This is a genomic window from Citrobacter amalonaticus, assembly GCF_037053465.1.
In the GTDB taxonomy this organism is placed as follows: domain Bacteria; phylum Pseudomonadota; class Gammaproteobacteria; order Enterobacterales; family Enterobacteriaceae; genus Citrobacter_A; species Citrobacter_A amalonaticus_H.
In genome coordinates, this window is sequence record NZ_JBALIF010000003.1 from 1 (window position 1) to 57,031 (window position 57,031).

Below are 57,031 nucleotides of genomic sequence, written 5' to 3' on the forward strand. Positions count from 1 at the left end.
TGTCCTGCGACACTCCCCGCTAATATTAAGGCGAACGGTGCTGAGCACCGTTCTTAACCACCTCGCCAGAGCCTACCGAAGTATGGTGCTGGTTTATTAGCGCTGTTTTATGGGGATCCCTCAGCGCTAAAAGCGGGCTTCTTTAAATCTGGCTCCTCTGACTGGATGCTGACTTCAATCTATCTCGTTGAATTTTAAATAATTTAACTCTTAAGGTTGAAATGAGGCCCTCAATAAGGCCCCAAATGTTGTTGCTGCTATTAAATGTGATATTTGTCATATTTTGGATCAATATTCTTGCTGTAATAAAGCAGCTGATGCAGTGCCAATTTGTGGGCCTAAGAATTTCAAACGCAAATGTTATAACATAACATGCTGAATTGATTGACAATTTTTTTTGATGGATTTATAAGAAGATTCTGATTAAGGCAAAGGGAATCATCATGCCATCTATTACGTTCATAGTACTTGCAAAATCAATTAAACATAAAAAATTTTGCATAGCAGGAAAGCGTTTTGCAAACGGGAGCGTCGGCGAGTGGGTTCGTCCAGTAAATGCGACTGATTCAAGTAGTGATGCCTTAACTTATAATGATATTGAATATTCTAGTAAACAGCATCCTGAACTTTTTCACATAACCACTTTTAGTTATCTAAAAAAGATCTCCCATGAGATACAATGTGAAAACTATTCAATAGATACTTCATTCTATTGGGAGAAGTTAGGCTCATTTAGTAAGTCTAATATTGATGCACTTTTGGATAATCCGACAACTCTCTGGAATAATGGTTATTCATCATATAATGGTGATAATGACAGATTTCCTATAACTTTAGTTACGGGACCAATACAATCACTATATTTTGTTAAGGTACATAATCTTAAAATACGAGTAAAACGAGAAGGTATCGATTTTGGTAATGAATTGAAACGATTTAGAGGTTTTTTTACCTACAATAGCATTAATTATGGATTAATTATAACTGACCCTAACATTTACTCTGATTATGGGCAGTTAAAAGAAGACGTATATGATTTTGGTGATTGTTATATAACTTTGAGCACTGCTCCACATTCAGATGGGTATTGCTATAAGTTTATTGCTGCGGTCATTAAATAAATTATGGAGCTTAATTGTGAAAATTTTCTCAATTGGATTTACTGAAAAATCGGCAGAAAAATTCTTCAATTTGATAAAATCACAATCAATAAGAACACTGGTTGATGTGAGATTAAATAATGTATCCCAACTTGCTGGGTTTGCTAAGAAGAATGATCTTCAATATTTCCTCAAAGAAATATGCGCTGTTGACTACACTCATATTCCAGATTTAGCACCAACAAAAGAAATGTTAAATCCGTATAAAAAAGGAGATATTTCATGGGATGAATATGAAGATAAGTTTTTGAATTTAATGGCAAAAAGGAATGTTGAACGAATTGATAAATCCATGATTGAAGATGGTTGTCTCTTATGCAGTGAACATAAACCTCATCACTGTCATCGCCGTCTTGTGATAGAATATCTCAATAGCCATTGGGACACTGATTTTGAGGTTAAGCATTTGTTATGATGAAAGTACTGATAGTGTATCATCCTGACTTTGCATCAAGCGGAAAGTTTGAACGTAAACTTTCTCGGATTTTTTCTAATTCAAAGGATTATAAAATTCTGTATTTTGAAGATCAAAATAAACTAATAAGTAATTATTTTCAGCCTGAAATATTAATTAAAGTCAATGTGGATGCTATTGCAGAGCCTTTTTCCATTGATCCTACGCATGCAATAATTTTTGATTCAACGACGAAACCCGTATTCTCAAATATGTATGAAACCTTATCTAAAAAAATCCCAGTAAGATATATTGAGGATAAGATAACTTTTGTGTCTAATAAAGATAAGAATGAATATTTCAACACTTACATCGGCCGTGGGACCTTATGGGGGAACCCTTATGCAATAGGTCATGATGGCGATCGTGATGAAGTGATCAGAAAGTTCAAGTATGACTTTGAACGTGATTTTCTCAAAGGAGGGGCTGATTTTAAGGACAAACTAAAAACTCTTAGAGGTCATACGTTAGGATGTCATTGTAAGCCATATGCATGCCATGGTGATGTTCTGGCTCGTTACTTAAATGAAATTGATGATGGAGAGTAAGTGAACTCACTTACTCTCCATCATCAGCATATCAGAAACGATTTTTATTATTACCACATGCTTTTAAACTCTTTAATAATTAATTCTATTCTTTAAATACTTTATAAACCTCATTTGACCCAGTTAGTATGGGTTCAATTGAAAGAGTAAACCAATTGCTAATTTTATTTGATGTGTTAATATTTTTATCTAACAATGTTGCGTCATACCCAAGAATACCTGCTGCATATCCTATTTGTCTTGATATTTCTCTTAGTGTAATTTCAGGGATGGATGAAATTAAGTAAGTAATATTGTTGGCAATATCTTCTTTATTTTTAATTTTAACCGATTGATATTTTGAAAGTATACGAGAGACTGATTTTGATATGTTAATGCCAGACAAAAGATGTTTATCAAGAATATTTAAAAAATTCTTCTTGCTCAATTTGGTTTCTATTTTTGAATACAGATCAGAATATAAGATATCGAAATGAAACTGAATTTCATTGGCATAAGAGAGATTCAATTCATAAACGGAGAAGAGTTCGCTACATAGATTGCTATTTTTTCTATATATATGGCTTTTATCAATATATTTAATAAACATAAATATTGATTCGATATCGTGGTCAAGTATGCTATCTAGGCTGTATGGTAATCCATATTGTTCAAGACATGATTTTACAATTTTTTCAAAGTTTTTAGTGTCATTATTTTTTAGAAAAATTTCTGCTAGTACCTTTTTTGCCTCGATATCGTCGGGATGTTCTTCAAGTTGCTGAGTGAAACTTTGAATCGTTATTTCAGCTAACGTAGTGTCAGTTGACCAACTGCGGGCTAGAATCGATAGCTTGAGGCCAGTAAGATAAAAGTCGCCAGGGAAATATATGAGTCCATCTTGTATTGTAGATATAGCATCTAAAGTTTTATCTGCTTGGAAAAAAGACAGTGATTTTTGATAAAAAATAGAACTCATATCGAAACCTGTTTGGGTGGCGATATTCATTGCTTGATCATAAAGTTCTAATGCATCAAGAGGGGCTTTCTTAACATCACGGAGCATTCTTGCTTTAGTGAGAATGGCTTCAATTAGTTCTGGATTAATACTGAGAGCTTGATCAAGGCAGGAAAAAGCCTTTTTATTTTTACCTACTTCATAGTAACATTGTGCCAAGTTTTTCCATGCTCTCGCATCTTTTGGATTTATTTTTAAGGAATTATTGTATTCGTTAATTGCGTCTCTAAAATTACCGAGTGCTAAATCCATATTTGCATAGTTATAGTGATCTAACCAATCCCAGCATACACCATTTAAAGCTTCGTCATGCATTTTCTTAGCATCTTTAACAAGATTAAGATTTTTTTCTTTTATTCCTTTTTCACAAAAAATACACGCTTTAATTTTCAGTAGATGATTGTTCTTAAATCCTTTACTCTCAAATTTTAGGATAGTCATCAAAGCCTTATCATACTGATACATATAATAATAGCTTAGTGATAGTAAACTTATTTCACCTAATGTAGGTTCTTTTTTGTTCTTTAATTTACCCACTATAGAATCATAATCATTTTTCTTGAAGAAATTTAGTAATAAATCATAACTAATATCTTCAGTAATCAGATTCTCCAGCACCCCTTTTTCTAAAGAGTTTAATCCTAAATTAATTATTATCTCATTTTTGTTTTTTATGGTTAGGTATATTTCATCAATGTTCTTACTATCAAAGGTTTTATAGAAAGAATATTTGAAGCTTTTTGTCCCTGTCTTTGTACTTTGATTTATCTTCTCTAAAATTACGGAGTTCCACTCCCAATAGACAACATCCTCAGACTCGGAATAAATAATAAATATAGAACTCAGAGTATTTGATAGGTAGTTGATAGTTTTGATTGGGACAGAATATTTAAAGTATCCATCAGAATTAAGAAATTGATTTTTTTTACTCTTTAGTTGAACGTGACTTCTAATATTTGTAGCAAAACCATTTTCGATGATTTCAAGAATACAGTCAACACCATAATCTCCACCACTTTCTTTTCGTAAAATAAATTTTTCAGATGGGATTATTGATTCTATTTTTTTAAAACTATCGGTTTCTTGTTGATGTGTTGGATAAACTTGGGGTAGATTTCCCATCATAATTACCTAGTTAACAAAAATTCCCATAATTATTCTACTATTTGAAATGAAAGTAAAACTGATCATATGATACTACCAGCTGTATCCATACACCTGCGCTACATACCGCCCACGCCCGTCACCATGCCCCAGATCCATCGCCACCATTGCCAGAGCCTCTTTCCTGCTAAATCCCTGCGCCAGATAATGATGTATCGCATCATGCGCCCACGCATAACGCAGTGAATGCGGAGAATACGTACCAGTGAGGCCAATCCGTGCCGCCTGGTTATGCCAGTAATCCATCGCGCTTTTCAGATCGGGCTTGTCGATCAGCCGATTATTACGACTTTCTGCGATAGCTAACGCATTCTCCAGCGCTTTTTGGATTGCGCCAGTATCCAGGAGCACTGTTTCGCGGGGCCGTCCGCCTTTGGTGCCGAAAACCACGGTTAAGTGCGTATCGCCACGTTCAACGGCCTGTTTCCACGTTTTCAGTGATTGTGTGCTTTGCACTGCCTCCTGTGAGCGTAATCCCATCAGCCGAGACAGTTCCAGTGCTGCCGCCAGCCCCGGATCTTTCGCACGGGCCGTTTCCAGCACATAGCTGTAATGATCCTGTGTGATGGCCTGCCGCGTACCATTGCGCGATGCGCCAGAAAGCCCCAGAGATTTATTTGTCAGTCTCTCATGCTCTGCCACCTGCTTACGCCCGGCCTGTTGCAGTACGACGCGCAACGAGGCCATTTCATTCTGTAGCGTGCGTTTGCCGATCCCCTGCGCCAGTCTTTCATGAATGTAGTTTTCAATGTGGCGAACTTTGATCTGCGCCACACGCTGGATCTGAACATTCAGCGTCCGTAAATGGAGGTCGAACCGCTGTACGATATGAATGCGATCGTTCACCGTTTTATGGCTACCACCGCAATGCTTTGCCAGCGCCTTCATTTCACCGCCTAACTTGCCCATACACTTCTCCCCCGATTTTGGGAACACAAACGGTCTCCGGCGTATGCTTTTTGGCTGCGCCAGAACGATACCTTCACGCCGGAGTGGCAGCTTGTTGAGGTATAGGGAGTTTCAGCCAGTACTCGGTACGGACTGCCTGCCAGAGCAGGAATTCTCCGGGGCATCATGCCCCCCTCGGTATCGATCTTTTTCTCCTCTTTTTTGCTGACAGTGGCCCAAAAAGGACGTATCAGATTAGGGAATATGCGCAGAAGCCCTGAATACTGTGGCATGGCGCGGTGTGGTGGTTGTGCGTCACTTTGTCGCTTTGCGCGATGCAAAGTGACGCACCGGTTGAGGGCCGGACGCGAAAGATCGCGGATTCTGGCGCAGATTGACGGTCACGCGGCTGCAAAGCCTGACGGCAATGCAGGCCGCAGCCCGTAAGATAAAGGGGGCTGATCCTTAGCCGGACAGGGATTGACCTGGGAATTTCAGGTGTCGTGGAATGCTGACCAGCGAGCTGGCGCAGCGAAATGACGTATTGTCGGTAAAGTATGACCTCTGTCGCAGTGACCTGCGAGCCGGTGTTTGCGGAGGTATTCACCGGTAGGGGCTGCCATCCTGAGTTCCTCAGGCGCTTCTTTCAGGCCATGAAGCATGGGCGCTGTCAACGACAGCATTGTGCAATCCGGAGCTTACATCCGGTCGATGGACGTGAAAAGGGGAAACTCTTTTTTGATAAAAAAGAGTTTCCCCTTGACTGTGATTATTTTTTCTGAACGCAGATGGCCTCTTGAAAATCAGGAGGCCACAGTGAAATTACAGAGGGAGCTTGTCTTCCCGCATCCGGCGGTATTCAGCCGCTTCGAAGATATCGTGCAGACGATGTAGCTGTTCGGCCAGAATGAGCAACAGAACATAGTTTGGCCCGGCCTCATCAGGATTCTCCAGCATGACTTCGGTCAGTACACGGGCGCGGTCCACCAGTTCACGGGCATCGGGTTCAACAGGTTTCAGATTCATGATTTTCTCCTTTCACTGTACCCATTCACCGCCCCGAATACGGGCGATATCCAGCAGCAGTGACTTCATCGCCCGACTCACCGCGCACAGCGTATTGAGCAGCGGTTCATCAGCCTTCAGGGCATCGGGCCTGCGCAGCCATTCATCAAAGCGGACGTGTATCCGGGCGAATATTGTCGCCAGCCTGTCCATCTCCACACGCTCTACAGGCCGTTTTTGGTTGTGATTGCTAAAGACATCATCCGCAAGCTGGCGCAGATCGTCGATAACCGGAAACAGTCCGCCGGGAAGCTGTGGGTTGGCACTGTCAAAGCGGAACTCCGTCAGGCGCAGGGCAAAGCCGTAGAGTACCGATGCCAGCAACTGGCGCAGATGGTGAAGTTTTCCGGGGGTGTAATGGTTGCAGTCGGCCAGGGCCGTGACAGTGCGGGACTCTGCAAGGGCCAGGGTGCTGTGGATTTCCAGGGCAAGACGGAGTGGATATTGATCGGCGCGGGACAGAGGGCGGGAGGGAAAACGTTCGTTCCAGAGATCGGATTCACTGAGCCAGTGAAGGATGCTGTCGTGGTGCAGGACGCCTGCCGGAGTGGGGCCCCGGATATCCAGAAGCTGGATCAGTTCGTCGTTATCTTCACAGGGCTGGGGCATATAGCAGTGGCGATCGAGCTTTTTTCTGAGTTCAGAAAGCGGAATAACCATCATGATGGTGTTCTCCTGTCAGGAATAACAGGCCACCACTGGAGTTCCTACGCTCAGACTGGTGGTGGCCCAGGACAGGGGTAGGAATACCGGCCTAACAGGACACCGGCCAGCCCGAAGGCTGCCCTGCCTGAGCCACCATTGAACGTCGTGCACAGATATATACTGCGCACATCAACGGCAGTTCAGGGCGATAACGGTAAACCATTATCGCCTGTTAGTTTCGACGGGTTCCTACACCCGGCAGCCCCTTCGGGACTGCGCGGGTATTGTAGTCCATTGCGGCGTGACAGAAAAGCGGCGCCAGGCACAGGGCAGAGAATTTGTGGTGTGATCGTTTATCCGGACTATTTTGCCTTTTGGTTTTCAGGCCTTTTCGGGCAGGTCTGTTACCCTTAGCGCTTTTACCCTTAGCCCTTTATCTTTTGGCCTTTTCAGATTCTGGTGCAACAGACTTTAATTTCGTTATCTAGCAACAAAAAAATGATGAATAAAGGCTTTTTGTGACGTAACAACGATCAATCTGTATTACCGCCTGGTTCTCTGGTCGTTTTTAACCACGCCATAAAATCATCAATAAACACCCGCGTTTTCAAAGGCAATAAACGGCTGGGCAACGTAATGGCCCATGCGGTCGCTGGTATCGGATTCTCAATACGCCAGTCCGGTAGTACCCGTTTCAGTTGACCATTGTGCAGATAACGGGCGGCAATAAATGTGGGGATAAGAGCAATACCGACTCCCTGCAAAATCGCATCAATCATTGCATCGCTGTTATTGATCATCAGGCGCGGAGTAAGCAGCACGCTTTCCTGGTGGTCATGCAACCAGAAGCGCCATTCACCATGAAACCGGGGATCGCCGGGAAAGAAAATATTGTGCTGGCTCAGGTTAGCCAGAGTTTCAGGCAATTCCATGTCGTACCCTTGCGCGCAAACCAGAACATAATCGACGGGCATCAGCGCTCGCGCCACCATATTTACAGGGGGCGTCTCTGTCACACGTAATGCGAGATCGTAGGTTTCATGGGTCAGATTCACCAGCCTGTCGGTAAGATTCAGTTCTACATTAATTTCCGGGTAACAACGTAAAAAACCAGGAAGAAACGGCGTGAGCAGAATTTTCCCCAGCGTATTTGGCGCAGTAATACGCAGTAACCCTCTGGGTTTATCACTGTAGCTGTCTGCCCGGGAAAATAAAGCATTCGTGGTGGCGATCACGGTTAGTGCCTGTCCGTATATTTCCTGACCTGCTTCAGTAATCAATAACGCACGGGTGGTTCGGGTGAACAGGATCAAATTCAGGCGTTTCTCCAGCCTGTCGATCATCCTGCTGACCGAAGACGGAGACATTGAGAGCGCCCGGCCTGCGGCGGAAAAACTTCCTTTCTCAACCACCTGCACAAAAAGCGTCAGGCCAGACAGGACTTCGGTTAACTCATTTATGTTCTTCATGCATAGCTCTTTTGCTTTTCAACTGTCTAGTCAGTCCGGCACGGAACAGTATGATGTTTAACAGCGGAGTATGTGTCGTAAATCTTACCATCATAAACTATCTCCAGCGGTGATCTATGTCTGAAACATCTGTCGTTAGCCGTATTAAGCAGCATGATGTACTTAATGTCGGCGTGAGTCTGGGCTTTAAAGGGCTTTCGCTGTATGACTCTATTCATCAGCGCTGGGATGGATTCGATATCGACCTGGCGCGCGCGGTTGCCATTGCGGTTCTGGGTAACGATAACAAAATTAATTTTCTGCCTTTGCAGTCGGCGGATCGGTTTAAGGCATTGCACGACGGCGTCATTGACCTGGGAACATTTAATTCAAGCGTTACCTTTCGGCGTGAAGTTGAATTTGGTATCAGTTTTGTCCATCCGATGCTGTTTGATGGCGAAGTATTAATGACGTCGCGCAGCAATCTGACAGACGCTATACCAAAGGCGCAGTTCACTCGCCGCAGACGCATTGCCGCGATGCGTGGCTCTACCACAGAAGAGAATCTGATACGCTATTTTACCGCGCTGAATTTATCCTGTGAAATTATCCAGTTTGATTCTCCGCAGCAGGCTCGCCAGGCTTATCAACATGGTGAGTGTGACATTTACTGCCTGGACAGCTATCTTCTGGCTGGCGAGCATGTGCAACTGCCCGATAGTGAGCAGCATCTGATTCTGGATGATCGTATTTCACTTGAAGCTATGGCCCCGGCTGTCACCGCAGAGGATCCACAGTGGCGCACTGCCGTTTGCTGGATAATGCGTGCGTTAATTGAGGCAGAAAATCTGGGGCTGGACAGGCTGAACATCAATGAAAAAAGCCACAATCCTTCCGGCTATCTGCGAACTTTCCTCTGCCCGGATGAGCTGATCTGTCAGCGCCTTGGCCTGCTGCCGGATTTTATTCGCAACATCATTATCCATACCGGAAACTACGGTGATATTTTTGAACGTCATCTGGGTAAATATTCCTTATTAAAACAACCTCGCCGGGATAATAAACTCTGGGCCGATGGAGGCATGCTCTGGTCTCCTTTATTTATCTGAAATAATTACTCTACACACAGGGACATACTATGAATACATTATCAGCAGTAAAATCAGGGGAAAAACAAATAACTGGCTCATCGAAAACTAATTTTGGTTATCTGGAGTCAACAAACGGAGAGATCGACTTTTCCATTGTGAAAAACATTATTTGTAATGGGCACCATAATGGCAAGGTTCTCTATATTATTCGTAATTATGCCGATAAAAACGTCTGCCATGCTGTAGCGGATAAATTCAATCACATGGTCGCTGAAAATGGTGGCAATCGACCCGATGATGGCTATGTGCTGACTTATCAGGTTGGAGCCACCCAGTTCTCCCGTAATGGTGAACAGTACATACGCGAAGTTAACCGGGTCAATCAGGACGTCATCGGTCTGATGACTGTAACCGATGAACAAGGCATTGAATCTTTATTCCTTCACTCAACGCTGGAAACAGGATTTCTGGCGCAGAACGTTCACTTTGGCCCGGCGCGTTTTAAAAATGGCTATGCCTGTTTTGCCACGTTCCGTCGCTGGCTGGATAATGGTGCGATGTCCCTGATGCCGCATGAAGATATTGCACAGGTCTATTTTGCCAGGGAGGACGATTTCGAGATTGCCTGTACGCAGACTGTTACAGCCTATAACGTTTGTCTTGAGGCAGCCAAAGAGGGCGGGCAGTTACAAATCTGGAATATGATCCCGGATAACGAGAGTCGTGAGCGTCTTGGGGTCTCCCGTACTGGTTATCCTTACCCGCCAGATTTGCTGGGTAATATTGAATCGCTTTCAGTGCAGCTCAATGTCGGGGATATTTATTTTATGAATGCCTGCCATTTGCATGGCGTCAGCAGCATCAGTGATGGAAGCCGCCTGACTGCCGGGCGATTTATTGGTAAGTTAAATGATCGAAAAGTGGTTTACTGGACCTGATATTGTTTATCAACATATCTGATCATATTTAAATCTATTTAAACATGGATATATATATCATGGAATATGCACGGCATCTTTCCGAAAAAGGTTACGCATTTATTCCGGGGGAATACTATATCTCCCTCAGGAATAAAACGACCAATAATAAAATAGAGTATGATAAAGATCTGGCAGTATTTAAACAGGGTTTTGAACATTTGACCCTCGATCCTTATTCTCCGGGAAATCGCTGGCGAGGCTATGCGCAGTGTCGACGCGAAAATAACGGAGAATTACTGTTCGGTAAGTTTGTTCCCTATAAGCAAACAAAAGCATATAACCCGGATACTGGCGGTATTGTGCGTGACTATCCGTTGCTGCCTGAAAGTATCACCGGGAACAGACTGCTGCAAACCCTGCTGACGGATGACATTCGTCAGGTAGAAGCATACGGACATGCCGGATCACTGGATAATCTGACCATCGGTATTCATCTGTTTCGCTATCAGGCGACGATTGATGCTCCTGCCTTCAGCTCTCCGGTGTGGCTGCACAAGGATGATGAAGATATTGTTTTTATCCACCTCATTAACGCAACACCCAATATGCTTGGCGGCGACAATCTGATCGCCAGTAACGCTCACTGTATTGAACGGGTTCTTCGGCTTGAACAGCCTTTCGACACGCTGGTTGTTAATCATGACAAATATCATGCTGTCACGCCTGTCGGTGTGCGGGAAAACAGCGGTATGGCGCTGCGCGATATCGTTTTGATTACTTTCCAGCGTAATGACGAGGGCCCGGCCTGATGGATAAAGCATTTATTACGGGCGCGTCCAGCGGAATTGGTCGTGCGTTGACACGCGCCTTTCTGGACAAGGGCTATCAGGTTATCGGTATTGATCGTTCATCTTCTGTTTTTGATGGGGAACTGTCCTATCGGCATCACCAGTTAGATATTACGGATTCGTCCCGCCTCACAACTTTGTTTGAAGCCGCAGAATATAGCGAAACAAATAACATCCTGATTAACTGCGCAGGCACCCGCGAAATATGCAGTATTGCCAGCCTGACTCTGGCGCAATGGGAGCATGTATTTGCGCTTAACGTCACCGCCAGCTTTATTGCTGGCCGCACATTTTGCCAGCAACTGGTGAGTCAGCAACGCCCCGGCAACGTGGTCAATATGGCGTCAGTTTCTGGTCTGATGGGTGAACCTGACCGCACTGCCTATGTGGCATCCAAACATGCCGTTATCGGCCTGACGAAGCAACTGGCGCTGGAGTATGGCAAATACGGTATTCGCGTCAATGCCATTGCACCTGGCGTTATCCGCACACCGCTCACGGAATCCTATTATCACGATGCCGGACAGCTTGAAAAAATACGGCGCGGGCAGTTTTTACCTGTCCTGGGTGAGACTCAGGATGTCGTTGATGCGGCGCTTTATCTGACCTCATTACAAACACATTTTGTCACAGGCACCACGCTGGTTATTGACGGCGGCTGGACGCTGGGCAAAGACCTTTAACCTGATGGGATGCACTGGTATCCCCTCTGTTAGCCGGAGAATGTCGATGGAAAACCGTTATATCCTGGTGTTAGGCGGAGAGTTTGCACTGCGTGAACGTGTACTTGCAGGTGCGTTACGCGCCTCGGGAGGAATGCGTGTGCTGACGATGGCGAAAAACCGCATGACCCCCACAATCAAGTTTTTTGATGGCTACTTGCCCGGCGATGTGGCCGATGAGCAGGCCGTCCTGGACGCAGTAAAAGAATACGAGAAAAAAACAGGGGCCACACCTGTAGCCGCTATTCCGATGAACGACTTTACCGTGCGGGCCGCCAGCCTGTTGACGGAATATTATGGTCTGGCGGGAAACAGTCGGGAGACGATTCACCGCTGTCGCGACAAATTTGTCATGAAGCAATTGCTACATGATGCCGGGTTACCCGTACCGCGCTTTGCCGCATTCAGTACTCTGGAAGAGTTAAAGAACCACATCACCGATATTGGCCTGCCCGTCGTTATCAAACCCCGTGAAATGGCCGGGAGTCTGGGTGTACTGAAAATCACTCGTGAGGAAGATATTGAACGGGCTTTTTCCCGCAGTGTGGCCGATGTGATTTCCCTGAATGGCGAGTCACATGCGCCGGAGGATCTGTTTCAGGTGGAGGAGTATGTTCCGGCCTGGCAGGAAGTCAGCGTTGAGGTGATTAATCAGGATAACTATCACCGGGCCGTTGCCGTCACGGATAAATATCTCGGCGAGGAACCACATTTTGTCGAAGTCGGCCACAGTATGCCTTCAGTGCATTCGGGCAATGCGCAACTACGCGACATCGCCGAACGCGCCTGTCATGTTCTTGGGATCCGCTACGGAATGGCTCATTTTGAAGCCCGGATAACACCGAAGGGCGAAATAAAAATCATCGAAGTGGGCGCACGTACTGGCGGCGACGCCATTATGGATTTAATCGAACGTTGTTATGGCATAAACCCTTATGAACTGCATGTACGCAGCCATCTGAATGCACTAAAGCCGTTGCCAGCATCACTGACGTCAGAAGGGCTAAGCGCTGTGGCTTTTATCAAAGCGCCTGCGGGAGTGATTGAAAAGATCACGCTACCGGCCAGTCTGCCGGATTACATCGTTAACATGCAGATCACTGCAAAACCTCTGGATGTCTCGAAGCCGCTGGAATCGTGGAAGACCCGCGAAGGTTCAGTAGAGTTTTTCTGGGCAAATCGTGAGCCGGAAATGGGATTCCGCGAGCACTTGCAGGCTGCGGATGAATACGCCCGCTCGCTGTTTACCTTTCGTCATGCCTGATAGTGGATTAAGGAGATTCTATGCACGGTGACAACTTTGGCTTAAAGCGTTTCGTCTTCTCCCGTTTTATGGGGGCGCTATGCGATCAGTTCTTACTGTTTGCTGTTCCACTGGCCATCCTTAAGGCCACAGGATCACTCACTTTTTCATCACTGGCGTTTATGATTGAGTGGTTGCCGCGCATCCTCTTTTTCCCGCTATCCGGTTTTATGGCCGATCGTATTAAACCGCGGTTTATCTTCTTCAATGTGGATCTGGCGCGTGCGGTACTGATGATGGTTGCATTTATGGCGCTCACCTGGCTGCCCAGCGCAACGTTTGCCATTCTCGCCGTGATGATGGCGTTGCTGTCGGTTGCCTATGTTCTGAATTTTGTCGCCACCGACGCGATGTTGCCGCGCCATATTCCGGCCTGTAATTTGCCCAAAGCCAATTCGATATTACAGGGTGTCGACCAGATCACGATGGTTATGGGGCCTGCGATAGCGGTGGCGATTTCGGCTTACGGCGGAATTGACAGTATTTTGCTTGTCGCAGCGGTGCTGTTTGCTGTTTCGGCGGTAAATTATCTTTTCCTGAAAACGCATGATCTGAATGTGACGGAAAAAATCGGGTTCGGTACGATTATTGAATCCAATCGCACGGCATTAAAGGTACTGCAACAGAATAAAATCCTGTTGCACCTTTGCGCGCTCACCTGGGTCGTGAATCTGGTGTATGGCGCAGCACTGGTCATTAGCGCGGCGGTGATCCTGCAGGAATTTAAGCTGGCAGACAGTTATTTTGGCGCATTGCAGACAACCGCCGCCATCGTTACCGTTGTGGCGTTCTTTTTTGTGCCGCGATTTACTCATCGGTTTGGCCTGTCATCCCTGGGAACACTCTCTTTCTGTACGATGATCCTTGCCGGAGCGGTAATGTCTCTGTCCGTTAATTATGCGATGTATCTCGCCGGATATGCGGTGCTGATGGCCTTTGACGGCGCATTCAGCGTTTATCTGCGCACCGTTCGCAGTCAGGTTATTCCGCAGGCGCATCTGGGCAAAACCATGGGATTGATCGGTCTGATGAATATGTGTTCCGTACCGGCCAGTGGCGCACTGGTATCCTTGCTTTCCGGCCATTTTATGCCGCTGCAAATTATCACTCTCATTCTGGTTACAGCCCTGATTCTGGGGCTGGCCCTGATTGTGTATGGACGACGCGCTTTCGGCTACCGCAGCTGGCTGCCGCCAGTGATTACAACAGATTCCTCTGGCTAATATCCTGCCATTCTGGCTGGTACTACTGTAATTCATTCTGTTCGCGCAAAGTCATTGCCGAATCCCTGGCTCCCTTTGCTGGTTAGCTGCAGCAGGTTTCTCAGCTACTGCAGTATCGCTTGCCGGTGGAGATGCAAGACGACAGGCTGGAATGACGGCAGGTCTGCAGACCGAGATGTGGCCAGGCATGATGTTCTAATGAGGCATGTCATGAGAACATCATGCCTGATAGACCTTTTTTACAATCTGGTCCCAGGCACCAGGTCGAGGATCTCATCGATACCGAGACAGGAAGGCTCCATCTCCTGAGTCCGGCCATTCGCCAGGATGCCAACTGCGATATTACGCATCGCCAGGTAAGCGCCACGCAGCATATGATTGGCATAAATGACGGCATTAAATCCAGCATTCTCCAGATCATCAAACCGCAAATGGGTATAGCTGGTTGGTATACAGATCAGTGGAACCTGCACGCCGGTCTGGAGAAACAACTTCGCGAACTCAAGGATTTCCCGTCCATCCTTTTCACGGCTGTGAATGACGATCGCGTCAGCGCCAGCTTCAACGTAAGCCATACTGCGCGCAATAGCGTCAGCCATGCCATTATCCAGAATCAGGCTTTCGCATCTTGCAATAACCATCATATTTTGGCGCTCCCGGCTGGCGCACCCAATGCGGATTTTTTCACAAAATGATTCGACAGATTCCTGGTCCTGTCTGACGGAGTTACCCAGCAAAGAGTTTTTTTTCAGCCCGCATTTATCTTCAATCACAACCGCCGCCACACCAGCCCGCTCGAGCATTTTGATATAAATGGCGAAATGCTCTGGTTTCCCTCCGGTATCTGCGTCATATATTAACGGCATGGAACACACATCAAATATCTCGTGAATACCATGCAGCCTGTTACCGGGCGTGAGTATTTCAATATCTGGCAGGCCGCGCAGTGTCGAATCGGTGAGCGAACTCGACCAGATAGCATCATATGAAACATGCTCTCCGGTGACTAATTCGAGGCGGGTATGTTCAGCCAGCAGAGCAGAGAGCGGGCTGTGCGCCTCAAGTACCCGAAGACACCGTTTGCCGTTGAACAGAGTAGCCAGATCGGATCTGAAAACATTATTGTTAACCATACGCTCTGAGCCTCTTTTATCCCTGAATAAACGTTGATTGATGTTAGTTTCTGCCTGAATCAATCGACGGATACGGTTTCGTGTTTTAATACTGCCGCCATCTTCTCCAGGTGTTCACAGGCTCTGGCAACGTACTCCCGGGACAGATTTTCGATACGCTGATAATTAATCTGTTGCCCGGTAGCCGCGGTATAAAGACATAGCGCTTCCGTTGCATGTTGAAAATGCCGGGCCTCCACACGTCCACAATGGGCGCTAAGGAAGGTTGCTATGCGACTGGCTTCTGCGGATGAATGACCTCGAACCTCCTGAAGCCAGCGTTTCCACATCGGCGTCATCAGATTGTATTCGCCCGTATTAAATAGCTCAGTCAGCATCATCATCTCAATCGCTTCGGTGAGATCCTGTGCCAGTGGTCTTTTTTGCCCGACCCAGGCGGAAAACTCGGTCGTGAGAGGATCGAGGAACCGATCCTGAAGACGCCAGTTGTCAGAGTCGCAAATGGCTGAGGCCATGCGGTGATACAATTTTGAATGGTGTAAGTGAGCGCGCATCTCACCAAGCCCGACGTCCTCGACGATAATCTCGCCACAATGCCGGGCTGCCTCCAGCATGTTTAAACGGTTATCATCGCTCATGGGTTCCGACTCCTGAAGAAGGCGGACAATGATGGCGGAAACGGCATGAGCCGCGCCATCCGGGCTACGCCAGCCGCAGAAAAATGTACAAAGGGAGGAGGTTGTCCAGTTGCCGGATGTGATGTATTCATAAGTGCTGCAGTACTTATTTAACTTATCTCTATGGTGGTGAAATCCACTGGTCAGTGCTTCAACAAGATGTCTGTCCTTGACATCAACAAGAGCCAGACTAACGTAATCGGTAAAAGTGTCTTTTAACGTTTCCACGATATCTCTCCTTACTGAAGTGGCAATAGCCTCAGCACATACCGCCATGCTGTGACCGTGAGGTACTCATTCAGGTTTTTAGTCTGCAACGAGTTTGGATATGAATTGTTCAAATCGAGTTAATCCTTCGATTAACTCAGCGTGGCTTACGGCATATGAAATTCGGATGCTGCCAGGATCTCCGCACCCGGAGCCTGGAACCACGGCGATATGGGCTTCGCTCAATAGCAGGTCGGCAAGATGTTCGACATCACAAATTCTGGTGTCATAGTGACGGCGTCCTGACAGACGGGAAATATCGATATACAGATAGAATGCGCCCTCTGCAGGGGCGTATCTGATACTGTCGATTCGGTCCAGGTGCGAGCAGGCTACCTGCCGTTGCGTTTCGAGAAACTGGTTCACTTCATCCGTGAAAGCGCGGGTGTCTGCGTTCAGGGTATCCAGCGCTGCCCACTGAGCAAGGCTGTTGGGATTGGATGTTGTGTGGCCCTGCAAATTATGCATGGCGGTGATGACATCGGATGGCCCGCAGGCGTACCCCACCCGCCATCCGGTAACCGCCAGACTTTTGGAGAAAGAATCCACCAGAATCGTTTGTGATTTCAGTGCCGGAACCAGAGACAGAATATTGTGATGTTCGTGAGGAGGACGGAGCAGTGTACGGTAGCATTCGTCAAAAACCACCCACAGGCCGTGTTCTAAAGCTAGTTTACCGGTCTCTGTGAGCTGCTCTCTTTGGTATACCGTACCGGCGGGGTTATTGGGCGTGTTAATCACAATCATTCTGGTGCGAGGCGTCAGTGCCATTTCAACGGCCCGGCAGCTCAGGTGATAGTTATCATCCCGTGTATCAACAAATATGGGAGTGGCCCCAGCCAGCTGGATTTGCGTGGGTAATGTCTCCCAGTAAGGTCGCGGCACAATCACCTCATCACCGGGATTAAGCAACACCATTGCGGTGTTGAATAACGCCTGCTTGGCGCCTGCGGTAACAGCAATCTCACTGGCGGCGACCGGAATGCCACACCGCTGGCTGACGTGGCGCGAGATTGTTTCGCGCAATTGCGGTAATCCGAGCGGCGGTGTGTAGCGGTTTTTTGCGCCGTTTACCGCATCAATAGCGCCCGCTTTCATATACTGGCAGGCATCGAATGCCAGTTCACCTGCGGCAAAGTTGATAATTCGAACGCCGCTCTCTTTCAGCGCATTAGCTTTACTGCGCATGCTGGACGTTCCCGGTGCACTGAGCTTAAGTGCGCGATGGGATAACCTGCCGGGAGGTGGTTTGCCAGTCTTCATTTTGTTTATCCTCATTAAAGTTGCAGGGGATCTGAGGCTGCCGGTTAATCACGCTTCCTGGCGTCTACCGACATACCAGGCCAGAGGCAGCGTCAGCAACAATGTGGCAGCCAACAGCATGATGGCATAGGGGATCCCGGAGATATCACCGACGCGGCCAAACAATATTGGCGCTAGTGTGCCTCCTCCGGTGGTTCCGGTGTAAAAGATGGCGAACGCCTGTTCGATATTCTTCCTTCCCGCCAAATCCGGCACCGCACCATACAGCACTGACGATGTACCGTTCAGCATGAGTCCCAGCACTGGCAACATCATCATCAGGGCCAGAAAGGGCAGGTATACCGCCATGATTATCAATACCGCTGTGGTGAATTCCGTCAGCCACACCGTTTTCACCATACCGATACGTGCGCCCACATAGCCGATAAACAATTTACCGAACGCGCCGCCGACGAATAACAGCGTCAGCGCCAGACCTGTCGCGGTGATTCCTGCGCCTTTCCCTTTCAGCAGGAATGGCAGAAATGTCAGAAACCCCATGCGTGCCGCGCTGTCGAGCGTGCCGATAACGGTTAGCACATAGAGTCCCCGGGTGGACGCAATACCAGGGGCAATGCTGATGGCTTTGGCCGTCATATCCGAATGAACAGGTTTTGATGGGAGCAACCACCACAACAGTCCCGCAGCGGCAAGGCCGAATACACCCAACAATGCGGCGCTTTCCCGCCAACTGATCACCGCCAGCAATATGCCGACCAGCCCCGGCAGCAGGGTTTTGCCGATATCACCGGCGAAGTTATATTGCGCCAGCGCCTCTTTAACCCCGCCGCCAGCTTTATGGGCGTCGGTGATCAGCGAGGATGCCAGCGGATGCTGAACGCTGGCGCCCAGGCCGCCCAGCAAAAGCGCCAGCAGCAACATGGTTAAGCCGCCAGCCATTCCCGCAAGGAGCCAGGCAACACCCACCAGTGCAGTCCCGATGACCAGCAGACGTTCGCGTCCCCAGCGTCTGGCCAGCGAACCCGCCGATAACTGGGAAATTGCCATCATCCCGGAATATGAGCCGCGTAACAGGCCAAGCCAGGCATAACTCATGGAGAACTGGGCCTGCCAGAGCGGCAATAAAACGTAGATAACATCCGTCAGACCATCGTGCGCCGCATGAGCGCCGCAGCCTGCAAATAAGGCTCGGCGACGGATATGAGTATCTGTAAAAGATGCGTTAGCGTGGGTAAAAAACTTCATATTTCAGACCATCCATTAGCATTAAGAGACTGGATTATCAAAATATCACTAACCGAAAAAATAATTTAATAGTGAAATAATGAAGTGTTTTTAATATTTATGTACAACATATCAATGAATCTGTTGGAATGGCATGAACAGACAATAAATATAAAGGCGACATCTGAAGCTATATTATTGCATGACAGTAAAGCCAGATTTTTCGCTGACTTGATGGCTCACTTTTGTTATTTTATTCTGGTTTAACTAGAATGTGCAGACAGTGCGACCAGTCACGCTTTAATGATTTTTAAAGAATGTTTTGAAACAAAAAGCAAACAAATTCATGATGGGGTAAATTAATATTTATAAATATTTATTGAATAACAGCTTCGGCTGGTTTAACCCGATATAATGCGGATCTTCAACACTCATGGAGTTCCTGAGTGCGTAATATTGGTATCACAGCAAAATAAACTGTAATTTAATCAGGATGCTTTTCTCATTATGCTGACCTACTGACAAGGTGACCATTGCTCCTTCAGATTCAATGCGCAATTTTGTTCATAATATGAACTTAAAAAAAGACAGGGTTCAGCTGCGTTCCGGAACTGAATCCCGGACAATTCGTGGGCAGATCGTGAATGGCTTCTTTGCCTCAGTAAGGGGCAAAGAACGACGGAACCCAGAAATCTCCCTGTTATGAGACTCCCTTCAGATTTCCTGCATACTGGTAAGGCGACACATACTGCTCGGTATTTGCATGCAGATAATCAGCCCACCACTGCATCATACTGATCCGCTCCTCCAGATATTCAGCTTTATGAATATAGGCGGCACGCACGCTGTTCCTTTCCTGATGGCTCATCTGTTTTTCAATGGCTTCTTTACTCCACAATCCCGACTCACTCAGTGCACTGCACGCCATCGCCCGGAAACCGTGGCCGCAGATCTCTTTTTTGGTATCGTAGCCCATCACGCGTAGCGCCTTATTCACGGTGTTATCGCTCATGCACTTATCCTGGTCGTATTCGCCGGGGAAGATAAATGCCAGATGCCCGGATAGGGCCTCGATCTGTTTCAGTATCGCAATCGCCTGGTCCGACATCGGCACAATGTGCTGAATTTTCATTTTCGAACCCCGGTAAGAGAAGCGCACGTTTTCGATCTGTTCGCGTTCCTCCGGGATCACCCACAGCTTTTGCTGCCAGTCGATTTCACTCCAGCGGGCAAAACGCAGTTCGCTGGAGCGCACAAAAAACAGCAGCGACAGCTTAATGGCATATTTCGTCAGCAGCCTGCCGCAGTAGTTATCCGTCCGGGATAATAATTCTGGTAGTTTCTCAAGCGGCAGGGCCGGGTAATGCTGTGTTTCCGGCGGCGTAAATTCACCGTCCAGATCCAGCGCCGGGTTTGACCTGATTAACTGCTTTTTCACCGCATAACGCATGATCTCGGTAACGTAATTTTTCAACCGTGTAGTGATCTCCAGAAAGCCTTTGTTCTCCACCTTACGCAGAGTAAACAGCAGATCTTCCGTGACGATTTGATCGATGTATCTGTCCCCGATATCCGGGAAAACATACATTTCCAGCCTGCGCCGGATGGTCGTCGCATAGTGTTCAGACCAGCGCCGGTGATCGGCATGCCAGTTCATGGCGATCTGGCGGAATGTCTGTCCGTTTTTCTTTTTCTGTTGCGCGATTTTTTTGTCAACGGCGGGGTCGACCCCCGCACGCATTTTACTGCGTGCCGCATCGCGGAGCTGGCGTGCCGTAAGCAGGGAAACATCCGGGTAGGGGCCAAAGGCCAGCTTCTTCTCTTTCCCGTCAATGCGGTACTTCATGTACCAGAGTTTTGAGCCATTAGGTTTGATCAGCAGGTACAGTCCAGAACTGTCGCCAAGTTTGAAGGGTTTGTCTGTGGGTCTGAGCTTGCGGATAGCGGTATCAGTGAGTGCCATAGCGGGGGCTCCATTCGTTCAACGAACCGTGAGGCCCCCGATTAAGCCCCCAAAAACTACAGATGTCAAGAAACCCGGCAATCCTTACCAGGACAACCGGGTCAATCTAACTACTTGTTTCTATAACGTATTAAGACTCACTGAGATGTCTTAATACTAAAATCTGGCTCCTCTGACTGGACTCGAACCAGTGACATACGGATTAACAGTCCGCCGTTCTACCGACTGAACTACAGAGGAATCGTGTGAACGGGGCGCATATTAGCGATGCCCACGGTCATTGTCAAAGCCAGAATGCGCAATCCTGTCTGTTTGCCGAAATATTCTTCATTTCGTCGTTTATTCGGACGCAACGGGTGATTTTGTCACCTTTTCGTATTCCGGGCGCGGGTATTTCCACAGCCATCGACCACTGACCATCCGCCAGTAAAACAGTGCTGCACGCACCGCCCAGTCGAAGAACATCCCCATCCAGACCCCCACCACTCCCCAGCCAAGCTCAATGCCCAGTATGTAACCGGCAACCACGCGACAGCCCCACATTCCCAACATTGATACCCACATCGCATAACGGGCATCGCGCGCGCCTTTAAATCCAGAGGGCAAAACCCACGATGCCGCCCATATAGGCATAAATGCCGCGTTGAGCCAAATCAGGATAACAACCACGTTTTTTACTTCCTGATCGTGGGTATAGAACGATGCCATCAGCCCGGCAAACGGCGCACTTAGCCAGGCAATTGCCGTAAGGCCAATAGTAGAAAGCCAAAATACGTGGCGAAGTTGAATTTCCGCCTGGGCAATTTGTCCGTTACCCAGCCGTCGCCCGGTAATAATGGTTGATGCCGACCCCAGGGCGTTGCCCGGCAGGTTAATCAGCGCGGCAATTGAAAAGGCGATAAAATTCCCGGCAATCACGCTGGTTCCCATACCGGCAACAAACATCTGCGTTAACAGCTTACCGCCGTTGAACAGGACCGATTCTATACTGGCCGGAATACCGATCCCCATCACTTCCCAGATGATGGCAAAGTTAAGCGGCTTAAAATAGCTCTTCAGCGTTATCCGCAGCGCCGGATTAAAGCCAATCATCAGCACCCAGATGATGGCCACGGCGCCAATATAGCGTGAGATAGTTAACCCCAGGCCTGCGCCCATGAACCCCAGCCCCTGCCAGGAAAAAATCCCGTAAATCAGGATGCTGCTGATAAGGATATTGAGGATGTTCATCCCGCCATTAATCAGCAGCGGAATTTTTGTGTTTCCCGCACCGCGAAACGCGCCGCTACCAATCAGGGCTATCGCCGCCGCTGGATAGCTGATCACCGTTAACTCAAGATAAGTCAGCGCAAGAGCCTTCACGTCTGGTGTCGCTTCACCGGCCACCACATTGATAATCTGCGCGCCGAAATAATGAATCACTGCCGCCAGAATCACGGCGAACAGCGTCATGATCACCAGAGATTGTCTGGCTGCCGCGCGGGCCCGCTTTCGATCGCGCTTACCGAGACTAAAAGCCACTACGACCGTCGTACCAAGATCGATCGCGGCAAAAAATGCCATGATGACCATATTAAAACTGTCGGCCAGACCCACACCCGCCATCGCCTCTTTACCCAACCAACTGACCAAAAACGTACTGAGTACGCCCATCAGCAGAACACAGGTATTTTCCAGAAAAATGGGCACAGCAAGCGGGGTAATCTCTCGCCAGAAAAGCACTTTGTAGCTCTTGCGTTTGGCATACCAGGGGGTGCGAGCGACAGCCTGGCGTAAAGCAGCGGAGACGTTCAAAATGGACCTTAGGAAGAAAGTTGAAACTTCATTTCAAATGATGAGGGAGAATCGGAAAAGCTGCAAAGCTTTTTGCGATTAAAATGTCTACAGTTGCAACAAATCGTTGGCAGAAGCGCCAGTTGATTGAATACGAATGATGGAATTGGGGTTTGACAAAAGATTTTTCGCCGCTAAGATAACCCTCCACAACGATTCCTCTGTAGTTCAGTCGGTAGAACGGCGGACTGTTAATCCGTATGTCACTGGTTCGAGTCCAGTCAGAGGAGCCAGATTTTAGTATTAAGACATCTCAGTGAGTCTTAATGCGTTATAAAAACAAGCGGTTAGATTGACCCGGTTATCCTGATAAGGATTACCGGGTTTTTTGACATCTGTAGTTTTTGGGGTTTAATCGGGGGCCTCACGGTTCGTTGAACGAATGGAGCCCCCCGCTATGGCACTCACTGATACTGCTATCCGCAAGCTCAGACCCGCAGACAAACCCTTCAAACTCGGCGACACTGTCTACCTGAGCGTGGTCATTCCACTTCCAATTCTACCAACGTTATTCAGCGATCTGCCCAAATGCTATTACCGCTCCCGATGCATACTATAGGCGGTCACCATTCATGAACATATGTAACGATCAAGAATAGTAATATGAAACATTGCCCTGAATGTCTGCAGGAATTGCTGTCATATCCCCACCTTCACGCGGATCACCCCAGACAACAATAGTATTGTCTTCTCTCAGGGCGATAAAAGATTTCGAACCCGCATAAACCGCACAGACGTTATGCAATAATTCATCTACAGGAGTTTGATCTATCTCCTGGCCCCATGAAATCACTGAACCATCTTTTTTGAGTGCACAACAGTTAGAGAGGCAGGAGGAAAGAGATATGACATCGGTCACTACCGGTACATTAACCACCTCCTGCAATCCCCCCCATGCGCACAATGAACCATCATTGCAAATTGCAACAAATGCCGAGTTCATGCTGAAAGGTGGCTGATTAACGCCGGAGGTATAAATCACATCGCTGATATCGGAACGCGCCAGGATGTTTTCCGGGGTAAAACCGCCATCTGTTGCAGTCCCCCAGGATATAACAGCCCCGGAAGCGCGCAGAACACAAAAGGATTCATTACCACAAATAATTTTTTCAATATCAGTCAGCGATTTTACACTATCAGGAATAACACCACCGCAGGCCTCATACCCCCATCCTACCAGCTCCCCTGTAGCCCTTAGCGCAACGCAGGCAGCATCATTAACATGAATACTGACAATATCACTGAGCTGAGCAATATCAAGTGGAATAGAACTAATGAAGCTATTGCCCCATGCATGGACTTTCCCATCTGAGGTTAATACACAGCCATCATTACCATTGATTCTGACATCAATGATATTATCCATATTAGCAATATAATCTGGCGGCAGAGAGATATTGCCAGGCCATAATACAAGATGAGGCACATTTTTTGCCAGCACTATCCCGTCAGCATAATAATGCACATCTTCAATATCAGTTCTGGCTGTCAACTCAGTCGGGAGAACGCCACCATAGTGTGATTCTCCCCATGAAAAGATTGAACCATCCTGGCGAATAGCAGAGAAGCAGTCAGTCCCCCCGGTCAATGTGATAACGGTATGATTATCTTCCTGAGGGATTTGCGGATATGCTCCATTTGTATATGCATCTCCCCACGGGGACAATGACATATCATTCTTCAATGCGACCATCGCGCTCATACCATAAGAACCAGAACAGCCGGAAGTAAAGTTACGTCGATTAATAATCGTCTGTTCGCCACTGGAAGTAGATACAATCAGAAGTTTCGATGGTTTCGTATCAATAAACGTACTGGCGATTTTAGATTCAGTATCTCCTTCATAGCGCCATGTCACCTCTATCGAATTTAGCGAATCAGCCTCAACTGCAACAAGCCGACTCAGCCCTGAGTTAGGCATTACACAATCAACACTCTGCGTTCTGTGACCCAATACTTTTATATTACTCAACATAATTTTATTCCTTTCGATATATCACTAAATATTTAAACATTTAGTATATGTAAAATATTAAATTGCACTAGAAATTAATATATCAGGAGTATGCTGTTTATACTCTCTGGAGCTTTATTGCATGTTTTTGAGAGCATGCGGAGCTGCTCACTGCTTGTATGTCTAAATGAAATTTACATCTCCTGGAAATTGAACATAAATTTACCGGTAATGTCTACCAGAGGGATGGTGTTGTTAACTAATGCAAATGTGCTTTGCTGTCCAAACTCTGTCAGTAAAAAATTATCAGGGTACCACCGCTCACCGGAAAATGTGAAGGTATGCTGAATACTCTGACTCCCATTATTAATTTCGAGAGTTACAGGCACTGCAGTGCTCTCTTCAATATAAGCGACAGCCATATATTCACGGGTTGGCGAAGTTCGGGTGTAGATAATATGTGATGAGGTATCGGCGGGAAGAACAAATCCGACAGTATCGCTCTGGACTTCCCATGTCTGGAGATAAAAACTCACCTGAACAGGATTTCCTGAAATAGTGCTGTTGATTGCATAAAAATTAAAGGACTCTCCTGGCTCCATTGTAAAATCAAGATTATACCCTTTCCATGTACAATTCTCGGCTAAATATTGATTGTTCGCTGATTCGAACTGGAATTGCCCGATGATGTTACCCGTGGTATCTTCAAGTTCCACGGTTACAGGGTATTCTGATGACTTCAGCATGGATAATGTAAAAGATTCGTAGGTTTCAGCGATTAACGTGGTCAGCAATTTACGTTCTCCCGATCCGGCCGGGAGGGAGATATCCGTAGATTTTTCCGTTGCCGGATAAAAACTGAGAGAAAAGTCTCCACTGGTTGAGGCATCAGTCATAACGTAAAAATTCAGCGTCTGACCTGCCGGGATCAGAAAATCTGAATCATAGGCGGTATAGTCAAATCCGAGAGTGGTATTCTGAAGAATTTCTGAGTCACTCCAGCCAACACCAAGATTGAAATAGCTGACCTCCACTGAAGAGGATAGTCGTTCTACTGAAAACATTTCATCTTCCACAGGCGTGCGCTGGTAAAATTGGGAGTATTGAAATGCCCCAGTGGAATCTGCACCTTCCGAAAAATAGGGTACAATTTCACTTTCGCTAATTTTATCGTTCATATAAAACATGACCTTCTTAGTGGTAATGATAATGAAAGTGCTGAGTAAACACTGCATGAATATAAAAGCATATTATTCGATGAGTCACGGGCTATATTTGAATCCGAACAGAGCAAAAAAGAGAGATTTGCCCACTGGCTGCAACCTGACTGGCTGGTATTATTCCGTAAGTACAGAAGATCTTTACGAGAAAATTAGGCTTCGTCCTTGCCAGGACTGTAATCTCAATTGTGGTGAGACACGAGGCCGTTCCTGTGATTGTTTCAGCCGATAGATAGTAATAAGTGCGTACGACATCACCGGGAATCTGACAATTCTATCGCTTTAACCAGTTGCAAAGTTCAGTTCTTCTCGGGCTTTGTTCATCAGATAATAATCAACCGACTCCACATGAGTTCCCCATCAGGCAATGTTTGCCGGGTTTTTTGACATCTGTAGATTTTTGGGGGCTTAATCGGGAGCCTCACGGTTCGTTGAACAAATGGTGCCCGCCACTGCCAGGTCTTCCCTGTATCAGACGGGTATCCCTACATTCACAGCCGTCCGGCAGATGGATACAAAAATAACATTTCACGAAATAAAAATACTGCTGCAAATCCCTTGCCCGCAAATATAACAAGTCAATAATAATATGACTGTAATCAGGGAGATATATGACAAAACGGCTGTAATATGTTAACTCATCCAGAATGATTAATTGACGCTTAATTTTATTTTCCGCATGGATATTAAATAACGGACCGTCGTCCAGCCTGATCGTCGCTAACTAGTATGATAAGGTGGAGTTCTAAGGCTTTCTGAGAAAGTCGCCCGACAGAAACATCTCACCACAACACGATGGCATTCGCTCTTTACCAGATGAAATCCAGTCGCTGGTAAAGAACGCATGCCTCCCGATTACGGATAGTTAATAGTGAACTGTGCAGTGGCATTTGCCACACCTGCCGTTATCTGTGGCCGATCAACCAGAGCCTGATACTGCGCCGTAAACTTCAGCGTATTTGCTCCGGTCGCAAGCGTGGTGGTCGCTGAAGGCGTATTCAGTTTTACCTGTGTCGTGCCGTCATCTTCATTGATGCGCACAGCCACACCGGTTGCCACCCCCGTACCGGCATCCAGCGCCAGCAGCGTTGGATCTGACGCCGCGGTACCGCTGAAAGTGACCGTGGCTTTATCCGGCCCGCCGGCAGGACAATCGAGCACAATGGAGAATGAGGTTGCCTGAGACACATCACCGGGGTTGCCAAAGTTGGTGGTACTCACATCCCCCAGTGGCACCGTCTGGTTTGCACCGCTGCTGATATCACAGGCCGCCGCCTTAATGGCACCGGTAAAATTAATGGACACATTATCTGCGTGAGACAAAAAGCTCATGGCAATGCCCATTGTTGATTCATGTACGCTCCTTAATTTTTATCGTTTACTTTTCAGTTATGGCACTACTTACAGCCGGGTTATTATGTTAAAACTCATAAGGTTAGACTGTTAAATTACTGAATCAATATCTTTTAGTAAACAACAACCTTTACGCTTCGCGGTCGAACAGCGGTAACTATTGCATAAGGAAATACAGCGCTCACAGAATCCATCAACCGCCTGTTCAGTGCCCTGAAACCGTTTGCTGCCCCCTGCTCTTTTCCGCCCCGCAGGTTTTATTTCTCACCGTCTCCATACAAACGCGTGCTCTGGCTTGTCGACGCAGGCGGATTCAGTGTACTTCGTGTTTATGACGATTTTAAAATCAGCGTGTTAGAAGGACCGTCGGTGAATTAAAGTGGGATTCAGAAACCTGAAAAGTAGCCTCTGAACAATGCTCCGGTACTGAGAAGCCGTAAGGCTAAGTTGCTGGAACAGGAGGGCGGGACATGTTACTGGCCAGTAACCTGATACGGTGTGAGGTCACAAAGGCGGGGCACCTGAGGGGAAGTCTGGAAGCGCTGTTCATAACAAAACGCTCCGACCATCCAGGCCGAAGAAGTTCAGATATCAAAAAACCGCTATCCGGTTAACCGCCATGCTGCTCTGCTTAAGTGAACGGCATTACGCTTTTAGCGGGCTTTTTGTTTCTCCGCTTCACTTCATCCCATCCGGCGTAGTTCGTAGTATATTAACGTTATTCTTTGTCATCAGGTTTCGTTTATGTCCTACTCCATCGGTGAATTTGCACGACTGTGCGGAATTAACGCGACGACGCTCCGCGCCTGGCAGCGCCGCTACGGTCTGCTCAAGCCGCAGCGCACAGATGGCGGGCATCGTTTGTATAACGACGATGATGTCCAGCAGGCACTCAAAATTCTCGACTGGGTGAAAAAAGGTGTGCCAATTAGCCAGGTGAAACCGCTGTTGTCGCGCACTGGCGCACGCCAGACGAATAACTGGCTCACCTTGCAGGAAAACATGCTGCAACGTCTGAAAGAGGGAAAAATCGAGTCTTTACGCCAGCTCATTTACGATGCTGGCCGCGAGTATCCGCGCCCGGAACTGGTGAGCGAGGTGTTGCGCCCTTTGCGCAGTAAAGTCTCAGCCAACGTGCCGGCCATGATGACACTGCGCGAAATCCTCGACGGTATTATCATCTCCTACACCTCGTTTTGCCTGGAAGGTGATAAGCGTGCGCCTGGCGATAACTATCTGATTACCGGCTGGCATCTTACCGATCCCTGCGAAATCTGGCTTGAAGCGCTTCGTCGTACCGGACAGGGGCATCGCATTAATGTGCTTCCTGCGCCGCCCGTGACTCTGGCACCCGAGATTTTCCCCGAGCGTAAATGGCTGCTGGTGACCTCCGGAAAAATCACCGCCGCGCGCAAAAAACAGATAGAAGCCTGGCAACAACAGGTCCGTTTCCTCGACGTGATCACCCTGTAATTTCTTTCCCGGTCATTACCGTCAGGTTTGACATGCTGCTCTCTCAGGGCCGGCGTCCCTCTTTTTGCTATCACCAATAACATGTTGAATCTTATAAGATTAAAAAAATAATCCACCCAAAACTTGGACAAATTAAAGTCTTTGTGTAAGTTTTAATTATGCCATCACACAACGTGATTCCTGTTAGGGTAGGATTTATGCGTACACATCCCTTCGTTATCGACAGGTTTGTTGATTACTACAGCGGCCTGGACAAACAGCCCGTGGCATCACTTGCCACGCTCTACGCTGAGGATGCCATCCTTCTTGATCCTTTTGGCGAGCATAACGGGTTGTTTGCCATCCAGCGCTATTTCACGCACTTGCTGGCAAATGTGAACACCTGTCGCTTTACCATCGATCCGCCTTTGTGTGATACCCAACGTTTTGCCGTGACATGGACCATGCACTGGTCACATCCCCGTATTGCTGGCGGAGAAATATGCACTTTGCCGGGCTGCTCAATGGTCGAAACTCATAATGACAAGATTTTTCGCCAGCGAGATTACTACGACGCGGGTGAGATGATTTATGAGCATCTCCCGCTATTAGGCTGGGCCGTTCGCAGCGTAAAAAGGAGGGTTAGCCCATGATGACGATCCTCATTACTGGCGCGAGTTCCGGTATTGGCGAAGGACTGGCGAAATCATGGGCGGATGACGGCTGCAATGTTATTGCCTGTGGTCGCGATCCAGAACGGCTGCAACGTTTGAGTCAGTACCATGCCAATATCACGGTACGGCTGTTCGATATGACCGACCGGGGCTCCTGTCACCAGGCCCTCGCGGACTGTCATCCTGACCTGGTTATTCTCTGTGCGGGAACCTGCGAATACCTGGATCACGGATGGGTAGATGCTGCGCGGGTTGAACGGGTTATGACAACCAATTTTTTAGGCAGCGTTAACTGCCTTGAAGCACTTCAGTCACAGTTGGTTAGCGGGAACCGCGTTGTACTGGTGAGTTCGATGGCGCACTGGCTCCATTTCCCCAGGGCAGAAGCCTATGGCGCATCAAAAGCCGCACTCACCTGGTTTGCCAACTGCCTGCGTCTTGACTGGGAGCCAAAAGGGATTGCCGTGACCGTTGTTTCGCCGGGATTTGTTGATACCCCCCTCACCCGGAAAAACGACTTTCCAATGCCGGGCCAGGTTAGCGTGGCAGAAGCGGTTAATGCTATCCGTCATGGACTGGCGAAAGGGAAAAACCATATCGCCTTCCCGACAGGCTTTGGTGTGATGCTGCGTTTGCTGGCCGGACTACCTGATTGTCTGCAACACGCGCTGCTGCGCAGGATGGTGCGCTCATGAATATCGCTATCATTGGCAGTGGTATTGCCGGACTGACCTGCGCATGGCGTCTGGCGGGACATCATCAAGTTACCCTTTTTGAAGCGGAGCCGACCCCTGGCGGGCACACCGCGACGGTAGATGTCACCACGCCGCAGGGGAATTTCGCCATTGATACCGGGTTTATTGTCTACAACGACCGGACCTATCCGCGTTTTATGGGCTTGCTGAGCGAACTGGGTATTCAGGGTCAGAAAACGCAGATGAGTTTTTCGGTGCATAATCCGCTAAGCGGTCTGGAATACAGTGGCCATACGCTCACCTCACTGTTCGCGCAGCGTCGCAACCTGATGAACCCCGCATTCTGGGGCATGCTCAAAGAGATTGTCCGTTTTAACCGTCTGGCAAAACAGGCGTTAAATGGGGCAGATGCAACTGCGACGCTACAGGCCTTCCTCGACCAGCACCACTTCAGCGCGTTTTTTGCCCGCCATTACATTCTGCCGATGGGCGCGGCAATCTGGTCATCTTCACTTTCGGAGATGCGCCGTTTTCCTCTGCCCTTATTCTTGCGCTTCTTCGAACATCATGGCCTGCTGGAGATCTGGGATCGCCCACAATGGTATGTGGTGCCGGGAGGATCGCGGGAGTACATCCGCGCCATGTTAGCCCGGTTAGACGATCGTCTGACGCTGCGCCTCAATGCCCCTGTTCAGCAGGTTATTCGCCACGATAACGGCGTCAACATCGCGCTGGCGGCATCCACCCACACCTTCGATCAGGTGATTTTCGCCTGCCACTCTTCACAGGCGCTGGCCATGCTTGCAGACGCGACGCCGGTGGAGCGCGACGTGCTGGGGGCAATTGGCTGGCAGCGCAATGAAGTGGTGTTACACAGCGATCGCCGCTGGCTGCCGGTTCGTGAACGCGCGTGGGCAAGCTGGAATTATCGTCTCAGCGCGCAGGATCAGGCCCGCGCCTGCGTCACCTATAACATGAACATTCTTCAGGGATTACCAGAAAATAGCCCTCTGTTCTGCGTGACGCTCAATCCGGATATGCCGGTTGACGAGCGATATGTCTGGAGACGCTTCGTCTATGAGCATCCGTTGTTTAATCCTGAAAGCTGGCGGGCGCAGGCTCGCCGCAGCGAGATTAACGGTCTGCGCCGGAGCTGGTTCTGCGGTGCCTACTGGTATAACGGCTTTCATGAAGATGGCGTTCGCAGCGCGCTGGATGTGGTTCAGGGAATTGCCGACGGAGAGGGGCGCTAAGATGAACAGTTGCCTGTACCGGGGCGTATTGCGCCACCGTCGCCTCCACCCTGCCCTGCACCAGTTTTGCTACCAGGTGTTTATGGCATGGCTTGATCTGGATGAACTGGAACAGTTGCCTGCCGTTGGCGTTCAACGCAATCACTTTTCAGCGGCGGCTTTTTATGATGCGGATTACCCGCTGGGAACGCCGTTGAAAGAGAACGCGCTTAACCGGCTTGCCAGCCTGACGGGGGATCGTCCCGATGGCCGGGTGATGCTTCTGACGCAACTGCGTTATTGCGGTTTTCATTTTAACCCGGTCAATTTTTACTACTGCTATGACCGCGCCCTGCGTCTGCGCTGGGTGCTGGCGGAAGTCCGCAATACGCCGTGGAATGAACGTCACTACTATGCCGTAGACGCGAAGGAAATGCGCCCGCTGCAGAAATCCTTTCATGTGTCTCCGTTTAACCCGATGGACATGGTCTATCACTGGCGGTTTAACCCTCCCGGCAAAACGCTGCATATGCACATTGAGAACCATCAGGCGGTTAAAGTTTTTGATGCCACGCTGATGCTTAAACGCGAACCGCTGACACAGGCCAGCCTGCGCTCACTGCTGCGACGTCTGCCGTTGATGACCGTTAAAACGCTGTGTGCCATTTACTGGCAGGCGCTGCGGCTGTGGCTCAAGCGAGTGCCTCTCTATAACCACCCTGCAAGCAGGAGTGAACGATCATGACCGATCCCGCCTTTGCGCTTGAACCCGATATTCCGCGCAACCTGCGTCTTGCGCGCTGGCTTCTTTTCCGTGTTCTGAGCGGCATCCGCGAGGGTTCACTCACGGTACAGGAAGGGGCGCAAACCTTTCATTTTGGCGATGTCTCCGCTGAGCTGCGCGCCGAAGTGCACATTGTCTGCCCAACGGTGTACTGGCGGGTGTTGACTGGCGGAAGCCTGGCGGCGGCGGAAACCTGGATGGATGGGCTATGGGAAACACAGCAGTTAACGCCATTACTGCAACTCTTCGCGCTCAACAGCAGCCTGCTGAGTCGGCTGGAAAGCGGGTTTCACTTGCTGGGAAAACCCCTTGAGCGACTGCGTCACTGGACTCGCCGCAATCATCGTCGTCAGGCAAGAGACAACATTGCCGCACATTACGATCTCGGCAACGCCTTTTATGCGCACTTTCTTGATGAAGATTTGCTCTATTCCAGCGCCCTGTTCACCGCCCCAGAGCTGTCGCTGTCGCAGGCTCAGCACGCAAAAATGGCGCGACTGTGCGAACAGCTTGCGCTGACGGCCACTGATCACCTGCTGGAAATCGGTACCGGCTGGGGGGCAATGGCGGAATACGCCGCACGCCATTACGGATGCCGGGTGACCACCACGACCCTGTCTCAAGAACAGTTTACGTGGGCGACCGCGCGCATTGCCCGCGCAGGTTTGCAGGATAAGGTAACGGTGCTGCTGTGCGACTACCGCGACCTGACCGGGGAATTCGACAAACTGCTCTCAGTTGAAATGATTGAAGCCGTCGGGCAGCGCTATCTGCCTGATTTCTTCCGGACCTGCCAGGCGCGACTGCGTCCCGGGGGACGGATGGTGATTCAGGCCATAACCATTCAGGATCAGCGCTATCGCGATTACAGCAAAAGCGTCGATTTTATTCAGCGTTATATCTTTCCGGGCGGTTTTTTACCCAGTATCACCGCGATGAGCGTCCTGATGACAAAGCACACCGATTTCGTCGTGCGTAACCTTTTTGATTTGGGGCCAGACTACGCGCGGACGCTTACTCACTGGCGGCAACGGTTTGTTCATGCCTGGCAGGAGATTGAAAAACTGGGTTTTGACGAGCGTTTTCGCCGCATGTGGCTCTACTACTTCGGCTACTGTGAAGCCGGTTTTAACGCCCGCACGATAAGCGTGGTGCAACTCACGGCAGAGCGAGTATGAACCGCCACCTGCGTATGTTTATCTTTGCCATCGGATTCGATCTGTACTGGATTCTGGTGGTGTTATTTCGTGAACGCGGCCTGGCGCTGTGGCTGGCGCTGGCTATTCTGGCCTGTTTCTTATTGCCGTTAGCACAACGCATATCTGCGTTAGCGCTGGCAGCGGCAGGCAGTGGCCTGGATGCGCTATGGGCGCTTACGGGATTAATCGATTTTCAGGGAAATGCGCTCCTGCCGTTATGGATGGTTGCGCTCTGGCTGATGTTTGCTGCCCTCTGGACGCACTTAACCTGTTCGACCCGCTTGCCGGGATGGCTTCTGGTGCTGATGGCAACCTGCGGCGGACCGGTTGCCTGGGTGTTCGGTAAACGTCTGGGCGCCGTCACCTTTCTGGAGCCGACATTTATCGTCGTCGGTTTAATGGCGGCGGGATGGCTGGTACTGATGCTGTTTTTTCATATTTTCATGGAGAAACGACAATGAAATCGTCCTTACTGATGCTGTTGTGGTTAACCGCCATTGCGCTGCCCGCCGGGGCTGCCGACTGGTTAAGCTGGCGTAACGTCGGCAATGCGACACTCACCTGGGGGCCGTTCACGCTCTATACCTCCCGGTTACTGACGCCGGATGGTCGATATCACGGGCTTGAGCAAAATCAGGCGCTGATTATCACCTATCAACGCAACATCGACCGCCTGGAACTGGTCAATGCCACCCGCGCGCAGTGGAAGGCGCAAGGCATCCTGGCGCGCGAAGCACAAAGCCAGTCGTGGCTGAACATGCTGGAGCAGACGTGGCCTGATGTTTCACCCGGCACCCAACTGGCTTTCGTGCTAAACGATAAACAGGGACAATTCTGGTATCGCGCCTCAGCAATGCAAAAAACCTTTATTCCGCTTGGTCCGCTTCAGTCGGCAACGTTCAGTGCAAACTTTCTTGCCATCTGGCTCGGTTCCCGGACGCAATATCCAGAGCTACGCCAGCAGCTTACCGGAGGTGAAAAATGAAACGTTTAGTGATGCTGAGCCTGCCACTCATGATGCAACTGGCAGGCTGTAGCGCCGATGTCACCGACTATCGCCAGCAGCAGCCATCGCTGGATATTTTTCAGTATTTTCAGGGCGCAACGCAGGCCTGGGGGATGGTTCAGGATCGCAGCGGCAAACAGCTTCGTCGCTTCCATGTTGAAATAAACGGCGCTGTCGTGGGCGATACATTAACCCTCAGCGAACAATTTCTCTATGACGACGGTGAGAAGCAGCAACGGGTATGGCATATCCGTCGGCTCAGCGACAATCGTTATGAAGGCACAGCCAACGATATCGAAGGCGTGGCGAAGGGAACTGCGGCAGGAAACGCGTTTAACTGGCATTACAGCATGAATGTGAAAGCCAGCGGCAGAACCTGGCTGTTGCATTTTGATGACTGGATGTACCTACAGGATGGTAACCATCTGTTTAATAAAACCGAGATGAAGAAGTTCGGCTTTACCGTCGGCACGGTAACCCTCTTCTTCTCCCGAAAAACGCAATAGCGAGGAGAACGCCATGAAAACGCAACCCGTAATTGGAATCAGTGGCTGTTTAACGGGTGCTGCCGTTCGCTTTGATGGCGGGCACAAACGCGCCGATTTCGTGATGGACAGGTTGTCCCGGTGGGTGACATTTCGTCCGGTGTGTCCGGAAATGGCGATTGGCCTGCCCGTCCCGCGACCGGCGCTGCGCCTGGTACTAACCACGACCGGGGACATTCGCATGCGTTTTAGCCACGCGCCCCACGAAGACGTGACCGAAAAAATGGCCGATTTCAGCAGCCGTTATCTGACCGGTTCAGGGGAACTGTCTGGCTTTATCGTCTGTGCAAAGTCCCCCAGTTGTGGCATGGAACGTGTACGTTTATATGATGAAAAAGGCAATCGTGGGCGCAAAGACGGAGTGGGATTATTTACCGCCGCGCTGATGGAGAAATATCCCTTACTGCCTGTGGAAGAAGATGGTCGTTTGCATGACCCGGTACTGCGCGAAAATTTCGTTGAGCGGGTCTTCGCGTTGCACGAGCTACACTGTCTGCACAAAAATGGTCTGACACGTCGCGCATTACTGGATTTTCATAGTCGTCATAAACTGCAACTGCTGGCCCACCACCAGGCAGGATACCGGGACATTGGCCCGTTCGTGGCTTCTTTGCACGAGTGGGAAGATCTGGAGGCCTTCTTTGCTGTGTATTGTGAAAAACTGATGGCGATCCTGAAAAAGCCCGCTTCGCGAAAAAACCATACTAACGTGTTGATGCACATACAGGGCTATTTTCGTAATCAGTTGAATGCCCGCCAGCGCGGCGAGTTACGCGAGGTGATCCTGAATTACCGCGCCGGGATGCTGCCAATACTGGCCCCTATGACGCTACTGAAGCACTATCTTGCGGAATACCCGGACAGCTATCTGCTGACGCAAAATTACTTCGATCCTTACCCGCAGGATTTAGCGCTGCGTCTGACGGTGAATTAAAAAGTAATGCCCGATGGCGCAAGCTTATCGGGCCTGGAGAGATTGTATAACCTATTGATCTGCTGTGGGCTCTGTGCCGTTAAATTCCGACCTGCCCATGACTGATCTTGACCGGCATTCCGGAGCGGCGGTTGAGGGCTTCATTGACGCGATTCGCATCCACACCTTCTCCGCCCATAAAACTCCGCATCACCGGCGTAACAGACAATGGCACTCGCTTATCCGACTCATATTCCGCACGATTGCGCGACAGCGGTTCGTGAACTTCAATCCAGCGGCTACCGTCTGGTTCTGTCGTGGTTTTCACTGGCTGATCGATAATCTGCACGCGCGTCCCCACCGGCACATTCTGGAACAGATATTCGATATCATCGTTGCGCAGACGAATGCAGCCCTGACTCACGCGCAACCCAATACCAAAGTTGGCGTTTGTGCCATGAATGGCATACAGCTTGCCGATATAGATGGCATACAGCCCCATCGGGTTATCAGGACCGGCGGGAACAAACGCCGGCAGGCTCTCCCCCCTTTTCGCGTATTCACGACGGGTATTCGCGGTCGGCGTCCAGCTCGGCGCTTCCTGCTTACGCTCCACCCGGGTCACCCAGTTGCGCGGCGTTTCTCGCCCGGCCTGGCCAATGCCAATCGGTAAAATCTCGACGGTATTGCTCTCTTTCGGGTAGTAATACAGACGCATCTCCGCCACATTGATCACAATCCCCTCCCGCACGGTGGCAGGCAGAATGATCTGTTGCGGCACGATAAGCGTCGTTCCCGATTTCGGCAGGAACACGTCCACATCCGGGTTCGCTTCCAGCATATTACTCAACCCTTGCCCGTACTGTGCGGCAAAGGCTTCCAGCGGTTGCGTATTCTTGTCGGGAACGGTGATCGTTAGCGGATTTCCGACCAGACGACTGCCCTCAGGTGGCAGTGGATAGCTGACAGCCAGCGCGCTCTGGCTTGCAAGCAGCATGAATAATGAGCAGAACAGTTTTAAACGAGGCAACATTTCCCTTTCCTCAGTCGCGTCAGATGTGAGGCAAATTATAGCGTTTTTATCGCTGTTTAACCTCACTCCTCTGCCATCAGCCTGGCTCTTTGCCGTCTGGCAGCACAATATTACTGGCCGCCAGTTGTCCCATGTTGCTGTACATCGCGCAGGCGGCTTCAACGATTGGCATCGCCAGCGCGGCGCCGCTCCCTTCCCCCAGACGCATACCCATATTGAGATACGGATCCAGCGCCAGATGTTCCAGGGCAATTCGCGCCCCTTTTTCCGCAGAAAAGTGCGAAGGAATCAGATAGGGTTTAATTTCCGGGGCTATCTGACAGGCGGCCAGCGCCGCAGAATAAGAGAGGAAGCCATCCAGCAACACCGGTAATCCGCAGGATGCAGCGCCCAGCATTACCCCCGCCATACCGACCAGATCAAACCCCCCGACTTTCGCCAGTACGTCAACGCCATCACGCGGATGGGGTTGATTAACCGCAATGGCGCGCCGTACCACATCAACCTTATTGCCCACGCGAGAAAGTGGCAGGTTAGCGCCAATCCCCACCACCTCTTGTGCGTCACTGCCCGTCAGAACGCTGACAATCGCCGCCGCAGGGGTGGTGTTCGCCATGCCCAACTCCCCCACGCCAAACAGCGTCACGCCGCTTTGCGCCAGTTCTCGGGTATAACGGATCACTTCCAGAAGCAGCTCTTCTGCCTGGCTACGGCTCATCGCCGGACCGGTGGCGATATTCCCGCAGCCTCGCGCCACGCGCATATTCACCACGCCAGGAATCGGATCGGCGTCAATCCCCACATCAATGACATGAACCTTCGCGCCCGCCTGCGCCGCCAGCACGCAGACGCCGGTCGTGCCACGGGTCATGTTAGCCGCCTGAATCGCGGTCACCACCTTCGGTGAAACAGCGACCCCTTCATCCCAGACGCCGTGATCGGCACACATCACCAGCAGCGCTTTTCCATCCACATGCGGTACGCCCTTTAAGCCAGGCATACCCGCCAGTTGAACAGCCAGTGCTTCCAGTCGTCCGAGGCTTCCCGGCGGCTTAAGTAAACCATCGATGTGCTGTTGTGCCCGTGCCATTGCGCCACTGTCCATCGGTGGAATTTCGCGGAGTAAAGCGGTTAAAGTCTGCATATGCGTTCTCATTGTGTTGGCTGACTCACAGCAGAGCCAGCAGGAAGATCAGCTCACCAAGTTCTATTGCCGCACCTAACGTATCGCCGGTTTGCCCACCCAGCGTGCGTTTTAACAGTTGCCCCAGCAGGAAGACAGACACTATCGTCACGACCAGCGCCGCTACCCCCTGCATGCCCGGCAGCAGGACCGCCGCCAGAATTGCCGCCAGCCCCAGGGTAAAACAGGTTTGCGTTCCCGTGACATGGCCGATAAACACATTGCCCAGCCCCTCCTCACGGGCGTAGCGATGGCGATACATCAACAACACCGCCGTCCCGCGCCCCACCGCACAGGCCGCCGCCAGCGCCGCCAGCATTGGCGTCCCCCGCAGCGCCAGCTCGCTTATCACCAGCACTTTCGCCAGCAGGACAAAAATCAGCGCCAGACCACCGTGGGTGCCAAGTCGGCTGTCTCGCATAATCTTCAGCATGCGCTCGCGGCTGCGGGCGGAAAACACCCCGTCGCAAGTGTCTGCCAGCCCATCAAGATGAAAACCGCCGGTCATCAGAGCCAGCGCTAACACGGTAAAAAGCGCCGCCAGCGGGGTGCCGCACCAGAGCTGAAAAAGCATAAACACCAGCCCACTCAGCGCACCGAGCAGCAGGCCAATCAGCGGAAAAGTGACAATGCCTCGCGAATACTGCTCAAACTCCAGTCCCTGCGACCAGCGCACCGGAACGGGTAAACGCGTAATAAAAGAGAGCATTGCCCAGAACAACTTACTCATTTAATTTTGACTCCAATGCCTGATACCACCAGCCACACCTCGTCCGCCGCTGCCGCCAGTCGCTGGTTCACGCGCCCGGCAATGTCCCGAAAGTGCCGCGCCAGACGGTTTTCCGGCACGATCCCCATCCCGACTTCGTTGGTCACCAGCACCACCTTTGCCGGGCATCGCTGACAGGCCGCAATCAGCGTCTGGATTTCCGCCTCAATTGCCCTCTCCAGGGCTGCGTAGTCCCAGCTATCCGGATCACTGTCACCGCCAAACGCAAACAGCAGATTCGTGACCATCGTGGTAATACACTCCAGCAAAATCGCCTCATCCGGCGCATTATCCACGGTGATCAGTTCATCAAGATGCTGCCAGCATTCGGCGGTACGCCAGTGCGCAGGCCGCCCGTCGCGATGATGCTGAATACGCGCGGCCATCTCCTCATCGAAGATTTGCGATGTCGCGATATACAGCACCTGCGGATTGTCAGCAATTAAGGCTTCAGCATGACGACTCTTACCGCTGCGCGCGCCGCCGGTTACCAGAATCATCATACGGACTCCCGGTGTTGCTGCATGATGGTATAAATTTTCTCAATATCGATGTGTTGTCGCATCGCATCCGCCAGCAGATCAAACTGCTGTGATTTATATTGCGCGTAATGAAAAGTGGAATCCAGGGGAGCCAGCCCCTTACGTACTCGCAGGCCATTGACCAGCGCGCGCGTAAAGTCATCGCTGTCAAACAGGCCATGCAGATACGTGCCAAACGCCAGTCCGTCAGCGGTTACCGCGCCATCGGCGACATTTTCACCGTGTTTCTCAAGGTGCATTACCGACCGGCAATCTCCGTTAAGCACCGTTTCGCCCATATGAATTTCATAGCCCCGGACCGCCAGACCGGACGCCGCAGATAGCCAGTCCGGCAGCGCCGATGCCATGCTTGCCGTCACCCGCGTCGTGGTTTTGTGCCGGGCAAAATGGGTTACCGTATCGAGCAGCCCCAGCCCCGGCAGCGTGCCGAGTCCTGACTCAACGTCATCGATAATGGTTTCTCCCAGCATCTGATAGCCGCCACAAATGCCAAACACCGGGACGTGATGCTGGTGCGCCTGCAATACCGCGTGGGCCATCCCGCTTTCACGTAGCCACACCAGATCGCCGAGCGTATTTTTACTGCCCGGCAGGATCACCAGGTCAGCATCAGCCAGTTCCTGTGGATGGCGGACGTACCGCACGCGCACATCGGGTTGCGCCGCCAGCGCGTTAAAGTCGGTGAAATTAGAGATATGCGGGATCTGTACCACGGCAATCGTGATATCGCGTTTTTCCGTACGGCGGTATTTGCCTGTCTGAAGCGCCACGCCGTCTTCATCTTCAAGATCCACTTCCAGCCAGGGCATCACGCCCAGCACCGGAACGCCCGTCAGGTTTTCAATCTGTTCGATACCGGGAGTGAGCAGCGCCACGTCACCGCGAAACTTGTTGATGATCACCCCCTTCACCCGCGCGCGCTCGTGTTCGTGCAGCAGCGCCAGCGTGCCGTAAATAGAGGCGAACACGCCGCCGCGATCGATATCAGCGACCAGGATCACCGGGCATTGCGCCATCTCGGCCATCCCCATATTGACGATGTCCCGGTCACGCAGGTTGATCTCCGCCGGACTGCCCGCCCCTTCCAGTACCAGCACATCAAACGCCTGCGCCAGACTGCTGTAAACGGAGAGGATCTGCTCGCGCAGGCGCGGTTTGTACTCGTGATAGCTGACGGCATCCATATCGGTCGCCACCTGCCCCATCAGCACCACCTGCGCCTTTCTGTCGCTGGTTGGTTTCAACAACACCGGATTCATGCGCACATCCGGCACAATACCCGCGGCCTCGGCCTGGAAAATTTGCGCCCGTCCCATCTCTTTGCCATCCGGCGTGATACCGGAATTAAGCGCCATATTCTGCGATTTGAACGGCGCAGTGCGCAGGCCGTCCTGATAAAAAATGCGGCACAATCCCGCCACCAGCACGCTTTTACCGACGTCTGACGCCGTCCCTTGCAACATAATGGCCTGCGTCATGACGCCTCCTTAACCGCGCGTTGTCGCATACACCGGAAAAATTCATCTTCTGTTTTGCACAGCGGCATACCTAACTGTGCGTGCAATTTCACCAGCCAGGGTTGCGTTAACCCGGCCTCTTCAATCAGTTCCGTGCGGGCAAAAACCTCGCCCGGTTCACCGTGCGCCAATACTTCGCCATGACGCAAAACGTAGACCGCATCGCTGACTTCATAAATCAGATCAATATCGTGACTGGAGATCACCACGTGATTCCCCTGCGCCACGATGCGTTTGATAATCTCAATCATCTGGGCGCGTCCGGAAGGATCCAGTCCCGCCGTGGGTTCATCCAGCAACAGATATTTCGCCCGTAGCACCAGCGCCCCGGCAATGGCCACCCGTTTCTTCTGTCCGTGGCTTAAGCACTGAATCGGCTGCTGGCGGAAAGGGTGCGCATCGACAAGGGTTAGCGCTTCGTCGACGCGACGGGCAATTTCAGCCTCCTCCACGCCAAGATTGCGCAGGCTGAAGGCGATATCGCTGTCGATATCGGTGTAGAAAATTTGCTGATCGGGATCCTGAAACACGGTCGCCACCTGCTGGCGCAGCGCCAGCAAGCCGCGTTTGCTGTAGTCCAGTGGTTTTCCCTGCCACAGTACCGCGCCCTGCTGCGGTCGCAGTAAGCCACTCAGATTCATAAACAGGGTGGATTTTCCACAGCCGTTGGCGCCCACCAGTCCGGTGACGGCATGCTGAGAAAAATCCAGCGTCAACCCTTTAAGTACCTGCGCCTCCTGATAACGAATCCAGAGTTCGGTGGTGGCAAGCATGCTTTTCCTTACAGGTGAAAATCACCCTGATACAATTTGATATCTAACGTCGCCGCCATTTGCTGATAGCGAATCAGCACCCGGGTAAACAAAACACCCACCAGCATCGCCAGCGAGCGATAGCCATTCGACAAACTACGATAGCCAAAACGCAGCGTTTGCGCGCGATGAATTGCCATCGCTTCATCTAACAGAATAAAAATAAAGCGCCAGGTGAGCAGGATCTGTTCCGTCAGCAGTCGCGGCACCCGCGCCCGTTTCAGCAGTAAAATCAGTTGCGGAAACGGTAAATTGAGCACCAGCCAGAACGTGGCGGCCAGCGCCGCCAGGCTGCGCCAGAACGTCTCACTGGCGGTATGCAGCCCCGACGCTGTCACGCCCAGCCAGTAATTTCCGAGCGGAACACTGACCAGCAGCGTTTGTGGGTCACTGCTGACGCTAAACAAAATCGTCACCACGCCGACCAGCAAAAAGCCAAACGGCAGCGCCATCCAGCGACACCAGCGGCGCAAAGAGATGCGTAGCAGCCAGCAGGTTAGCCCGGCAATCAGCGCCAGTTCAATCCCCTGCCCCCATGCCGGCAGGGTAAAGGCCAGAATCATCAATAGCAGCCAGAACAGGAACTTACGCTCTGGTGCGACGTGAAACCAGCGGCTCTGGTAGCTCAGTCGATCAAGCCCGGTCATCACGGCGTTGTCTGCCTTTGGTGTAGCCCAGAATATAGAAAATCACCGCCGCGCCGAGCGATCCCTGAAGCGTGAACAGCAGGCTTTCAATTTCCCCGCTCGCCGGTTCGTACAACGGCTGGAACCACGGCTCATAATGCGGGGCAACCACCTGAATCTGGCTTTCCGCCTCGCCGTCTGAGCCACCAAACTCTCCGCCGTGGTTGATAAAAAACGGCAGAATGACCAGGGCAATCACCATAGCTAACAAAATCAGCGTCTTTTTCATGTTAGTGTCCTTGCGCGGTTATCAGTTGTCGTTTCGTTAACTGGTCATAAATCATCACCGTTAACAGCCCTTCCGCGATGGCAATTGGGATCTGCGTCAGGCAGAAAATGCCCATGAATTTGATGACAGAACCGGTGGCCCCCGCTTCGGGATCCGGGAAAGCGACACCCAGTTGTACCGAGGTCACGAAGTAGGTCACCAGATCCGCCAGCATGGCACAGAGGAAGACGCCCACATCACGACGAATTCCGGCGCGACAGGCCATTTTCCACACCATGTAGCCAACAACCGGCCCAATCACCGCCATCGACATGCCGTTCGCGCCGAGCGTCGTTAAACCACCGTGCGCCAGCAATAGCGCCTGGAACAGCAGTACGATAGCGCCGAGAACCGCCACCACGCCCGGACCAAACAGGATAACCGCCAGCCCGACGCCGGTCGGATGTGAACAACTTCCTGTCACCGACGGAATTTTCAGCGCAGAGAGTACGAAAATAAACGCCCCGCACAGCGCCAGCAGGACTTTCTGATGGCTGTCATCCATCACGATCTGGCGCAGGCGCACCAGTCCGTACCACAGGCATGGTAAAAACAGCAGCCACCATGCCAGCGCCCACATCGGCGGTAAAAACCCTTCCATAATGTGCATGGCAAACGCCTGCTCCGGCACAATCATCAGCAATAGCGCCGCAGCCAGACCACTGAATGACAGCTGTTTTAGCTGTTGTTCGAGTTTCATTGTGCATACTCCCACTGTTTGTTGACCAGGATGGTCGAGAAATAAGGCAACGGCCGATCGTCGCTGACCTCGTTGAGATGCCGCCAGCACTGCTCTCCAGGGAGAGTGGCTTCGGACATCATCAGCGCGCAGTCCAGTAATCCGGCCTGATCCAGCAACGCCTTAATACGCGCAAAGCGACCATACACTTTCATTAACACCAGACTGTCGTGTTGACGCAGCGCCTGGGCGATTTCCGCTTCCGGCGCGGTACAGGAGATGACCGCCAGCGACTGTTGTTCCATTGCCAGCGGCGTTTTAGATCGTGCGGCAATGGCGGCAAACGACGTCACGCCGGGGACTATCTCCAGCCAGTCAGGACAACCGATACGCTGTAGCAAAAAGACCCAGGTACTGAACAACATGGCATCACCGAGAGTGATAAATCCCACCTGTTTACCTGCTTTCACTTCCCGAATCAGCGCAAGCGCGACCTCATCCCAGACCGCCTCTTTCTCCGCGCTGTCGGCGCTCATCGGAAAGTGACAACAGCGCACTTCGGTATTGTCGCCGATATACTCGCGCACAATGGAAAGCGCCAGGCTGTCGCCGCCTTTACGTCCCGCCGGGGCATAAAGAATGTCCAGTGACTCCAGAATGCGGGAGGCGCGAACGGTAATCAGATCGGCGGCACCTGGGCCGGTGCTAAGCGCGTAGAGCTTGCCACTCATGCCGCCTCCTCCATCGCCACGCTCAGCGCCTGTTGCAGGTGGGCAACGAACATTGCGCGTACCGCCGGATTTTCACCCAGACCGCTCAGCCACGGCGTTGCCGTAATCCCCGCCGCATTGAACAACGTTTTCCATGAGTCGTCTTCATCAGACGCCATGTCGTTGATGGCGTGATCGCCTGCCACCAGCATCAGCGGCATCAGGTGAACCGCTTTAATGCCCTCTTTGCTGAGACTCTCAATCAAAATGTCGACTTCCGGATAGCTCTCCACCGCGCCGACGCGCGCCGGAAATTGTTGCGCGATCATCATATGATCGAGACACGCGTATGCGGCAAAGGCGTGATGGCTGGCGCCGTGGCCCATAAACACCACTTTTTCGTTATCGCCAAGCACAGGCATTTGCTGCTGCAAGGCTTGCATCAACTGCGCATAATCATCATGGCTACTCAGCAGCGGCACACCTAACGTCAGTCGGGTAAACAGCGGACGCATGCTCTGCACTTCCCGGACAATTTTTTCGTATTCATCGCCGTTAATGATGTGCAATGACTGAATCGCCACATCCTGATAGCCCTGCTCAGCGAGCTTTTGCAGCGCCTGTAACGGCGTGTCAATCGCAATACCGTCACGCTGTTTCAACTTGCGGATGATCATCCCGGAGGTAAACGCGCGAAACAACGTGCGGTCGGGACAACTGGCGGCCAGATCGCGCTCGCAGGCCACAATGTTTTTCTCACAGGTATCGTGATAGCTGGTGCCAAAGCTAACCACCAGAAGCGCTTTTTTCATGTTATGACTCCTTAAGCAGCGGCCAGCCAGCGTTCCAGACGCTGCGCAAATGCGGCCTGACTTTCCAGTAATTCATCGCCCGTCACCAGCGGCGCCGGACGGGTAATCACGATGCAGGGGATGCCCGCATCCAGACAGGGGTGAACCTTTTCCTGATAACCTCCTTCCGCGCCAGACGCTTTGGTTATCACGACGTCAGCCTGACACTGACGGTAAAGCGCCGCGTTGAACTCCGCGCTAAACGGCCCGCAGAGCGCGAAAATCTCCCCGACGCCAAAACCGAGATCGGCGCACTGTTGAATGACATCGGCGACCGGCAAGACGCGGGCAAGCAGCGTTTTCTCCGGTAAAGCCGCACGCCATAACGCCAGATCTTTACTTCCCGTGGTCAGTAACACCCGCTTACCGAAGCGCCGGGCGACGGTGCATGCCTCGTCGATGCTCTGCACGGTAAAGAGCAGCGGATGCGTCAGGTCACCGAGCTGTTCCGGACGCTGATAGCGGCTCAGCAGCACACCTGCCTGCTCACAGGCATGCAAGATGTTGCGGCTCACCACGTCAGCATAGGGGTGCGAGGCATCAATAACCCAGCGCGTCCGGTTCTCCTTCAGCCAGTTCACCATCTGCTCTTGCTCCAGCCGACCGCAACGTACCTGGCCTTTGATCTCACCCGCCAGTTGTTTCCCGGTTGGCGTCGCCACTGACAAGGTGTACGCCACATTAGCCGCATCCAGTTGCTGGCACAGTGCGCGGGCATCGCTGGTGCCGCCTATCACCAGCACATCGCCGGCATTCACAGCACGTAGCCTCGCGGTGTGATCATCAACCCATCCTGCACGTACGTCGTTTTATTGCCGACAATCACCAGACTGGTCATGTCCACCGGCTCAAAGTCCATTTCCCCCAGGGTGGTAAGCCATTTTTCCTGCTTTTTGCGCCCGGCCGATTTCACCACGCCCACCGGCGTCTGCCCGCTTTTACTGGCGGAAAGCAGTTCAAAGGCGCGCGCCAGATGCCCTTCACGACCGCGACTGCGCGGGTTGTAGAAACAGATCACGAAATCAGCTTCTCCGGCCGCAATAATGCGTTTTTCAATAACCGGCCACGGCGTCAGCAAATCACTCAAACTGATGTGGCAAAAATCGTGCATCAGCGGCGCGCCGAGCAGCGACGCGGCGGCGATACTGGCGGTCATGCCTGGGATCAGACGCACTTCCACATCCATTTTCTGTTTACTCACCAGCTCCAGCACCAGCCCCGCCATGCCGTAAATACCGGCGTCACCGCTGCTGATAAGCGCCACGTTGTGCCCGGCCTGCGCCAGCTCAATCGCCGCATGGCAGCGTTCAATCTCTTTACACATGCCGGTTTTGATCACCTGCTTGTCACCGGTAAACGCTTTAACGAGGTGAGTGTAGGTTTTGTAACCCACGATGATTTCTGCCGCCTGCAGTGCTTCAACGGCTTCCATGGTCATCATGGCCTGTGAGCCTGGGCCGATTCCGATTACGGTTAACATCAGTGTGAAACTCCCAAAGTAATAGTGACGCCCTGCTCACGCAGGGTTTCGCCAGTCAGTTGTCCATGACTCAGCAGCCACGCCGCCGGACCCGAGACGCTTCCAATGCCGACCGTCTGGCGTACAAACGGTGAGGCCGGAAAGTGATGTTCATGCTCACGCAGCGCCTCGGCGCTAAAGGTTTCAAACGGCACACGCCAGCAGGATGCAAGCTGGATAAGCCCCTCTTCATCTTTCTTGAGCGACACGCTGCCGATGACTTTCAGCGCCAGCGGATCGAAACGCTGCGCTTCAAGCTGGCGAGCCAGCAATGCCGCCAGTAGCGGGAAAGGCGTATCGCGGCGGCAGCCAATGCCGGCGACCACCCGCTGCGGCACCAGCTTCCAGTGCTGAACCGGAATATCCGGTAGGTCGTTACGTAGCGTGACGCAGATCAGCGCATCCAGTTCGGGCAGATGCTCCAGAGAGGTGACGGTGATAAAGCCACGGCGATCGCAGTGGCGGACGTCTTCATCAAGCTCCTCATCCCACCACAGCCCGACGCGCTGATTGCTGACCAGCATCTGATTCACCACTTTTACCGCTGCGCGAAAGTCAGTCATACGGGCATTGAGCTGGAACGCGAGGGTGTCCAGCGCCGCCATATCGTTGACGTCTGTCGCGGTGGTAATCACCGGATCGGCACCCAGCATCCCCGCCAGATAACGCGTCAGCGCATTCGCGCCGCCCGCATGTCCGGAAAGCAGACTAATGACGTGCTGGCCGCGCTCGTCGATCACCACCACCGCCGGATCGCTGAACTTGTCATTGACCAGCGGCGCCAGCACGCGTACCGCAATGCCGGTTGCGCCGATAAAAATCAGCGCGGAATAGTTCGAAAACGCATCTCGCGCGGTGTTGGCGAACCCGCCATCGAACGGTAGAAAACCCTCTTCCAGCAGCTTTTCACTGGTAAAACAGGTCAACGGCAACATCGCAGCCAGCCGTTTCGCCAGCGTGACACCGCCTGGCGTCAGGCAAAACAGCGCGATTGATTCAGGCTTTACGGTATTCATGGCTAAAATCCGCCGCATAGAGTCTGGAGTAGTGATACTCATCGCCGAGGAAGTTCCCGACCAGGATGAGCGCCGTTTTGCGGATCCCGGCGTCGCGCACTTTATCGGCGATATCCGCCAGCGTACCGCGCACGGTCTGGCTTTCCGGCCAGGTCGCTTTGTAGATCACCGCCACCGGCGTGGTCGCCGGATACCCCCCCTCAATTAACCGCTCCGCCACCCGATGGATACGCTGAACGGAGAGGTAAATCGCCATTGAGGTCTGGTGACTGGCGAACGATTCCAGTTGTTCACGCTCCGGTACCGGCGTGCGGCCTTCAAGTCGCGTGATAATCAGACTTTGCGACACTTCCGGTACGGTATATTCAACGCCAAGCTCTGCCGCCGCACCGAGGAATGCACTAACGCCTGGCACCACTTGCCAGGGGATGCCTCGTTTGGTCAGCTCTTCGCCCTGCTCACGAACCGAGCCGTACAGCGAGACATCGCCGGTTTGCAGCCGCACCACCGTTTTCCCGGCATTGACGCCTGCTTCCATCAAATCGAGGATCTGCTCCAGATGCAGCTCTGCACTGTCGTGGCACTCGGCACCTTGCGGGCAATACTCCAGCAGTTCGGTGTTAATCAGCGATCCGGCGTAAATCACTACCTGCGCCTGTTGCAACAGCCGGTAACCCTTGAGCGTGATCAGTTCACGGTCACCGGGGCCTGCGCCAACAAACCACACACAACGGGGATCAAAGGTCTCAGACATGGCGTTCTTCCTTCTGACAGGCGATGACAAAAACAGGATTATTCGGTTTGAAGTAGTGGCCCGTACCCAGCGTGGTCAGTGATGAAATCTGCATTTGCAGGCAATCCACTTCCTGTACGCCAAGCTGTTGCAGATGGGCCAGCGCGGTGTTGAGGTTCTCCTGCAAAATAAAGGTCATCACCAGACGACCGCCGACGTGGAGCTGACGCATCGACCAGTCGATCAGCTCCGTCAGATGACCACCGCTGCCGCCCATAAACACCGCATCAGCTTTTTCGGTCATCATCATCGGCGCGACACCTGGCAAAATATCGATATTCGCGCAGGCGAAGTGTTGACGGTTTTCGTCCAGCAGACGCAGCGCCGCCGGGTTACGTTCTATCGCCGTGATGTGCAGCGACGGAAACTGCAGCGCAGCTTCGATGGACACACTGCCCGTTCCGGCCCCGATATCAATCAGGTGGCTGGCCCGGTGCAGTTCAAGTTTTGCGAGAGCCAGCGCACGTACCGCTTCTTTGGTCATCGGCACTTTCTCACCGCGCAGAAAAAGCTCATCTTTCATCAAGGATCACCACTGCGTTCATTTCGTATTCGGCATGGACCTCGCTGACGCGCAGCCAGTGGATCCGTTCATTTTCCATCGCCAGGTTTTCGCCAATCACCATCCAGCGATACCCCTTCCCTCTTGCCACCAGCTGCGCGGCAATGTCACGCGGCCCGCACTGCCCGTCAGTCACCATCGCCACTTTGGTCTGTTGCGCCAGCGTGTCGAAACAGACGCGGCGTCCGTGGCTACTGGTCAGCCACATGTCATTCATATCAATGCCAGACTGCGCGCACAGATACTGCACCGCGCTGATACCGGGAATGATGCGCACCTGTCCGATGCCAAAATGCGCCACCATCCGTGTACCAATGCCGTAAAACAGCGGATCGCCGGAAGCCAGGACCACCACCTCTTTATCCTGATGCGCCTCAATCCACGCCAGTAGCTCAGGGATATTGGCGCCCAGCACAAACTGCCCGCCGTGAAAATCCGGAAACTGCTGTAAGTGACGTTTGCCACCGACCAGGACATCGGCCTCTTCAACCGCCGCGCGCGCCGCCGGCGTCATCAGGTGCAGACCGGCTGGCCCCATTCCCACCACCGTCAGCATTGCATCTCCCGGGCTATCGCCTCCACCGGGCGGTTACTGCCCAGCACCTGGTTATCAAACGAAAACATAATGGCGTCGCAGGTCGGCGGATTTTTGGTAAAGCGCAGCATCTGCATCACGCGCATACAGATACGCCCGGCAAGATGGTTGTAGATGTGCTGAAAGCCGTACGCCTCGATGTGCTCCATGGCCGCTTCAGTGGTGTCGCACTCGCTCACCCGTTGAAGTAATTCCAGCGGCGCGCCCAGCAGCGCCAGATGTGCCACCAGCGTTTCCATCCGCGCATCGGCAATATGGCTGTGGGTATGGAAGATCCCGGCGGCAATTTTGATTAACTTGCCGGGATGACCGACCAGAACGATCTGACGAAATCCCATGCGCACCGCCTCTTCAATCATGTAGCCGACAAAGTTGCTCATGGTGACCACCGCATTGCTGTCGATGCCCATCTGTTCGCGGACAAAACGCTCGCCGTGGTTGCCCGGAACCAGAACCACCCGTTCCAGCCCGGCGGCGCGTTTGATTTCCAGTTCCAGTGAGAGAGAACGCTTCCAGCTCTCTTCAGACATCGGGGTGACAATGCCGGTAGTGCCAATAATGGAAATACCGCCCAGAATACCCAGGCGCGCGTTGTAGGTTTTTTGCGCCCGCGCTTCACCTTCCGGGGCAAAAATTTCGATCTCCGCACCGCGCGCCGGGCCAATCGCCTCGCGGACGGCTGATTCAATGGTGTGACGCGGAGTACGATTAATCGCCGCGCTGCCGACGGGCAGGCCAATGCCTTTACGGGTGACGGTGCCAACGCCTTCACCACCAAAGAGGGTGATTTCACCGCTGTCGTTGAGCGTCACACGAGCGAAAATCAACATGCCGTGCGTAGCGTCGACGTCATCACCACCGTCTTTACGGATCGCGGCAATCGCCTGCTGCCCTTCAATGTGCGGCGACTCCACGTTCAGGCACAGGGTGACGCCGGACGGCGTGACAATCGACACCTGATGGATCAGATGCTGACGCAGCACCATCAGCGCGGCGACCTTTGCCGCCGCCGTAGCGCAGGAACCGGTGGTATACCCTTTGCGTAACGCTTTCCCGTTATGCCAGACGGGCGCGTCAAAAGCCTGATCGCTCATCGCGCCCCCTGCATGTGATACAGGATGGCGTTAACAATCGCCGCCGCGACGTTGCTGCCCCCTTTACGACCGAGTGCGGCGATAGCGGGTAACGAGGTGTGCGTCAGCGCCTCTTTGGATTCCGCGGCCCCCACAAAACCAACCGGCACGCCAACCACGCCGCTTACCGCCACATCGTGTTCCATCAGGCGAAACAGCGCCGTGGGCGCGTTGCCAAAGACAAACACTTTCTCGCTCTCTTCCGTCACGGCGATATCCACGGCGGCCATTGAGCGGGTAATGCCCTGCGCTTTCGCCTGCGCCACGACGCGGGGATCGCTGATATAACAGCGGCATTCACCGCCCGTTTTCGCCAGCAACGTTTTGTTGATCCCCGACAGCGCCATGGTCGTGTCGGTATAGATAACCGACGGGCGACTGAGCGCCGCGCAAAGCTTGTCGAGAGCGTCGTCTGAGAACCAGAGAATATCCAGCCAGTCAAAGTCAGCGGTGGTATGAATCACCCGCTTGATGATGGCTTCATGCAGCGGGCTGGCAAACCGGTACTCCGGGCGCGTTTCACTGATTATCTCGCCAATGATGTCGAAACTTTTGGCTTCAATCGCCTGGGGTTGCTGGATGTATTGCATTGTCAGTTATCCTCAGGCCGCACCAACCACCAGCCAGCGCGTCACAATGAACAGCGCCAGTGCCAGCGTTGAAGCAACCCACATCAGTCGAATCGTAAGGGAAATGTCGTCTACGCAAATGGTGCGCTGGTCGTCGCCGATCCACGGTTTTTCAACGCGCTGGCCGAAGTAATCATTCGGCCCGCCCAAGCGAATACCCAGCGCGCCGGCAACAGAGGCCTCCGCCCATGCGCAGTTGGGGCTACTGTGGTTATAGCGATCCCGCCAGCCTATTCGCAGCGCCCGGGCCCCATCGCGACGGCACAACACCGCCGCCGCACTCAGCAACAGCCAGCTAATCCGTGCGGGAATAAAGTTCGCCACATCATCCAGCCGGGCGCTGACCATGCCAATCGCGCGGTATTTTTCGTGCTTATAGCCCACCATGGAATCCAGGGTGTTGATGGCTTTGTAAGCCATCGCCAGCGGCGCGCCGCCGATCAGCAGGAAAAACAGCGGCGCAATAATGCCGTCGACCGTATTCTCTGCGACGGTTTCCACCACCGCCCGGTTAATCTGTTCCGGCTGGAGCTGAGAGGTGTCGCGACCCACGATCCAGGAGAGTTTTTCACGGCTTTGCGCGAGGTTCCCTTCCCGCAACGGACGCTCAACCTCTTGTGCCGCGTTTGCCAGACACCTTCCTGCCAGCACGGTGAAGATCATCCAGACTTCGACCACCCAGCCGAGCCACGGGTGAATCATCCGCGCCAACGCCAGAACGCCCCAGGCGGTCGCCCATGTCACGCCGACCACCACCAGCCACATCACCCCACCACCAAGACGAAGCGCCCGGTCGCTGTGACAGTGGCGGCGGATAATTCGCTGAACGGCATTAATCAGATTGCCAATCCAGCGCACCGGGTGCGGCCAGTGTTGCGGATCACCGATTGCGACATCCAGTAGCCAGGCCACACACCATGCCAGTAGCGTCATAACGCCTCCCGTGCGGCGTTCAGCCAGTAATTGAGCATTGAGGGGCGCTGGGCAAAGTGAACGTGCAGGTAGCTGGCGAAGGTATTGCCGACCTGCCAGCCACCGGACCACGCCTGTAGCGTATTCCCGTCGCGAACCTTGCGACATGCCAGCACGGCGGGCGTTTCCGGGGAAAAATCGGAATAATGAAATTCATGACCGCGCAGCACATCGCCTTTCGCTGCCAGCAGCGTGGGCTGACACGCCTGCGCTTCGCAATACCCGAAGCGGGTCAGTCGCTTACCCATTTTGCTGTGACCGGGAATGATATCGGCCATTCGGTGCACCACGCCGTCGACATCTTCCAGTTGGCTGCCGAGATACATCAAACCGCCGCACTCGGCGTAGATGGCGACACCACGCTGGTGCGCTTTGCGCAGGCTGTCGAGCATCGTGATGTTGGCCGCCAGCGCCGCCGCGTGCAGTTCAGGATATCCCCCGCCCAGCCAGACCATCTGGCAATCGGGTAATTCGCGATCGTGGATCGGACTAAAGCGGATAATATTGACGCCAGTCCGCGCCAGCAGCGTCACGTTATCGGGGTAATAAAAATTAAATGCCTCGTCATCGGCCATCGCAACGGTCAGACCTTCTCCGGCATTTGACGCGGGAAGCTCTGGCCATTCCCCTTGCGGTAAGGCACTAAGATGGCTTAATGCCAGCAACTGGTCGATATCAAGCGTGCTTTCCAGCCGGGCGGCAAAATCCTGCCACGACTGCTGATTGACGACGGACTCGCGGGCGGTTACCAGCCCCAGATGGCGTTCAGGTAGCGCGACGCCGTCAACGCGCGGCACATATCCCAACACTGGCACTGAACAATAGTGCTCAATGGCGGTTTTCAGTAGCTGGAAATGGGAGTCGCTGTTGACGCGGTTAACAATAACACCGGCAATATTCAGGGTTGGGTCGAAATGCTGAAAGCCCATGACCGTGGCGGCAATTGAGGTGGAAACGGCTTTCCCGTCAACCAGCAACACGACCGGACAGCCAAGCTGTTTTGCCATTGCTGCGGTACTGCAATAACTGGGGTCCGTACCGTAACCATCGTATAAGCCCATCACGCCTTCGATAACCGCAATATCTGCCTGCTGCATCTGTTCGCAGAACAACGCATTAAGGACCGGTTCGGGAAGCATGAAGCTGTCGAGATTACGGGACGCGATGCCGCTGACGGCGGTATGCCAGGCGGTATCCAGATAGTCAGGACCGACTTTACAGGGCTGGACGCGTAAGCCACGTTGTTTCAATACATTCAGCAAGCCCAGCGTCACCGTGGTTTTCCCACAGCCGCTACCGGTACCTGCCAGAACAAACGCGTACTGCTTTGCCGCCATGACCCTGATCCTGTTCAGGGTGGTAGGGATGTACTGATACCCAGTCTTATGACTGTATGCATCTGAGCAACCCACTTCCCACCGAAGTTGTTGGTACGTTCCGACAGGCAGGTCTTCTGGCTTAGCGTCTTCCTCGCCCGTCCTTCCCAATCTTGCGATCAGTGGTCTTTACGGGGTTGTCAGCATCACAGCAGCGGGGGCTGCGGGGGATTTTCACCCCCTTCCCTGACACAATTGTGTCAAACCTGTCGGCTTAAATGATGAGCAAAATGGTTTCTGCCCATCACACTGTTCCTTATTACTGCATAATTTCTTGCACAACTATATAAATGTCACAAAAAACTATTGTGAATGAAATGTCATGCAAGAGAATAATAAAAGCACTTAACAATGACACTGTATCTCATCACAAAAATAAAAACTGGTGAAGTTTATCCCTCAAAGGTCAATATTTTATTGCGCTATGACAATTTATTGTTGTACTAAAACCCATGAACATTATAAATGAAAGGATTACGCGGGAATATCAAATATCGGCAATAACAAAATATTGCTGCTTAAGCCGATTCTGCAGGCAAATTTTCATTAATCTTTTGCCGATAGGCCTGCGGCGTAACCTGATAAGTCTGGCGGAAGACTTTGCAAAAATAACTGGTTTGAGAAAATCCTAAATTGCGCGCAATACTGGCAATGCTCCAGTCACTGTGACAAAGCAACTCTCGGGCGCTGGCCATCCGCTGCTGGTTAACCCAAGCGTTAAAACCAATCCCCTGATATTTTTTAAACAGTTTACTGAAATAGTACGGGCTGAGATAAACGTGTGACGCCACATCTTCAAGGCGAAGATCATCGGACAAATGCGCATCGATATAGCGCAACGCCTTCTTCATTTTACTGTCGTGAGGGCTGGCGGTACGGGTCGGACGCGCAGGCTCGGCTGGCTGCGCACTGTCTTTAATCACCACGAAATTGAGCTGTTTTTTAAGGCAGTTTTCAACAATGAGTTTTAACAAATCCGCAGAGGCCATCACCCGCGAATAGTCCATCTCCGGAACGTTACGGAACTCATTGAGCAGTTCGGGATCGGCCTGCCAGCGGTCGTCTACATTCAGGATATCGACCAGATCGACATCGTCGTCGTTGCGTAAACGCACCTGGCCGCACAAGACGAATCCGACCAGATGGCCTGCGATGACAAGCGGAATAGAGAAATCCGTTAACCCGGCATGACAGCGATAAATACAGGGCTGATCTGACTTAGACGCTTCCAGTCCGCCACAACGATCGCTCATTCGGCAACGGATACTGTGCTGAGGATGTTGGCGCATCAATTGGCAGAAAGGCGTGAAATTAAACAGTTCAGAAATTTCATCGCCGTGAATATTAACAACCACAACGGCCAGGCTGGTTGCTTGCGCAAAATCCTGTGCGATTTTATTAATGAGTTCTGAGTTCAGGGTACTCGCAGAAATCATGATAAAATCCCTCAGTTAATTCATTGTTATAATTCAAACATAAATTTTACATTTACTTTCTGGATCATCCCGGTCCTTGTAAATGACAGAAAGTACAATGCACAATAACAAAAGTCTCCCGATGTGGGGAGACTTTTTAGCCAGTTCAGGAAAGCAGATCACGAAATAAAAATGAAAGGCGTGATAGTAGTCCCAAACGCTGGAATCACGCGTCACTCTCTTCAATCTTACAGGTGTTGCAGGGCAAATTTTTACCAATAAGATATTTATAGATAGCCGCCCCCGCGCAGGCCCCAATCAACGGCGCAATAATCGGCACAATAAAGTATGGGATATCACGTCCCCCCGTCATGGCAATATCGCCCCAGCCCGCCATCCAGGCGAACAGCTTGGGACCAAAATCACGTGCCGGATTCATGGCAAACCCTGTCAGCGGCCCGGTTGATGCACCAATCACCGCCACCAGAATACCGATCAGCAGAGGTGCCAACGGCCCCTTAGGTACACCGTTGCCATCATCCGTTAGCGCCATAATCACGCCCATCAGCATAGAGGTGATAACGATTTCAACCCCGGCCGCCTGCCATACGCTAAGCGCTGCGGCGGGATAGGTGCTGAAAATGCTCGCCAGATAGAGGCTGTCAGCACTTCCCCGCACCATATTGTGTGCGGTTTCGTACTCAGTAAATAAATTGCCATACAGTAAATACGCCAGCACTGCACCGCCAAACGCCCCCGCAACCTGTGCGATCGTGTAAGGCAGCACTTTGCGCCCCGGGAAACAGGCAAACAACCAGAGAGCAACTGTGATCGCCGGATTCAGATGCGCGCCGGAAATTCCCGCCGTCAGATATACCGCAAGTGAAATCCCTAAACCCCAGATAATACAAATTTCCCAAAGACCGAGGCTGGCACCTGCGACTTTCAGCGCACTCAGACAGCCGATACCAAAAAACAGAAACAGTCCGGTGCCCAGAAACTCGGCAATACATTGCGCTTTCAGTGAATCATTCATTGTGACACCTTCTTAGAAGTGTTTGTGTCTTACCAGCGGACCCTTGCTGGCCGTGGAGTGTAACGACACTTACTATAAAAACTGGCGGTTAGAAATTGTTGGCAAACTGACCACACAAAAGCCTGGAAAAATCGTGTTGCTATAGTAATTTATTGCTATCCCTTTATTCAAAGACAGCATGTAGAGTGCCTTGATGTAATTAACCAGGACGATTCCTGATAGCAAAAATTGGTTATTTACCGATTTCTTTTTTCCAATCCATGTCACAAATCCATTTTTCCACATAGCAAAGCAAATTAATTTTGTCACCCCTAAAAATGTAAATATGGAATAGTAAAAACCAAAATATCACATTAAACAAAAATAATAAAAGCTGTAAAAACAATAAGATAAAATATACGATAGCAAATTTATCACATTCACAGCCCACTAATTTTTTACCCTAAAGTTCAAGTCAGCCATTCTTTTTCCTCGCTTCTTTTTATAGTCATCATTATCGGGACAACCCATGCGAGGTCTTTATGCAACAAGAAGCGTTAGGAATGGTTGAAACCAAAGGCTTAACTGCCGCCATAGAGGCCGCAGATGCCATGGTGAAATCGGCCAATGTCATGTTGGTCGGTTACGAAAAAATTGGCTCAGGGCTGGTCACCGTTATTGTTCGCGGTGATGTCGGCGCGGTAAAAGCGGCGACCGACGCCGGTGCCGCCGCTGCGCGCAACGTGGGAGAAGTGAAAGCCGTACACGTTATTCCACGCCCCCATACCGATGTTGAAAAAATCTTACCGAAGGGAATTAACCCATGAGCAGCAATGAACTGGTTGAACAGATCATGGCGCAGGTCATTGCCCGTGTGGCAACGCCTGAGCAAGCGGGTACCCCTGATAAAACCCATCCAAAGCGAGAGACGGCTATGGCAGAGAAGAGCTGCAGTTTAACGGAATTTGTTGGCACCGCGATTGGTGACACCGTAGGTCTGGTGATTGCGAACGTCGACAGTGCCCTCCTGGAAGCAATGAAGCTTGAGAAGCGCTATCGCTCCATCGGCATTCTGGGCGCGCGTACGGGCGCA

58 protein-coding genes, 2 tRNA genes and 1 riboswitch (1 of these 61 cut by a window edge) are annotated in these 57,031 nt (G+C 51.5%); of the genes, 22 read left to right on the forward strand and 38 right to left on the reverse strand.

The window, feature by feature from the left end:
- Positions 1–443 precede the first annotated feature (443 nt).
- From WB371_RS05535 to WB371_RS05545, 3 genes are read left to right on the forward strand one after another with little or no spacing between them, the layout of a single operon-like run.
- Entirely contained in the window at positions 444–1,121 is a 678-nt protein-coding gene (locus WB371_RS05535; RefSeq protein ID WP_336219102.1) for a dual OB domain-containing protein, read from the forward strand.
- Between the two features lie 16 nt (positions 1,122–1,137).
- Positions 1,138–1,575 carry a DUF488 domain-containing protein gene (locus WB371_RS05540; RefSeq protein ID WP_336219103.1) on the forward strand — a complete coding sequence of 146 codons (438 nt, stop codon included), beginning with the start codon at positions 1,138–1,140 and terminating at the stop codon, positions 1,573–1,575.
- Positions 1,572–2,162, forward strand: coding sequence for a DUF4326 domain-containing protein (locus WB371_RS05545; RefSeq protein ID WP_336219104.1), 591 nt, complete (start codon positions 1,572–1,574; stop codon positions 2,160–2,162). The genes WB371_RS05540 and WB371_RS05545 overlap by 4 nt, the downstream gene beginning before the upstream one ends.
- Positions 2,163–2,247: 85 nt before the next feature.
- On the opposite strand, the gene WB371_RS05550 is transcribed toward WB371_RS05545, so the two are convergent.
- The 5 genes from WB371_RS05550 to WB371_RS05570 all read right to left on the reverse strand — a co-directional run bounded on the left by WB371_RS05550 (position 2,248) and on the right by WB371_RS05570 (position 8,390).
- Entirely contained in the window at positions 2,248–4,284 is a 2,037-nt protein-coding gene (locus tag WB371_RS05550; RefSeq protein WP_336219105.1) for a tetratricopeptide repeat protein, read from the reverse strand.
- 72 nt (positions 4,285–4,356) lie between these two features.
- On the reverse strand, positions 4,357–5,232 hold the full coding sequence (locus WB371_RS05555) for an integrase domain-containing protein (protein ID WP_336219106.1): 876 nt from the start codon (positions 5,230–5,232) through the stop codon (positions 4,357–4,359).
- An 801-nt stretch (positions 5,233–6,033) separates the two neighbouring features.
- Positions 6,034–6,237 (reverse strand): hypothetical protein, encoded by a 204-nt coding sequence (locus WB371_RS05560; RefSeq protein WP_336219107.1) that lies wholly within the window; start codon positions 6,235–6,237, stop codon positions 6,034–6,036.
- A gap of 12 nt (positions 6,238–6,249) precedes the next feature.
- Positions 6,250–6,939, reverse strand: a complete 690-nt coding sequence (locus WB371_RS05565; protein WP_336219108.1) for a hypothetical protein — start codon at positions 6,937–6,939, stop codon at positions 6,250–6,252.
- Positions 6,940–7,454: 515 nt separating this feature from the next.
- Positions 7,455–8,390: a LysR family transcriptional regulator gene (locus WB371_RS05570; RefSeq protein WP_336219110.1), complete on the reverse strand. Its 936-nt coding sequence runs from the start codon at positions 8,388–8,390 to the stop codon at positions 7,455–7,457.
- Positions 8,391–8,506: 116 nt separating this feature from the next.
- Here WB371_RS05570 and WB371_RS05575 point away from each other — a divergent pair, with 116 nt between their 5' ends.
- The 6 genes from WB371_RS05575 to WB371_RS05600 are packed head-to-tail and all read left to right on the forward strand — an operon-like array spanning position 8,507 to position 14,476.
- Positions 8,507–9,478, forward strand: coding sequence for a transporter substrate-binding domain-containing protein (locus WB371_RS05575; RefSeq protein ID WP_336219111.1), 972 nt, complete (start codon positions 8,507–8,509; stop codon positions 9,476–9,478).
- A gap of 29 nt (positions 9,479–9,507) precedes the next feature.
- On the forward strand, positions 9,508–10,398 hold the full coding sequence (gene hilA, locus WB371_RS05580) for an L-isoleucine 3(1)-dioxygenase (RefSeq protein WP_125744385.1): 891 nt from the start codon (positions 9,508–9,510) through the stop codon (positions 10,396–10,398).
- Between the two features lie 59 nt (positions 10,399–10,457).
- Complete coding sequence (hilB, locus tag WB371_RS05585; RefSeq protein WP_336219112.1) at positions 10,458–11,189, forward strand: 3(1)-hydroxy-L-isoleucine 4-dioxygenase HilB; 732 nt, start codon at positions 10,458–10,460, stop codon at positions 11,187–11,189.
- A complete protein-coding gene (locus WB371_RS05590) occupies positions 11,189–11,911 on the forward strand; it encodes an SDR family oxidoreductase (protein ID WP_336219113.1) in 723 nt (240 codons plus the stop codon). Before hilB ends, WB371_RS05590 begins: the two co-directional genes overlap by 1 nt.
- A gap of 46 nt (positions 11,912–11,957) precedes the next feature.
- Positions 11,958–13,214 carry an ATP-grasp domain-containing protein gene (locus tag WB371_RS05595; protein ID WP_336219114.1) on the forward strand — a complete coding sequence of 419 codons (1,257 nt, stop codon included), beginning with the start codon at positions 11,958–11,960 and terminating at the stop codon, positions 13,212–13,214.
- Positions 13,215–13,234: 20 nt separating this feature from the next.
- Positions 13,235–14,476: an MFS transporter gene (locus tag WB371_RS05600; protein WP_336219115.1), complete on the forward strand. Its 1,242-nt coding sequence runs from the start codon at positions 13,235–13,237 to the stop codon at positions 14,474–14,476.
- 239 nt (positions 14,477–14,715) lie between these two features.
- Here WB371_RS05600 and aepX read toward each other — a convergent pair whose 3' ends face one another.
- From aepX to WB371_RS05635, 7 genes are all read right to left on the reverse strand, one after another.
- Positions 14,716–15,609, reverse strand: a complete 894-nt coding sequence (gene aepX / locus WB371_RS05605; protein WP_336219116.1) for a phosphoenolpyruvate mutase — start codon at positions 15,607–15,609, stop codon at positions 14,716–14,718.
- 59 nt (positions 15,610–15,668) lie between these two features.
- Positions 15,669–16,514 carry a hypothetical protein gene (locus WB371_RS05610; RefSeq protein ID WP_336219117.1) on the reverse strand — a complete coding sequence of 282 codons (846 nt, stop codon included), beginning with the start codon at positions 16,512–16,514 and terminating at the stop codon, positions 15,669–15,671.
- Between the two features lie 78 nt (positions 16,515–16,592).
- Positions 16,593–17,741, reverse strand: a complete 1,149-nt coding sequence (locus WB371_RS05615; RefSeq protein WP_336219118.1) for a pyridoxal phosphate-dependent aminotransferase — start codon at positions 17,739–17,741, stop codon at positions 16,593–16,595.
- A 123-nt stretch (positions 17,742–17,864) separates the two neighbouring features.
- A complete protein-coding gene (locus WB371_RS05620) occupies positions 17,865–19,061 on the reverse strand; it encodes an MFS transporter (RefSeq protein WP_336219119.1) in 1,197 nt (398 codons plus the stop codon).
- A gap of 679 nt (positions 19,062–19,740) precedes the next feature.
- Positions 19,741–21,003, reverse strand: coding sequence for a tyrosine-type recombinase/integrase (locus WB371_RS05625; protein ID WP_336219120.1), 1,263 nt, complete (start codon positions 21,001–21,003; stop codon positions 19,741–19,743).
- 164 nt (positions 21,004–21,167) lie between these two features.
- Positions 21,168–21,243, reverse strand: a tRNA-Asn gene (locus WB371_RS05630).
- A gap of 99 nt (positions 21,244–21,342) precedes the next feature.
- Positions 21,343–22,797 carry an EmmdR/YeeO family multidrug/toxin efflux MATE transporter gene (locus WB371_RS05635; protein WP_336219121.1) on the reverse strand — a complete coding sequence of 485 codons (1,455 nt, stop codon included), beginning with the start codon at positions 22,795–22,797 and terminating at the stop codon, positions 21,343–21,345.
- 196 nt (positions 22,798–22,993) lie between these two features.
- Between WB371_RS05635 and WB371_RS05640 the strand changes: the two genes are divergently transcribed.
- Positions 22,994–23,069, forward strand: a tRNA-Asn gene (locus WB371_RS05640).
- 356 nt (positions 23,070–23,425) lie between these two features.
- Here the strand turns inward: WB371_RS05640 and WB371_RS05645 are convergent.
- The 3 genes from WB371_RS05645 to WB371_RS05655 form a co-directional block, all read right to left on the reverse strand.
- Complete coding sequence (locus tag WB371_RS05645) at positions 23,426–24,811, reverse strand: hypothetical protein (RefSeq protein WP_336219122.1); 1,386 nt, start codon at positions 24,809–24,811, stop codon at positions 23,426–23,428.
- Positions 24,812–24,984: 173 nt separating this feature from the next.
- Positions 24,985–25,968, reverse strand: coding sequence for a hypothetical protein (locus WB371_RS05650; protein ID WP_336219123.1), 984 nt, complete (start codon positions 25,966–25,968; stop codon positions 24,985–24,987).
- Positions 25,969–26,865: 897 nt separating this feature from the next.
- Positions 26,866–27,342: a fimbrial protein gene (locus WB371_RS05655; protein ID WP_336219124.1), complete on the reverse strand. Its 477-nt coding sequence runs from the start codon at positions 27,340–27,342 to the stop codon at positions 26,866–26,868.
- 765 nt (positions 27,343–28,107) lie between these two features.
- Here WB371_RS05655 and WB371_RS05660 point away from each other — a divergent pair.
- The 10 genes from WB371_RS05660 (at position 28,108) to WB371_RS05705 (ending at position 35,884) form a co-directional block, all read left to right on the forward strand.
- Positions 28,108–28,836, forward strand: a complete 729-nt coding sequence (locus WB371_RS05660; protein ID WP_336219125.1) for a MerR family transcriptional regulator — start codon at positions 28,108–28,110, stop codon at positions 28,834–28,836.
- A gap of 197 nt (positions 28,837–29,033) precedes the next feature.
- The gene (locus tag WB371_RS05665; protein WP_336219126.1) at positions 29,034–29,468 is read left to right on the forward strand and encodes a nuclear transport factor 2 family protein; all 435 of its coding nucleotides are present in this window, start codon (positions 29,034–29,036) and stop codon (positions 29,466–29,468) included.
- On the forward strand, positions 29,465–30,184 hold the full coding sequence (locus WB371_RS05670) for an SDR family NAD(P)-dependent oxidoreductase (protein WP_336219127.1): 720 nt from the start codon (positions 29,465–29,467) through the stop codon (positions 30,182–30,184). The genes WB371_RS05665 and WB371_RS05670 overlap by 4 nt, the downstream gene beginning before the upstream one ends.
- On the forward strand, positions 30,181–31,437 hold the full coding sequence (locus tag WB371_RS05675; RefSeq protein ID WP_336219128.1) for an NAD(P)/FAD-dependent oxidoreductase: 1,257 nt from the start codon (positions 30,181–30,183) through the stop codon (positions 31,435–31,437). The genes WB371_RS05670 and WB371_RS05675 overlap by 4 nt, the downstream gene beginning before the upstream one ends.
- Position 31,438: 1 nt before the next feature.
- Positions 31,439–32,161 carry a DUF1365 domain-containing protein gene (locus tag WB371_RS05680; protein ID WP_336219129.1) on the forward strand — a complete coding sequence of 241 codons (723 nt, stop codon included), beginning with the start codon at positions 31,439–31,441 and terminating at the stop codon, positions 32,159–32,161.
- Positions 32,158–33,378: a cyclopropane-fatty-acyl-phospholipid synthase family protein gene (locus WB371_RS05685; RefSeq protein ID WP_336219130.1), complete on the forward strand. Its 1,221-nt coding sequence runs from the start codon at positions 32,158–32,160 to the stop codon at positions 33,376–33,378. Before WB371_RS05680 ends, WB371_RS05685 begins: the two co-directional genes overlap by 4 nt.
- Positions 33,375–33,860 (forward strand): DUF2878 domain-containing protein, encoded by a 486-nt coding sequence (locus tag WB371_RS05690; protein WP_336219131.1) that lies wholly within the window; start codon positions 33,375–33,377, stop codon positions 33,858–33,860. Before WB371_RS05685 ends, WB371_RS05690 begins: the two co-directional genes overlap by 4 nt.
- Positions 33,857–34,384 carry a hypothetical protein gene (locus tag WB371_RS05695; RefSeq protein ID WP_336219132.1) on the forward strand — a complete coding sequence of 176 codons (528 nt, stop codon included), beginning with the start codon at positions 33,857–33,859 and terminating at the stop codon, positions 34,382–34,384. The genes WB371_RS05690 and WB371_RS05695 overlap by 4 nt, the downstream gene beginning before the upstream one ends.
- The gene (locus tag WB371_RS05700) at positions 34,381–34,911 is read left to right on the forward strand and encodes a DUF3833 domain-containing protein (RefSeq protein WP_336219133.1); all 531 of its coding nucleotides are present in this window, start codon (positions 34,381–34,383) and stop codon (positions 34,909–34,911) included. The genes WB371_RS05695 and WB371_RS05700 overlap by 4 nt, the downstream gene beginning before the upstream one ends.
- A 13-nt stretch (positions 34,912–34,924) precedes the next feature.
- Positions 34,925–35,884: a DUF523 and DUF1722 domain-containing protein gene (locus WB371_RS05705; RefSeq protein WP_336219134.1), complete on the forward strand. Its 960-nt coding sequence runs from the start codon at positions 34,925–34,927 to the stop codon at positions 35,882–35,884.
- A gap of 79 nt (positions 35,885–35,963) precedes the next feature.
- On the opposite strand, the gene ldtA is transcribed toward WB371_RS05705, so the two are convergent.
- The 23 genes from ldtA to pduF form a co-directional block, all read right to left on the reverse strand.
- Positions 35,964–36,896: a L,D-transpeptidase gene (gene ldtA, locus WB371_RS05710; protein WP_336219135.1), complete on the reverse strand. Its 933-nt coding sequence runs from the start codon at positions 36,894–36,896 to the stop codon at positions 35,964–35,966.
- Positions 36,897–36,972: 76 nt separating this feature from the next.
- Positions 36,973–38,040 (reverse strand): nicotinate-nucleotide--dimethylbenzimidazole phosphoribosyltransferase, encoded by a 1,068-nt coding sequence (gene cobT / locus WB371_RS05715; RefSeq protein WP_336219136.1) that lies wholly within the window; start codon positions 38,038–38,040, stop codon positions 36,973–36,975.
- A 25-nt stretch (positions 38,041–38,065) separates the two neighbouring features.
- Complete coding sequence (gene cobS, locus WB371_RS05720; RefSeq protein WP_336219137.1) at positions 38,066–38,809, reverse strand: adenosylcobinamide-GDP ribazoletransferase; 744 nt, start codon at positions 38,807–38,809, stop codon at positions 38,066–38,068.
- Complete coding sequence (gene cobU, locus WB371_RS05725; RefSeq protein ID WP_336219138.1) at positions 38,806–39,351, reverse strand: bifunctional adenosylcobinamide kinase/adenosylcobinamide-phosphate guanylyltransferase; 546 nt, start codon at positions 39,349–39,351, stop codon at positions 38,806–38,808. The genes cobS and cobU overlap by 4 nt, the downstream gene beginning before the upstream one ends.
- Positions 39,348–40,868 (reverse strand): cobyric acid synthase, encoded by a 1,521-nt coding sequence (locus WB371_RS05730; RefSeq protein ID WP_336219139.1) that lies wholly within the window; start codon positions 40,866–40,868, stop codon positions 39,348–39,350. Before WB371_RS05730 ends, cobU begins: the two co-directional genes overlap by 4 nt.
- Positions 40,865–41,680 (reverse strand): energy-coupling factor ABC transporter ATP-binding protein, encoded by an 816-nt coding sequence (locus WB371_RS05735; protein ID WP_336219140.1) that lies wholly within the window; start codon positions 41,678–41,680, stop codon positions 40,865–40,867. Before WB371_RS05735 ends, WB371_RS05730 begins: the two co-directional genes overlap by 4 nt.
- 8 nt (positions 41,681–41,688) lie before the next feature.
- Positions 41,689–42,366, reverse strand: coding sequence for an energy-coupling factor ABC transporter transmembrane protein (locus WB371_RS05740; protein ID WP_336219491.1), 678 nt, complete (start codon positions 42,364–42,366; stop codon positions 41,689–41,691).
- Entirely contained in the window at positions 42,353–42,634 is a 282-nt protein-coding gene (locus tag WB371_RS05745) for an energy-coupling factor ABC transporter substrate-binding protein (RefSeq protein ID WP_336219141.1), read from the reverse strand. The genes WB371_RS05740 and WB371_RS05745 overlap by 14 nt, the downstream gene beginning before the upstream one ends.
- Before the next feature lies 1 nt (position 42,635).
- Positions 42,636–43,373, reverse strand: coding sequence for a cobalt ECF transporter S component CbiM (gene cbiM / locus WB371_RS05750; protein WP_336219142.1), 738 nt, complete (start codon positions 43,371–43,373; stop codon positions 42,636–42,638).
- Complete coding sequence (locus WB371_RS05755) at positions 43,370–44,083, reverse strand: cobalt-factor II C(20)-methyltransferase (protein ID WP_336219143.1); 714 nt, start codon at positions 44,081–44,083, stop codon at positions 43,370–43,372. The genes cbiM and WB371_RS05755 overlap by 4 nt, the downstream gene beginning before the upstream one ends.
- The gene (gene cbiK, locus WB371_RS05760; RefSeq protein ID WP_336219144.1) at positions 44,080–44,874 is read right to left on the reverse strand and encodes a sirohydrochlorin cobaltochelatase; all 795 of its coding nucleotides are present in this window, start codon (positions 44,872–44,874) and stop codon (positions 44,080–44,082) included. Before cbiK ends, WB371_RS05755 begins: the two co-directional genes overlap by 4 nt.
- Before the next feature lie 11 nt (positions 44,875–44,885).
- On the reverse strand, positions 44,886–45,671 hold the full coding sequence (locus WB371_RS05765; protein WP_336219145.1) for a cobalt-precorrin-6A reductase: 786 nt from the start codon (positions 45,669–45,671) through the stop codon (positions 44,886–44,888).
- Positions 45,668–46,393 (reverse strand): precorrin-3B C(17)-methyltransferase, encoded by a 726-nt coding sequence (locus WB371_RS05770; RefSeq protein WP_336219146.1) that lies wholly within the window; start codon positions 46,391–46,393, stop codon positions 45,668–45,670. Before WB371_RS05770 ends, WB371_RS05765 begins: the two co-directional genes overlap by 4 nt.
- Positions 46,393–47,448, reverse strand: coding sequence for a cobalt-precorrin 5A hydrolase (gene cbiG / locus WB371_RS05775; RefSeq protein ID WP_336219147.1), 1,056 nt, complete (start codon positions 47,446–47,448; stop codon positions 46,393–46,395). Before cbiG ends, WB371_RS05770 begins: the two co-directional genes overlap by 1 nt.
- Entirely contained in the window at positions 47,429–48,202 is a 774-nt protein-coding gene (locus tag WB371_RS05780) for a cobalt-precorrin-4 methyltransferase (RefSeq protein WP_336219148.1), read from the reverse strand. The genes cbiG and WB371_RS05780 overlap by 20 nt, the downstream gene beginning before the upstream one ends.
- Complete coding sequence (locus tag WB371_RS05785) at positions 48,195–48,764, reverse strand: decarboxylating cobalt-precorrin-6B (C(15))-methyltransferase (protein WP_336219149.1); 570 nt, start codon at positions 48,762–48,764, stop codon at positions 48,195–48,197. The genes WB371_RS05780 and WB371_RS05785 overlap by 8 nt, the downstream gene beginning before the upstream one ends.
- The gene (locus WB371_RS05790) at positions 48,754–49,359 is read right to left on the reverse strand and encodes a cobalt-precorrin-7 (C(5))-methyltransferase (RefSeq protein WP_336219150.1); all 606 of its coding nucleotides are present in this window, start codon (positions 49,357–49,359) and stop codon (positions 48,754–48,756) included. The genes WB371_RS05785 and WB371_RS05790 overlap by 11 nt, the downstream gene beginning before the upstream one ends.
- On the reverse strand, positions 49,353–50,492 hold the full coding sequence (cbiD, locus tag WB371_RS05795; protein ID WP_336219151.1) for a cobalt-precorrin-5B (C(1))-methyltransferase CbiD: 1,140 nt from the start codon (positions 50,490–50,492) through the stop codon (positions 49,353–49,355). Before cbiD ends, WB371_RS05790 begins: the two co-directional genes overlap by 7 nt.
- Entirely contained in the window at positions 50,489–51,121 is a 633-nt protein-coding gene (locus WB371_RS05800) for a cobalt-precorrin-8 methylmutase (protein WP_336219152.1), read from the reverse strand. The genes cbiD and WB371_RS05800 overlap by 4 nt, the downstream gene beginning before the upstream one ends.
- Before the next feature lie 12 nt (positions 51,122–51,133).
- Positions 51,134–52,093 carry an adenosylcobinamide-phosphate synthase CbiB gene (gene cbiB / locus WB371_RS05805; RefSeq protein WP_336219153.1) on the reverse strand — a complete coding sequence of 320 codons (960 nt, stop codon included), beginning with the start codon at positions 52,091–52,093 and terminating at the stop codon, positions 51,134–51,136.
- Positions 52,090–53,469 (reverse strand): cobyrinate a,c-diamide synthase, encoded by a 1,380-nt coding sequence (locus WB371_RS05810; RefSeq protein WP_336219154.1) that lies wholly within the window; start codon positions 53,467–53,469, stop codon positions 52,090–52,092. The genes cbiB and WB371_RS05810 overlap by 4 nt, the downstream gene beginning before the upstream one ends.
- Positions 53,470–53,557: 88 nt before the next feature.
- Positions 53,558–53,733, reverse strand: a riboswitch (cobalamin riboswitch).
- Between the two features lie 293 nt (positions 53,734–54,026).
- Positions 54,027–54,944: a transcriptional regulator PocR gene (pocR, locus tag WB371_RS05815; protein ID WP_336219156.1), complete on the reverse strand. Its 918-nt coding sequence runs from the start codon at positions 54,942–54,944 to the stop codon at positions 54,027–54,029.
- Positions 54,945–55,149: 205 nt separating this feature from the next.
- Positions 55,150–55,959, reverse strand: a complete 810-nt coding sequence (gene pduF, locus WB371_RS05820; RefSeq protein ID WP_336219157.1) for a propanediol diffusion facilitator PduF — start codon at positions 55,957–55,959, stop codon at positions 55,150–55,152.
- 521 nt (positions 55,960–56,480) lie between these two features.
- Here pduF and pduA point away from each other — a divergent pair.
- Together pduA and pduB are read left to right on the forward strand one after the other, a co-directional pair.
- Complete coding sequence (gene pduA / locus WB371_RS05825) at positions 56,481–56,765, forward strand: propanediol utilization microcompartment protein PduA (protein ID WP_012906330.1); 285 nt, start codon at positions 56,481–56,483, stop codon at positions 56,763–56,765.
- Positions 56,762–57,031, forward strand: the 5' end (the start) of a protein-coding gene (pduB, locus tag WB371_RS05830) for a propanediol utilization microcompartment protein PduB (protein ID WP_336219158.1). The gene runs 543 nt beyond the window's last position; only the first 270 of its 813 coding nucleotides appear in the window; the start codon lies at positions 56,762–56,764; its stop codon lies off the right edge, out of view. Before pduA ends, pduB begins: the two co-directional genes overlap by 4 nt.

What these genes read in the sequence shown, in the direction of transcription:
- WB371_RS05615 (WP_336219118.1), bottom strand. Translation starts at nt 17,741, where the DNA reads ATGCGCAGTAAAGCTAATGCGCTGAAAGAGAGCGGCGTTCGAATTATC.
- WB371_RS05705 (WP_336219134.1), top strand. Translation starts at nt 34,925, where the DNA reads ATGAAAACGCAACCCGTAATTGGAATCAGTGGCTGTTTAACGGGTGCT.
- WB371_RS05620 (WP_336219119.1), bottom strand. Translation starts at nt 19,061, where the DNA reads ATGAAGTTTTTTACCCACGCTAACGCATCTTTTACAGATACTCATATC.
- WB371_RS05655 (WP_336219124.1), bottom strand. Translation starts at nt 27,342, where the DNA reads ATGAGCTTTTTGTCTCACGCAGATAATGTGTCCATTAATTTTACCGGT.
- WB371_RS05700 (WP_336219133.1), top strand. Translation starts at nt 34,381, where the DNA reads ATGAAACGTTTAGTGATGCTGAGCCTGCCACTCATGATGCAACTGGCA.
- WB371_RS05555 (WP_336219106.1), bottom strand. Translation starts at nt 5,232, where the DNA reads ATGGGCAAGTTAGGCGGTGAAATGAAGGCGCTGGCAAAGCATTGCGGT.
- pduA (WP_012906330.1), top strand. Translation starts at nt 56,481, where the DNA reads ATGCAACAAGAAGCGTTAGGAATGGTTGAAACCAAAGGCTTAACTGCC.
- pduF (WP_336219157.1), bottom strand. Translation starts at nt 55,959, where the DNA reads ATGAATGATTCACTGAAAGCGCAATGTATTGCCGAGTTTCTGGGCACC.
- WB371_RS05745 (WP_336219141.1), bottom strand. Translation starts at nt 42,634, where the DNA reads ATGAAAAAGACGCTGATTTTGTTAGCTATGGTGATTGCCCTGGTCATT.
- WB371_RS05565 (WP_336219108.1), bottom strand. Translation starts at nt 6,939, where the DNA reads ATGATGGTTATTCCGCTTTCTGAACTCAGAAAAAAGCTCGATCGCCAC.
- WB371_RS05785 (WP_336219149.1), bottom strand. Translation starts at nt 48,764, where the DNA reads ATGAAAGATGAGCTTTTTCTGCGCGGTGAGAAAGTGCCGATGACCAAA.
- cbiG (WP_336219147.1), bottom strand. Translation starts at nt 47,448, where the DNA reads ATGAATACCGTAAAGCCTGAATCAATCGCGCTGTTTTGCCTGACGCCA.
- cobT (WP_336219136.1), bottom strand. Translation starts at nt 38,040, where the DNA reads ATGCAGACTTTAACCGCTTTACTCCGCGAAATTCCACCGATGGACAGT.
- WB371_RS05570 (WP_336219110.1), bottom strand. Translation starts at nt 8,390, where the DNA reads ATGAAGAACATAAATGAGTTAACCGAAGTCCTGTCTGGCCTGACGCTT.
- cbiD (WP_336219151.1), bottom strand. Translation starts at nt 50,492, where the DNA reads ATGAGCGATCAGGCTTTTGACGCGCCCGTCTGGCATAACGGGAAAGCG.
- WB371_RS05690 (WP_336219131.1), top strand. Translation starts at nt 33,375, where the DNA reads ATGAACCGCCACCTGCGTATGTTTATCTTTGCCATCGGATTCGATCTG.
- WB371_RS05660 (WP_336219125.1), top strand. Translation starts at nt 28,108, where the DNA reads ATGTCCTACTCCATCGGTGAATTTGCACGACTGTGCGGAATTAACGCG.
- WB371_RS05595 (WP_336219114.1), top strand. Translation starts at nt 11,958, where the DNA reads ATGGAAAACCGTTATATCCTGGTGTTAGGCGGAGAGTTTGCACTGCGT.
- WB371_RS05670 (WP_336219127.1), top strand. Translation starts at nt 29,465, where the DNA reads ATGATGACGATCCTCATTACTGGCGCGAGTTCCGGTATTGGCGAAGGA.
- WB371_RS05535 (WP_336219102.1), top strand. Translation starts at nt 444, where the DNA reads ATGCCATCTATTACGTTCATAGTACTTGCAAAATCAATTAAACATAAA.
- WB371_RS05545 (WP_336219104.1), top strand. Translation starts at nt 1,572, where the DNA reads ATGATGAAAGTACTGATAGTGTATCATCCTGACTTTGCATCAAGCGGA.
- WB371_RS05810 (WP_336219154.1), bottom strand. Translation starts at nt 53,469, where the DNA reads ATGGCGGCAAAGCAGTACGCGTTTGTTCTGGCAGGTACCGGTAGCGGC.
- WB371_RS05780 (WP_336219148.1), bottom strand. Translation starts at nt 48,202, where the DNA reads ATGTCTGAGACCTTTGATCCCCGTTGTGTGTGGTTTGTTGGCGCAGGC.
- WB371_RS05645 (WP_336219122.1), bottom strand. Translation starts at nt 24,811, where the DNA reads ATGTTGAGTAATATAAAAGTATTGGGTCACAGAACGCAGAGTGTTGAT.
- WB371_RS05665 (WP_336219126.1), top strand. Translation starts at nt 29,034, where the DNA reads ATGCGTACACATCCCTTCGTTATCGACAGGTTTGTTGATTACTACAGC.
- WB371_RS05730 (WP_336219139.1), bottom strand. Translation starts at nt 40,868, where the DNA reads ATGACGCAGGCCATTATGTTGCAAGGGACGGCGTCAGACGTCGGTAAA.
- WB371_RS05790 (WP_336219150.1), bottom strand. Translation starts at nt 49,359, where the DNA reads ATGCTGACGGTGGTGGGAATGGGGCCAGCCGGTCTGCACCTGATGACG.
- aepX (WP_336219116.1), bottom strand. Translation starts at nt 15,609, where the DNA reads ATGGTTAACAATAATGTTTTCAGATCCGATCTGGCTACTCTGTTCAAC.
- WB371_RS05625 (WP_336219120.1), bottom strand. Translation starts at nt 21,003, where the DNA reads ATGGCACTCACTGATACCGCTATCCGCAAGCTCAGACCCACAGACAAA.
- WB371_RS05675 (WP_336219128.1), top strand. Translation starts at nt 30,181, where the DNA reads ATGAATATCGCTATCATTGGCAGTGGTATTGCCGGACTGACCTGCGCA.
- cbiM (WP_336219142.1), bottom strand. Translation starts at nt 43,373, where the DNA reads ATGAAACTCGAACAACAGCTAAAACAGCTGTCATTCAGTGGTCTGGCT.
- WB371_RS05680 (WP_336219129.1), top strand. Translation starts at nt 31,439, where the DNA reads ATGAACAGTTGCCTGTACCGGGGCGTATTGCGCCACCGTCGCCTCCAC.
- cobU (WP_336219138.1), bottom strand. Translation starts at nt 39,351, where the DNA reads ATGATGATTCTGGTAACCGGCGGCGCGCGCAGCGGTAAGAGTCGTCAT.
- WB371_RS05685 (WP_336219130.1), top strand. Translation starts at nt 32,158, where the DNA reads ATGACCGATCCCGCCTTTGCGCTTGAACCCGATATTCCGCGCAACCTG.
- cbiB (WP_336219153.1), bottom strand. Translation starts at nt 52,093, where the DNA reads ATGACGCTACTGGCATGGTGTGTGGCCTGGCTACTGGATGTCGCAATC.
- WB371_RS05590 (WP_336219113.1), top strand. Translation starts at nt 11,189, where the DNA reads ATGGATAAAGCATTTATTACGGGCGCGTCCAGCGGAATTGGTCGTGCG.
- pocR (WP_336219156.1), bottom strand. Translation starts at nt 54,944, where the DNA reads ATGATTTCTGCGAGTACCCTGAACTCAGAACTCATTAATAAAATCGCA.
- WB371_RS05550 (WP_336219105.1), bottom strand. Translation starts at nt 4,284, where the DNA reads ATGATGGGAAATCTACCCCAAGTTTATCCAACACATCAACAAGAAACC.
- WB371_RS05755 (WP_336219143.1), bottom strand. Translation starts at nt 44,083, where the DNA reads ATGAGTGGCAAGCTCTACGCGCTTAGCACCGGCCCAGGTGCCGCCGAT.
- cobS (WP_336219137.1), bottom strand. Translation starts at nt 38,809, where the DNA reads ATGAGTAAGTTGTTCTGGGCAATGCTCTCTTTTATTACGCGTTTACCC.
- ldtA (WP_336219135.1), bottom strand. Translation starts at nt 36,896, where the DNA reads ATGTTGCCTCGTTTAAAACTGTTCTGCTCATTATTCATGCTGCTTGCA.
- WB371_RS05600 (WP_336219115.1), top strand. Translation starts at nt 13,235, where the DNA reads ATGCACGGTGACAACTTTGGCTTAAAGCGTTTCGTCTTCTCCCGTTTT.
- cbiK (WP_336219144.1), bottom strand. Translation starts at nt 44,874, where the DNA reads ATGAAAAAAGCGCTTCTGGTGGTTAGCTTTGGCACCAGCTATCACGAT.
- WB371_RS05740 (WP_336219491.1), bottom strand. Translation starts at nt 42,366, where the DNA reads ATGACCGGGCTTGATCGACTGAGCTACCAGAGCCGCTGGTTTCACGTC.
- WB371_RS05800 (WP_336219152.1), bottom strand. Translation starts at nt 51,121, where the DNA reads ATGCAATACATCCAGCAACCCCAGGCGATTGAAGCCAAAAGTTTCGAC.
- WB371_RS05735 (WP_336219140.1), bottom strand. Translation starts at nt 41,680, where the DNA reads ATGCTTGCCACCACCGAACTCTGGATTCGTTATCAGGAGGCGCAGGTA.
- WB371_RS05575 (WP_336219111.1), top strand. Translation starts at nt 8,507, where the DNA reads ATGTCTGAAACATCTGTCGTTAGCCGTATTAAGCAGCATGATGTACTT.
- WB371_RS05770 (WP_336219146.1), bottom strand. Translation starts at nt 46,393, where the DNA reads ATGTTAACCGTAATCGGAATCGGCCCAGGCTCACAGGCCATGATGACC.
- WB371_RS05560 (WP_336219107.1), bottom strand. Translation starts at nt 6,237, where the DNA reads ATGAATCTGAAACCTGTTGAACCCGATGCCCGTGAACTGGTGGACCGC.
- hilA (WP_125744385.1), top strand. Translation starts at nt 9,508, where the DNA reads ATGAATACATTATCAGCAGTAAAATCAGGGGAAAAACAAATAACTGGC.
- WB371_RS05650 (WP_336219123.1), bottom strand. Translation starts at nt 25,968, where the DNA reads ATGAACGATAAAATTAGCGAAAGTGAAATTGTACCCTATTTTTCGGAA.
- WB371_RS05695 (WP_336219132.1), top strand. Translation starts at nt 33,857, where the DNA reads ATGAAATCGTCCTTACTGATGCTGTTGTGGTTAACCGCCATTGCGCTG.
- hilB (WP_336219112.1), top strand. Translation starts at nt 10,458, where the DNA reads ATGGAATATGCACGGCATCTTTCCGAAAAAGGTTACGCATTTATTCCG.